At 69.6% G+C, this 57087-nt stretch carries 46 protein-coding genes and 1 riboswitch (2 of these 47 cut by a window edge); of the genes, 21 read left to right on the top strand and 25 right to left on the bottom strand.

The window, feature by feature from the left end; translation table 11 throughout:
• A protein-coding gene (locus ABOD76_RS14330) for a nitroreductase family protein (protein WP_380129707.1) crosses the window boundary here: on the bottom strand, nucleotides 1–561 show its 5' portion. 63 nt of this gene lie to the left of the window's left edge; 561 of the gene's 624 nt are visible here — the first part of the coding sequence; it begins with the start codon at nucleotides 559–561; its stop codon lies beyond the left edge, outside the window.
• 88 nt (nucleotides 562–649) lie between these two features.
• Between ABOD76_RS14330 and ABOD76_RS14325 the strand changes: the two genes are divergently transcribed.
• Together ABOD76_RS14325 and ABOD76_RS14320 are read left to right on the top strand one after the other, a co-directional pair.
• Nucleotides 650–1033: a winged helix-turn-helix transcriptional regulator gene (locus tag ABOD76_RS14325; RefSeq protein ID WP_350242641.1), complete on the top strand. Its 384-nt coding sequence runs from the start codon at nucleotides 650–652 to the stop codon at nucleotides 1031–1033.
• 231 nt (nucleotides 1034–1264) lie between these two features.
• Nucleotides 1265–3049, top strand: coding sequence for a DEAD/DEAH box helicase (locus ABOD76_RS14320; protein WP_350242640.1), 1785 nt, complete (start codon nucleotides 1265–1267; stop codon nucleotides 3047–3049).
• 59 nt (nucleotides 3050–3108) lie between these two features.
• Here the strand turns inward: ABOD76_RS14320 and ABOD76_RS14315 are convergent, their stop codons facing one another.
• Entirely contained in the window at nucleotides 3109–3690 is a 582-nt protein-coding gene (locus tag ABOD76_RS14315) for a thymidine kinase (RefSeq protein WP_350242639.1), read from the bottom strand.
• A gap of 93 nt (nucleotides 3691–3783) precedes the next feature.
• Here ABOD76_RS14315 and ABOD76_RS14310 point away from each other — a divergent pair, with 93 nt between their 5' ends.
• Complete coding sequence (locus tag ABOD76_RS14310) at nucleotides 3784–3939, top strand: hypothetical protein (protein WP_350242638.1); 156 nt, start codon at nucleotides 3784–3786, stop codon at nucleotides 3937–3939.
• Between the two features lie 60 nt (nucleotides 3940–3999).
• Here the strand turns inward: ABOD76_RS14310 and rpmE are convergent, their stop codons facing one another.
• Nucleotides 4000–4215 carry a 50S ribosomal protein L31 gene (gene rpmE / locus ABOD76_RS14305; RefSeq protein ID WP_350242637.1) on the bottom strand — a complete coding sequence of 72 codons (216 nt, stop codon included), beginning with the start codon at nucleotides 4213–4215 and terminating at the stop codon, nucleotides 4000–4002.
• 136 nt (nucleotides 4216–4351) lie between these two features.
• Here rpmE and ABOD76_RS14300 point away from each other — a divergent pair, with 136 nt between their 5' ends.
• Nucleotides 4352–4867, top strand: a complete 516-nt coding sequence (locus tag ABOD76_RS14300; protein ID WP_350242636.1) for a VIT1/CCC1 transporter family protein — start codon at nucleotides 4352–4354, stop codon at nucleotides 4865–4867.
• 55 nt (nucleotides 4868–4922) lie between these two features.
• Here ABOD76_RS14300 and ABOD76_RS14295 read toward each other — a convergent pair whose 3' ends face one another.
• On the bottom strand, nucleotides 4923–5717 hold the full coding sequence (locus ABOD76_RS14295; RefSeq protein ID WP_350242635.1) for a substrate-binding periplasmic protein: 795 nt from the start codon (nucleotides 5715–5717) through the stop codon (nucleotides 4923–4925).
• A 416-nt stretch (nucleotides 5718–6133) separates the two neighbouring features.
• A complete protein-coding gene (locus ABOD76_RS14290) occupies nucleotides 6134–6460 on the bottom strand; it encodes a hypothetical protein (protein WP_350242634.1) in 327 nt (108 codons plus the stop codon).
• A 145-nt stretch (nucleotides 6461–6605) separates the two neighbouring features.
• On the opposite strand from ABOD76_RS14290, the gene mutS reads away from it, so the two are divergent.
• From mutS to polA, 3 genes are all read left to right on the top strand, one after another.
• On the top strand, nucleotides 6606–9143 hold the full coding sequence (gene mutS, locus ABOD76_RS14285; RefSeq protein ID WP_350242633.1) for a DNA mismatch repair protein MutS: 2538 nt from the start codon (nucleotides 6606–6608) through the stop codon (nucleotides 9141–9143).
• Nucleotides 9144–9312: 169 nt separating this feature from the next.
• Nucleotides 9313–10974 (top strand): DNA mismatch repair endonuclease MutL, encoded by a 1662-nt coding sequence (mutL, locus tag ABOD76_RS14280; RefSeq protein WP_350242632.1) that lies wholly within the window; start codon nucleotides 9313–9315, stop codon nucleotides 10972–10974.
• Nucleotides 10975–11056: 82 nt separating this feature from the next.
• A complete protein-coding gene (gene polA, locus ABOD76_RS14275) occupies nucleotides 11057–13828 on the top strand; it encodes a DNA polymerase I (RefSeq protein ID WP_350242631.1) in 2772 nt (923 codons plus the stop codon).
• A 133-nt stretch (nucleotides 13829–13961) separates the two neighbouring features.
• Here polA and ABOD76_RS14270 read toward each other — a convergent pair whose 3' ends face one another.
• A complete protein-coding gene (locus ABOD76_RS14270; protein ID WP_350242630.1) occupies nucleotides 13962–14468 on the bottom strand; it encodes a hypothetical protein in 507 nt (168 codons plus the stop codon).
• A 70-nt stretch (nucleotides 14469–14538) separates the two neighbouring features.
• On the bottom strand, nucleotides 14539–15126 hold the full coding sequence (gene lepB / locus ABOD76_RS14265; RefSeq protein ID WP_350242629.1) for a signal peptidase I: 588 nt from the start codon (nucleotides 15124–15126) through the stop codon (nucleotides 14539–14541).
• Between the two features lie 253 nt (nucleotides 15127–15379).
• Between lepB and galK the strand changes: the two genes are divergently transcribed.
• Nucleotides 15380–16432 carry a galactokinase gene (gene galK / locus ABOD76_RS14260; RefSeq protein ID WP_350242628.1) on the top strand — a complete coding sequence of 351 codons (1053 nt, stop codon included), beginning with the start codon at nucleotides 15380–15382 and terminating at the stop codon, nucleotides 16430–16432.
• A 22-nt stretch (nucleotides 16433–16454) separates the two neighbouring features.
• Here galK and ABOD76_RS14255 read toward each other — a convergent pair whose 3' ends face one another.
• Entirely contained in the window at nucleotides 16455–17534 is a 1080-nt protein-coding gene (locus ABOD76_RS14255; protein WP_350242627.1) for a PilT/PilU family type 4a pilus ATPase, read from the bottom strand.
• 43 nt (nucleotides 17535–17577) lie between these two features.
• Nucleotides 17578–18258, bottom strand: a complete 681-nt coding sequence (locus ABOD76_RS14250; protein ID WP_350242626.1) for an HD-GYP domain-containing protein — start codon at nucleotides 18256–18258, stop codon at nucleotides 17578–17580.
• A gap of 230 nt (nucleotides 18259–18488) precedes the next feature.
• On the opposite strand from ABOD76_RS14250, the gene ABOD76_RS14245 reads away from it, so the two are divergent.
• From ABOD76_RS14245 to ABOD76_RS14235, 3 genes are all read left to right on the top strand, one after another.
• A complete protein-coding gene (locus ABOD76_RS14245; RefSeq protein ID WP_350242625.1) occupies nucleotides 18489–19118 on the top strand; it encodes a helix-turn-helix domain-containing protein in 630 nt (209 codons plus the stop codon).
• Nucleotides 19119–19233: 115 nt separating this feature from the next.
• Nucleotides 19234–20610 (top strand): FAD-dependent oxidoreductase, encoded by a 1377-nt coding sequence (locus ABOD76_RS14240; protein ID WP_350242624.1) that lies wholly within the window; start codon nucleotides 19234–19236, stop codon nucleotides 20608–20610.
• 14 nt (nucleotides 20611–20624) lie between these two features.
• A complete protein-coding gene (locus tag ABOD76_RS14235) occupies nucleotides 20625–21566 on the top strand; it encodes an NAD(P)/FAD-dependent oxidoreductase (RefSeq protein ID WP_350242623.1) in 942 nt (313 codons plus the stop codon).
• Between the two features lie 5 nt (nucleotides 21567–21571).
• Here ABOD76_RS14235 and ABOD76_RS14230 read toward each other — a convergent pair whose 3' ends face one another.
• Together ABOD76_RS14230 and ABOD76_RS14225 are read right to left on the bottom strand one after the other, a co-directional pair.
• Nucleotides 21572–22375 carry an AAC(3) family N-acetyltransferase gene (locus tag ABOD76_RS14230; RefSeq protein WP_350242622.1) on the bottom strand — a complete coding sequence of 268 codons (804 nt, stop codon included), beginning with the start codon at nucleotides 22373–22375 and terminating at the stop codon, nucleotides 21572–21574.
• 211 nt (nucleotides 22376–22586) lie between these two features.
• Nucleotides 22587–24749, bottom strand: a complete 2163-nt coding sequence (locus ABOD76_RS14225) for a glutamine synthetase III (protein WP_350242621.1) — start codon at nucleotides 24747–24749, stop codon at nucleotides 22587–22589.
• Between the two features lie 292 nt (nucleotides 24750–25041).
• On the opposite strand from ABOD76_RS14225, the gene glnA reads away from it, so the two are divergent.
• Both glnA and ABOD76_RS14215 read left to right on the top strand, forming a co-directional pair.
• Nucleotides 25042–26451, top strand: coding sequence for a type I glutamate--ammonia ligase (glnA, locus tag ABOD76_RS14220; protein WP_350242620.1), 1410 nt, complete (start codon nucleotides 25042–25044; stop codon nucleotides 26449–26451).
• Nucleotides 26452–26491: 40 nt separating this feature from the next.
• Nucleotides 26492–26713, top strand: coding sequence for a DNA-binding protein (locus ABOD76_RS14215; protein ID WP_350242619.1), 222 nt, complete (start codon nucleotides 26492–26494; stop codon nucleotides 26711–26713).
• Between the two features lie 9 nt (nucleotides 26714–26722).
• Here the strand turns inward: ABOD76_RS14215 and ABOD76_RS14210 are convergent, their stop codons facing one another.
• Both ABOD76_RS14210 and ABOD76_RS14205 read right to left on the bottom strand, forming a co-directional pair.
• Nucleotides 26723–27730, bottom strand: coding sequence for a homoserine O-acetyltransferase family protein (locus tag ABOD76_RS14210; RefSeq protein WP_350242618.1), 1008 nt, complete (start codon nucleotides 27728–27730; stop codon nucleotides 26723–26725).
• Nucleotides 27731–27844: 114 nt separating this feature from the next.
• Nucleotides 27845–27951, bottom strand: a riboswitch (SAM riboswitch).
• A 91-nt stretch (nucleotides 27952–28042) separates the two neighbouring features.
• Complete coding sequence (locus ABOD76_RS14205; RefSeq protein ID WP_350242617.1) at nucleotides 28043–28306, bottom strand: acylphosphatase; 264 nt, start codon at nucleotides 28304–28306, stop codon at nucleotides 28043–28045.
• A gap of 134 nt (nucleotides 28307–28440) precedes the next feature.
• Here ABOD76_RS14205 and ABOD76_RS14200 point away from each other — a divergent pair, with 134 nt between their 5' ends.
• A complete protein-coding gene (locus tag ABOD76_RS14200) occupies nucleotides 28441–38121 on the top strand; it encodes a translocation/assembly module TamB domain-containing protein (protein ID WP_350242616.1) in 9681 nt (3226 codons plus the stop codon).
• Between the two features lie 58 nt (nucleotides 38122–38179).
• Here the strand turns inward: ABOD76_RS14200 and ABOD76_RS14195 are convergent, their stop codons facing one another.
• From ABOD76_RS14195 to ABOD76_RS14165, 7 genes are all read right to left on the bottom strand, one after another.
• Entirely contained in the window at nucleotides 38180–38623 is a 444-nt protein-coding gene (locus ABOD76_RS14195) for a hypothetical protein (RefSeq protein WP_350242615.1), read from the bottom strand.
• 46 nt (nucleotides 38624–38669) lie between these two features.
• On the bottom strand, nucleotides 38670–40742 hold the full coding sequence (locus tag ABOD76_RS14190) for an ABC-F family ATP-binding cassette domain-containing protein (protein ID WP_350242614.1): 2073 nt from the start codon (nucleotides 40740–40742) through the stop codon (nucleotides 38670–38672).
• Nucleotides 40743–40914: 172 nt separating this feature from the next.
• Nucleotides 40915–42258: an acetyl-CoA carboxylase biotin carboxylase subunit gene (gene accC / locus ABOD76_RS14185; RefSeq protein ID WP_350242613.1), complete on the bottom strand. Its 1344-nt coding sequence runs from the start codon at nucleotides 42256–42258 to the stop codon at nucleotides 40915–40917.
• A 68-nt stretch (nucleotides 42259–42326) separates the two neighbouring features.
• On the bottom strand, nucleotides 42327–42824 hold the full coding sequence (gene accB / locus ABOD76_RS14180; protein ID WP_350242612.1) for an acetyl-CoA carboxylase biotin carboxyl carrier protein: 498 nt from the start codon (nucleotides 42822–42824) through the stop codon (nucleotides 42327–42329).
• A gap of 163 nt (nucleotides 42825–42987) precedes the next feature.
• Nucleotides 42988–43545 carry an elongation factor P gene (gene efp / locus ABOD76_RS14175; RefSeq protein ID WP_350242611.1) on the bottom strand — a complete coding sequence of 186 codons (558 nt, stop codon included), beginning with the start codon at nucleotides 43543–43545 and terminating at the stop codon, nucleotides 42988–42990.
• Nucleotides 43546–43662: 117 nt separating this feature from the next.
• Complete coding sequence (locus ABOD76_RS14170) at nucleotides 43663–43959, bottom strand: rhodanese-like domain-containing protein (protein ID WP_350242610.1); 297 nt, start codon at nucleotides 43957–43959, stop codon at nucleotides 43663–43665.
• 46 nt (nucleotides 43960–44005) lie between these two features.
• Nucleotides 44006–44827, bottom strand: coding sequence for an SDR family NAD(P)-dependent oxidoreductase (locus ABOD76_RS14165; protein ID WP_350242609.1), 822 nt, complete (start codon nucleotides 44825–44827; stop codon nucleotides 44006–44008).
• A gap of 112 nt (nucleotides 44828–44939) precedes the next feature.
• Here ABOD76_RS14165 and ABOD76_RS14160 point away from each other — a divergent pair, with 112 nt between their 5' ends.
• Both ABOD76_RS14160 and ABOD76_RS14155 read left to right on the top strand, forming a co-directional pair.
• Nucleotides 44940–45257 carry a rhodanese-like domain-containing protein gene (locus ABOD76_RS14160; RefSeq protein ID WP_350242608.1) on the top strand — a complete coding sequence of 106 codons (318 nt, stop codon included), beginning with the start codon at nucleotides 44940–44942 and terminating at the stop codon, nucleotides 45255–45257.
• A gap of 92 nt (nucleotides 45258–45349) precedes the next feature.
• Nucleotides 45350–45664 (top strand): metal-sulfur cluster assembly factor, encoded by a 315-nt coding sequence (locus tag ABOD76_RS14155; RefSeq protein ID WP_350245273.1) that lies wholly within the window; start codon nucleotides 45350–45352, stop codon nucleotides 45662–45664.
• Nucleotides 45665–45727: 63 nt separating this feature from the next.
• Here ABOD76_RS14155 and ABOD76_RS14150 read toward each other — a convergent pair whose 3' ends face one another.
• Nucleotides 45728–45943, bottom strand: a complete 216-nt coding sequence (locus ABOD76_RS14150) for a hypothetical protein (RefSeq protein WP_350242607.1) — start codon at nucleotides 45941–45943, stop codon at nucleotides 45728–45730.
• 3 nt (nucleotides 45944–45946) lie between these two features.
• Entirely contained in the window at nucleotides 45947–47185 is a 1239-nt protein-coding gene (locus ABOD76_RS14145) for an MFS transporter (protein WP_350242606.1), read from the bottom strand.
• Nucleotides 47186–47436: 251 nt separating this feature from the next.
• Between ABOD76_RS14145 and ABOD76_RS14140 the strand changes: the two genes are divergently transcribed.
• The 5 genes from ABOD76_RS14140 to ABOD76_RS14120 all read left to right on the top strand — a co-directional run bounded on the left by ABOD76_RS14140 (nucleotide 47437) and on the right by ABOD76_RS14120 (nucleotide 54278).
• Nucleotides 47437–48621 carry a sugar ABC transporter substrate-binding protein gene (locus tag ABOD76_RS14140; protein WP_350242605.1) on the top strand — a complete coding sequence of 395 codons (1185 nt, stop codon included), beginning with the start codon at nucleotides 47437–47439 and terminating at the stop codon, nucleotides 48619–48621.
• Nucleotides 48622–48846: 225 nt separating this feature from the next.
• Nucleotides 48847–50259 carry an ABC transporter permease subunit gene (locus ABOD76_RS14135; protein ID WP_350242604.1) on the top strand — a complete coding sequence of 471 codons (1413 nt, stop codon included), beginning with the start codon at nucleotides 48847–48849 and terminating at the stop codon, nucleotides 50257–50259.
• A complete protein-coding gene (locus ABOD76_RS14130; RefSeq protein ID WP_350242603.1) occupies nucleotides 50256–51635 on the top strand; it encodes a sugar ABC transporter permease in 1380 nt (459 codons plus the stop codon). The genes ABOD76_RS14135 and ABOD76_RS14130 overlap by 4 nt, the downstream gene beginning before the upstream one ends.
• Nucleotides 51636–51898: 263 nt before the next feature.
• On the top strand, nucleotides 51899–53677 hold the full coding sequence (hflX, locus tag ABOD76_RS14125; protein ID WP_350245272.1) for a GTPase HflX: 1779 nt from the start codon (nucleotides 51899–51901) through the stop codon (nucleotides 53675–53677).
• Nucleotides 53670–54278: a hypothetical protein gene (locus ABOD76_RS14120; RefSeq protein WP_350242602.1), complete on the top strand. Its 609-nt coding sequence runs from the start codon at nucleotides 53670–53672 to the stop codon at nucleotides 54276–54278. The genes hflX and ABOD76_RS14120 overlap by 8 nt, the downstream gene beginning before the upstream one ends.
• A 57-nt stretch (nucleotides 54279–54335) precedes the next feature.
• On the opposite strand, the gene ABOD76_RS14115 is transcribed toward ABOD76_RS14120, so the two are convergent.
• The 3 genes from ABOD76_RS14115 to ABOD76_RS14105 form a co-directional block, all read right to left on the bottom strand.
• Nucleotides 54336–55208, bottom strand: a complete 873-nt coding sequence (locus ABOD76_RS14115) for an ABC transporter permease (RefSeq protein WP_350242601.1) — start codon at nucleotides 55206–55208, stop codon at nucleotides 54336–54338.
• Entirely contained in the window at nucleotides 55208–56203 is a 996-nt protein-coding gene (locus ABOD76_RS14110) for an ABC transporter ATP-binding protein (RefSeq protein WP_350242600.1), read from the bottom strand. Before ABOD76_RS14110 ends, ABOD76_RS14115 begins: the two co-directional genes overlap by 1 nt.
• 69 nt (nucleotides 56204–56272) lie before the next feature.
• Nucleotides 56273–57087, bottom strand: the 3' portion of a protein-coding gene (locus ABOD76_RS14105; protein ID WP_350242599.1) for an aldo/keto reductase family protein. The gene runs 127 nt beyond the window's last position; 815 of the gene's 942 nt are visible here — the last part of the coding sequence; its start codon lies beyond the right edge, outside the window; it ends in the stop codon at nucleotides 56273–56275.

Raw genomic sequence — 57087 nt, 5'->3', positions numbered from 1 at the left:
CTTGCCGATCGGCAGCAGGCCGGCGAACTGCACGTGCTCCGGCAGGTTCAGCAGCTCACGGACCTTCTCCGGCTGGAAGCCCAGCATCGGCACGGTGTCGTAGCCGAGGCCGCGGGCGGCCAGCATCACGAAACCGAAGGCGATGTTGGCCTGGGTCAGCGCCCACTGGCCGCGCTGCGCGACGTCCTGGCCACCGAACTGCTGACGCAGGCTCTCGGCGCGGGCCTTGATCTGCTCCTCGCCCATGCTGGCCGGGAAGCTCTGCTCGGCGTTCTGCAGCACGTCCTCCATGTCGCTGTAGACCACGATCACGGCCGGGGCGTTGCTGACCTGGCTCTGGTTGTAGCTCACGTCCTGCAGCTTCTGCTGCAGTTCCTTGTTCTGGATGACCACAAACCGGGTCGGCTGCACGTTGTTGGCGGTGGGGGCCAGGCTGGCCAGCTCCAGGATCTGACGCAGATCCTGCTGGTCCATCGGCTCCTGCATGAACTTGCGGATGCTGCGGCGGGTACGGATGGCTTCGGTGACGCTCAAGGTCTGGGTGGCGGTGGCGTTCGTCATGAACAACATAATTACTCAACTGGTTTAAAAAGTCAAGCAATGTAAGAAGTGATAGATTCACGCCAGGACAGGGGCGTATAGTGGGGTCATGACACAACATCCTGAAGGGTTCTGTCCGGTCTACCGGGCCATCGGGGTGTTGCAGGAGAAGTGGGTGCTGCATATCGTCCGCGCCCTGCTGGACGGCAACAAGGGCTTTAACGAGCTGGCTCGGGCCGTTGGCGGATGCAACAGCGCTACCCTCACGCAACGCCTCGAACAGCTGGAAACGCTGGGCGTCATCCGCAAGAGCACCGACGCGGAGATGGCCGGCAAACTGGCCCGCAGCATCTACAGCCTGACCCACAGCGGCCAGGAACTGCAGAGTGTCATCACCGCCATCGATACCTGGGGCCGGGCGCACCTGGGCAGCGACCCGAAGCTCGAGGCGCCCGCCGAGTGCGTGGAAGCGCCGGCTGTGGTGGCCTCCTGAAGCGCCCCCGGCTCTTCATCTCCTCACTGCGCGCCTAGGCAGCGGGGCGAAATTCCTGTATACTCTTTACTTGGTGTCAGCGACATAGCTGACCAACGACGCGCCCGCCGACAGGCAGGCGCGGCTCCACGGGGTTAAAGTTCCGGTTCGCGGCACGCCAGTGAGTGCAGCTGACGAGTGATGCAAGGCAGCGTGATGTTCGCCGGACGCACACCCCCGGAAAGGACACACATGCAGTTTACTGAACTCGTCAGCCCTGAGCTGAGCGACCTGCTGGCCGCACGCGGCATTCTCGAAGCCTCCCCCATCCAGGAGCAGACGCTCCCCTTCACCCTGCAGGGCCGCGACCTGATCGGGCGCGCCCGCACCGGCACCGGCAAGACGCTGGCCTTCGCGCTGCCGATCCTGAGCAAGCTGACCCCCAGCCGTGAACGTGGCCGTTCGCCGCGCGCCATCATCATGGCGCCTACCCGCGAGCTGGCCAAGCAGGTCTCGGAGGAATTCTCCAAGAGCGGCCCCGGCTTTGAAATCCTGACCATCTACGGTGGCGCCGCCTACGGCCCGCAGGAGAAGGCCCTGATGCGCGGCGTGGACATCGTGGTGGGCACCCCCGGGCGCATCATCGACCACATCGAGCGCGGCAACCTCCGCCTGGACGACGTGCAGTTCGCGGTGCTGGACGAGGCCGACGAGATGCTGTCGGTGGGCTTCGCCGAGGCCATCGAGAGCATCCTGGCCGCCACCCCCAAGGAGCGCCAGACGCTGCTGTTCAGCGCGACCATCCCCGACGGGCTGGCCCGCCTGGCCCGCAACTACCTGGACAACCCGCTGACGGTGGACCTGGTGGGCGAGAGCCGCATGCAGGCCGCCACCAGCGTGGAGCACCTCAAGATCCGCGCCGGGCGCACCCGCACCCGCCTGCTGGCCGACCTGCTGACCATCTACAACCCCGAGCGCGCCATCATCTTCACCCGCACCAAGCGCGAGGTGGACGAGCTGGCGATGGAGCTGATCCACCGCGGCCTGGAAGCCGAGGCGCTGCACGGCGACCTGGCCCAGAGCCAGCGCGAGCGGGCGCTGGGCGCCTTCCGCGCCGGCCGGGTGCGCGTGCTGGTGGCCACCGACGTGGCCGCGCGCGGCCTGGACATTCCGGAAGTGGACCTGGTGGTGCAGTACCACCTGCCGCAGGACCCGGAAAGCTACGTGCACCGCAGCGGCCGCACCGGCCGGGCGGGCCGCACCGGCACCGCCATCGTGCTGTACGGCGACCGCGAGCTGCGCGACCTGCGCAACCTGGAACACGCCACCGGCGTGCACTTCCAGGAGCGCGGCCACCCCACCCCCAAGGAGGTGCGCGACGCCAGCAGCCGCGCCGCTGCCGATCAGGTGCGGAGCGTGGAGGCCCAGTACGCCGAGCCGTTCCAGGCGGAAGCCGAGCGGCTGTTCAGTGAGCTGGGTCTGGAGGCGCTGAGCCGCGCCCTGGCCCGCATCAGCGGCGCGACCCAGCCGACCCGCAGCGTCAGCCTGCTGAGTGGCGAGGAGGGCGTGGTGGCCGTGATGCTGGAAGGCAACCGCATGAGCGTGCCGCGCACCGTGGCCCTGATCGCGCGGTCCACCAACATCGAGAGCCGCAACCTGGGCAAGGTGCGCCTGAGCCAGAGCGGCAACGCCGCCGTGGCCGACGTGCCGGCCGAGGTGGCCCAGCAGCTGCTGAAGCTCTCCCCGCTGGACGGCGAGGTCGAGGTGAGCATTCCCGACGAGCTGCCGGAACTGCAGGAGGTGCGCGAGCGTCAGGGCGGCTTCCGTGACCGTGATGGCGGCGGCCGTGGTCGCAGCTACGGCAACAGTGGCGGTGGCGGCTACCAGGGCAACCGTGGCGGCGGCAGCCGGGACGGCGGCAACCGCAGCAGCCGCTTCGGTGGTCAGGGCCGTGACAGCGGCAGCCGCGACTCGGGCCGTGGCCGCAGCGACTTCAGCGACCGCGAGTTCCGTCCGCGCGACGACGAGCGCCGCTAACACCTGATCTTCCTGAACAGAGGGGGCCGGAAGTTATCTGGCCCCCTTTTGCTGTGCGGTCAGCGCATCACCACATGGTGGACCCTACAGCGCGCCTCGTAGCGTTCCGAGGCGCCCACCAGCAGCACCGGGTCGTCGTAGTGGGCCGGCTGCCCACCGATCAGGCGCTGCGTGCGGGTGGCAGGCGCGCCACAGACCATGCAGATGGCCGTCAGCTTCTCGACGCTCTCGGCCCGCGACAGCAGCTCCGGCATCACGCCGAACGGTTCGCCCCGGAAGTCCAGGTCCAGCCCGGCCAGCACCACCCGGACGCCCTGATCGGCCAGTTCGAGGGCCAGCGGCACCAGCCCGGCGTCGAAGAACTGCGCTTCATCGAAGCCCACCACGTCCGGCAATCCGGCATCCAGATGCTGCCGGACCTGGGCGGTGTTGCCGACCGCCAGTGCTGGGGTCAGCTGTCCGGAGTGGCTGGCGACGTGGGCGGCGTGATAGCGGTCGTCGATGGCCGGCTTGAAGACCGCCACCTGCTGCCGGGCAATGATCGAGCGGTTCAGCCGGCGAATCAGTTCCTCGCTCTTGCCGCTGAACATCGGACCGACGACCACCTCCAGGTGGCCGCCGTGGTAAGGAGACTTGAGCATGACGCTCCGGAGAATAGCAGGGGCCGCCACGTTTTACGGGGCTGTAACGGCCCGGCGGCTACCCTGGGACCGCTACATTGCAGGAGGTACAGCATGAACCAGCAGACAGCCGCCCCCCGGAAGGCCTACACCGCTCCTCAGGTGGTCGCGCTGGGCCAGTGGTCCGCCCTGACCCTCGCCACCTCGGTGATGCCCACCAGCCTGACCAACACGCTGGGCAAGACGCTGTTCGGGCCGAACAACCGCTGAGCGCCCATACAGCAGAGCGGGCCACCCCATATCAGGGTGGCCCGCTCTGCTGTGCTGCGTTTACTTCTTGCGGCGGTAGCTGTCGCCGAAGCGCTTGGTGAACTTGTCCACGCGCCCCTCGGTGTCCACGAAGCGGCTCTCGCCGGTCCAGAAGGGGTGCACGCCGCTCCACACGTCCACGTGGATCTCCGGACGGGTCGAGAGGGTTTCCATCACAACTTTGCCCTGGTAGTAGATCTTGCAGGGCACGGCCTTGGGGTGAATCTCTTTCTGCATGCTGTCCTCCGCCGAGACGTCTGTGTGCGTCAGTCGGCAACTTTGACAGTATAGCATGCTCGACCGGCCGCCGCCTCTCCGAGCAAACCACTCGGTTTGCTTATTGAGAATCCTTCCTGTTAAGGTAGCAAGAACCATGACCGAGGAGCCGCTCACCACCCAGACGCAGGATCACGAGCAGAGTTTCGTGTTGCAGAAGATTCAGCCGGCGCTGCTGGGCCTGATGGACGGCTCGGTCAGCACCCTGGCGCCCCTGTTCGCCACGGCCGGCCTGACCGGACGGCCCATTGACGCGTTCTTTGTGGGGCTGGCGGCCAGCGTGGGAGCCGGCATCAGCATGGGGCTGGCCGAAGCGCTCAGCGACGACGGCAAGGTCTCGGGGCGCGGGCATCCCACCACCCGCGGCATCATCACCGGTCTGGCCACCGTGCTGGGCGGCATGCTGCACACCCTCCCCTTCCTGCTGCCAAACCTGCACACCGCCCTGACGCTCGCCTACGTGGTGGTGCTGGTGGAGCTGCTGGCCATCTCGTTTATCCGCTACCGCTACATGCGCAGCCCGCTGCCGCAGACGGTCATGCAGGTGATCGTGGGCGGCGCAGTGGTGTTCGGGGTGGGCGTGTGGCTGGGCCGGTTGGGGGGCGGCGGTTGAACACCCCCAGCTGGACTATGGCAGCCCTGCTCCAACTGCCCGTCCTGCCCGAGCGTTACAGCACGCAGCTGACGTCCTGGCCGAAGTGTTTCTGGCTCAGTTTGGCGTAGGTGCCATCCTTCTGTAGTTTTTTCAGGCCGGCGTTGAGCGCCGACAGGATTTCCTTGTCGTCGCTGTTCGTCACCACGATGTCGATGTCCTGCGACCACAGCAGCGGGCTCACCTGCACCCGCTTGTCACCGGCCTGCTTGTACATCTTCAGGGCCGCATACCGGTCAGTGACCAGCACGTCAACCGCGCCGGCCAGAAAGCTGATCAGCGCCTGGGCGTCGTCCGAGAAGGCACTGATCTTCTTGTCGAACGGCAGGTTGCGGACGTAGTAGAAGTAGCTGCTGCCGGTCACCACGGCGATGCGCTTGCCCTTCAGGTCCTGCTCCTGCGTGGGACCGCCCGGACGCGCCAGAATCACGCCGCCGCCACACGCGATCGGCTTGGTGAGGTTGACGCCGCCGAGCGGCTGAGGCAGGCGGGTGTCGATGACGGCGTCGTACGCCTTGTTCTGCAGGCCCTGCACCAGCAGTTCCGGCGTGCCCACCCGCTGCCACGTGACGGTGCGAACCTGCATCTGGCGGGCCAGCAGCGAGATCAGCTCAACCGCAAAGCCGTTGAAGGCACCGTCCTCCTGCGCAATCAGCGGCGGATGTGGCGTACTGAAGGCCAGCCGGAAGACCCCGCCCGACTGAATCTGGCTGAGGCTGGCGCCCTGCCCTGGGCCAAGCAGGAGAGCACCCAGGGCAACAGCTCTGGCGAAGACACCGGTGATCGAGCGAGCATGACGAAGTGAAGGCATCCTGGTTTCCCCTCCAGAAGTGACCGGAAACGCCAGCGCCTGCCCAGTCGGGACGAGCATGGTCCTGAACTGCCTGGGCAGCCCTGACGTACAGTCGTTGAGATGTCCTCAGGGTAAAGGTACTGCTCTTAAGAAACTCTTACTATTTGAAGCCGAAACGTGACCCTATTAACAAAGGCGTTTCCTGCGCCGGTTCCTCACATGGCGTCGCTTCGACTAGCATGAAAAAAGAGGAACCTTTCGGTTCCCCTGGCTGGTGCACGGTGCCGGGTCTGACCCGGTGACCTGCTCGCGCGCCCGTATTTCCTTCGAGGTGGACGCCTCCCTCAAGTGCTTCTTCAAACACGACTTTCGTAAAAAGCCAGCTCAAGTAGTATGCCGTCTTCCACGCTGAGAAATGTGAAGCGCAGGGCTCCTCAGGCCTGAAGAGTGGTGCGCCCGAACGCCTTTACTTCTTCGATGGTGTAGGTCATCTCGCGGTCCTGAATGATCTGGAAGCTGTCGGGCGCGTAGTCACGGACCATCTCGTACAGTTCGCTGAGCATCTCCAGCGCCTGCTGTTCAATGTCATCCATGTTGCGCCGGCGGGTGATGGTGTACAGCCACATCTTGGACATGTACTGCCAGCCAGTGTGCTTGAGGTGCTGTTCTTCAGGGGCGGTCACGTGGCGGAGCTGCACCTGGGCCACAGCTGCTTTCTGATGCCAGTCGATGCGGAGGGTCGCCGTTTTGGCTTCAGTCATGCCTCAGTGTAGGTCACAACGGTCGTCTTCATGCACGGTCCTCATGATGAGCCGGGCTGTGAAGCAGGCCAAACCCCCACCAAAGCTTGGGATTCGGGCGCCGGCGTCACGTTGGGGCGCGGGGCTCCCACGCTAGACTACGCCCATGCTTCCGGTTCCCCAGAGCGTCCTGAAGGGGACAGGTCACGGCACGCTACCGCCGATGCTGGAGCAGTATGTGGCGCTGCGCGATCAGCATCCGGATTACCTGCTGCTGTTTCAGTGCGGCGACTTCTATGAGACCTTCGGTGAGGACGCGGAACGCGCCGCCCGCCTGATGGGCCTGACCCTGACCCACAAGTCGAGCAAGGACTTCTCGACCCCCATGGCCGGCATCCCGGTGCGGGCCGCCGACGCGCACATCGAGCGGCTGCTGTCGCAGGGGGTGCGGGTGGCGGTGGCCGATCAGCTGGAGGAGCCGGGCAGCGGCCTGATCGAGCGCAAGGTGACGCAGTTGCTCACGCCCGGCACCGTGACCGAGGAACGCCTGCTCAGCGCTGACGAGAACTTCCTGGCGGCTGTGGCGACCGGTGACGGCTACGCGCTGGCGCTGCTGGACGTCTCGACCGGCGAGTTCCGCTGCGCCAGCTTCGGTACCCGGGCGGCGCTCTACGACGACCTCGCCCGCTGGCGGGCCCGGGAGGTGCTGCTGGCGCCGGAATTGAGCGGGAACGCCGCGCTGCTCGCGGACTTCCAGGCGCGCTTCCCGGTGATGCTCTCCCAGGCGAGCTTCGATGAGGCCCAGACCCAGCGGGAGCTGCTGGATACCCTGGGAGAACTGCCGGCCAGCCTGAACAGTCCGGCCCTGCTGCGGGCCTGTGGAGCGGTGCTGGGCTACGCGCGCAGCACCCAGCAGGGCCGGCTGGAGATGGTGCGGCGCGTCTCACGCTACGAGCCGGGGGCGCACCTGCGGCTGGGCGACTGGGCGCTGCGGGCGCTGGAGGTGTTCAGCCCCCAGACGCCGCAGGCGGGGGCACAGGGCACCCTGATTCACGTGCTGTCCGAGACACGCACGGCGGGTGGACGGCGGCGGCTGCGGGCCTGGCTGCGCGCCCCGATGCGCGACGCCACCAGCATTGGGGCGCGTCAGCTGGCCCTGCAGGCGCTGGTGCGTGCGCCCGACATCCGCCACGCGCTGCGGGCGCTGCTCTACCGCGCCCACGACCTGGAACGGCTGGCGGCGCGGGTGGCGACCCGGCGGGCCGGGCCGCGCGAGGTGGCGGCGCTGGCCCGCACGCTGGAGCTGCTGCCGGAAGCCTCGGCGCTGCTGGAGGGGCAGGAGGGCCTGCTGGGCAGCCTGGCGCAGCGGCTGGGCGGCCTGCCGGACCTGGTGGCGCTGATCCGTGCTGCGCTGGTGGAGGACCCGCCGATTCGCATCGGGGAGGGCGGTCTGATCCGTGAGGGCTTCCACGAGGGGCTGGACGCGCTTCGGCGCGAGGCCACCGCCCACCGCGCCTGGATCGCGGAGCTGGAGACCAGCGAGCGGGTGCGCACCGGTATTCCGGTGCTGAAGGTGGGGTACAACAGCGTCTTCGGGTACTACCTGGAGGTGAGCAGCGCCCACTACGCCAAGGTGCCCACCGATTACACCCAGGTCGCCACCCTCAAGGACCGTGCCCGCTTCACCCGGCCGGACCTGCGCGAGCGCGAACGTGAGATCGCCCGGCTGGAAGGGGCCGCCGACCGGCTGGAGGCGGAGGTCTACAACGAGCTGAGGGACGCGCTGTCGCAGCACGCCGAGCGGCTCAGCGAGGCGGCCGGCGGCCTGAGCGAGCTGGACGTGCTGGCGGCCCTGGCCGAGATCGCCGCCAGCCGCGGCTGGGTCAGGCCCATCACGACGGACGGCCCGCTGCGGCTCAGTCAGGCGCGCCATCCGGTGGTGGAGCAGGCGCTGGGCGAGCGCTTCGTGCCGAACGACGTGCTGCTGCACCCGGAGCGCCGCACCCTGCTGATCACTGGCCCCAACATGGCCGGCAAGAGCACGTACCTGCGGACGGTGGCGCTGTGTGCGCTGCTGCATCAGATCGGCAGCTTCGTGCCCGCGGATCAGGCCGAGCTGCCGCTCTTTGACAGCATTCACACCCGCATCGGGGCCAGCGATGATCTGGCGGGCGGGCGAAGCACCTTCATGGTCGAGATGTCCGAGCTGGCGGACATCCTGCACGGCGCCACCGGCCAGAGTCTGGTGATTCTGGACGAGGTGGGGCGCGGCACCAGCACGCTGGACGGGCAGGCCATCGCTCAGGCGGCATTGGAGGCGCTGCACCGGGTCGGCGCGTATACCCTGTTCGCCACCCACTACTTCGAGCTGACCCGGCTGGAAGGGCAGCTGCCGGGCCTGTGCAACCTCCACGTGGCGGCGGAGGAGGAGACCGGCGAGCACGGCCACCTGGGCCTGACCTTCTACCACCAGGTGATGCCGGGAGCCGCCCGCCAGAGCTACGGGGTGGAGGTGGCGCGGCTGGCCGGCCTGCCGGGCAGCGTGACCGCCCGGGCTGCTCAGCTGCTGAGCGGCCTGAATGCCCAGGGCGACGACGGCCAGCTGAAGCGCGAACTGGCGAGCCTGGACCTCAGCAAGATGACGCCGATGGACGCGCTGATGCTGCTGCAGACCTGGCAACGGGAAGCGAGGGGCGAGGGGTAGACGGCGGCTGGAACAGGCCTGGGGGCAGCAGCGGTTGACGTTCTCCCGATCTCAACTGTGAACCGGCACTGCCCCCTGGAAGGGTGGTTTGTTCTGGGCCCGCTCCTCTCCCAATCGCGCCCCACCTCACCACCCCATTCCGCCATATGCGTAATACTGAGCCGCGACCATGACTGCCATCCGCATCCTGCCGCCCGATGTCGCCCGCCAGATCGCGGCCGGCGAGGTGGTGTCGCGCCCGCTGGACGCGGTGCGCGAGCTGCTGGACAACGCGCTGGACGCGGGTGCCAGCCGCATCGAGGTGGAGCTGGAGGACGGCGGCCTGACGCTGCTGCGGGTGCGCGACAACGGGGCGGGCATCTCGGCCGATCAGGTGCCGCTGGCGCCGCTGCGCCACGCGACCAGCAAGCTGGAGACGGTGGAGCGGGTGACCACCCTGGGCTTCCGGGGGGAGGCGCTGTGGGCGATGAGTCAGGCCGGAAAGCTGCGAATGCAGACCCGCCCGGCCGCCCAGCTGGGGGCGGCCGAGCTGCTGGCGCACGGCGACGACGTGTCGGTCCGCCGCGTGACGGCGCCGGCCGGCACCACCGTGACGGTCAGCGGCCTGTTTTCGCATCTGCCGGCCCGCCTGCGCACCCAGGCGCCGGCGGCCAGCGAGGTGCGCGAGATCACGGCGCTGATGGGCCGCTACGTGCTGCACCATCCGGCCCTGCACTGGCGCCTGAGCGTGGACGGAGAGCCGCGCCTCTCGCACGCGCCCGGCGACACCCGCACGGCGGTGGCCAGCGTGTACGGCCCGCTGAGCGCCAACCGGGTGATCCGGGTGGACCGCACCCAGGACCGCTTGCAGCTGAGCGGCGTGCTGAGCCGTCCGGAGCTGACCCGCGCCCGCCGGGACCGGATGCACCTGTCGGTGAATGGCCGGCCGGTCAGCCTGCCGCCGGAACTGGAGAAGGCGATCATTGACGGCTACGCCGAACTGCTGCCTGCCGGTCAGGCGCCGCTGTGCGTGCTGGACCTGACGCTGCCGCCGGAGGACGTGAACCCCAACGTCCACCCGGCCAAGGCGGTGGTGGCGCTGGCCGACCTGAGTCAGCTGGCCGGGCTGCTGAAGGAGGCGGTGGCGGCCGCCCTGCTGAGCACCCCGCTGGCCGGTCCCGCCCCGGCGCTGCGCATGCCCGGCGCCGCGCCGGCCCAGGCCAGCGGCCACTTCCCGGCGCTCACCGCGCTGGGTGTGCATGCCGAGCTGTACCTGCTGGCCGAGGGCGAGGGCGACCTGTGGATCGTGGACACCCACGCCGCCCACGAGCGGGTGCTGTATGAGCAGCTGGGCCGCGCACTGGACGAGACGCCGGCGCTGGAGCTGCCGGAGCCGGAGCTGCTGCAGCTGACGCCGGTCCAGCTGGCCCGCCTGCACGAACGCGGCGACGAGCTGAGAAGCTGGGGCCTGGACATCCAAGACTTTGGGGCGGGGCTGGCCCGGCTGCGCAGCCTGCCCGCCGCCTTTGCCGCGCTCGCCGTGCCACGCCTGCACGAACTGATCGTGGAGACGGCCCTGGGCGACCTGCCGGACCCACGCCGCGAACTGCTGGGCCGGCTGGCCTGTGCCCCGGCGCTGCGGGCCGGCCACGTCACGCTGGGGCTGGGCGCCCGGACGCTGGAGCAACTGGGCACCTGCGACCAGCCGTGGGCCTGTCCGCACGGCCGTCCCACGGTGCTGCGGCTCTCGGAGCGCGATCTGGCGCACGCCTTCGGCCGCCGCTCCCCGCGTGATCTGGCACGGGGCCGGGACGTGACGGAGCGTCCGGTGGTGGCCGAGGCAGCGGAATAGGCTGGACCACTCCGCCAGCAATCTGCCCCAGACAGAATTCTGTCTCGCCTTTCTTGTCTCCTGCAGCGCCTACAATACCGGCATGACTGCTTCCGCCCCCACCCCCTCGACCCTCGTCCTGATCGACGGGCATGCGCTGGCGTTCCGCTCGTACTTCGCGCTGCCGCCGCTGACCAACCGGCAGGGCGAGGCGACCAACGCCATCCTGGGCTTTCTGCGCCTCACGCTGCGGCTGGTCAAGCAGCGCAGCAATCAGGTGATCGTGGTGTTCGACCCGCCGGTCAAGACCTTCCGCCACGAGCAGTTCGACGGCTACAAGTCGGGCCGCGCCGACACGCCGGCGGATCTGCCCAAGCAGATCAACCGCATCCGCGAGATCGTGGACGCGCTGGGCCTGCCGCGGCTGGAGGAACCCGGCTACGAAGCCGACGACGTGATCGCCTCGCTGACCCGCAAGGCCGAGGGCACCGGGATGCAGGTGCGGATCGTGACCAGCGACCGCGACGCCTATCAGCTGCTGGACGACCACGTGAAGGTGATCGCCAACGACTTCTCGCTGATCGGGCCAGAGCAGGTGCTGGAGAAGTACGGCGTGACGGTGCGGCAGTGGGTGGACTACCGCGCCCTGACCGGAGACGCCAGCGACAACATTCCCGGCGCGAAGGGGATTGGACCCAAGACCGCCTCCAAGCTGCTGCAGGAATACGGCACGCTGGAGGGCATCTATGCGGCGGCCCACGCCGGCACCCTGAAGCCGGACGGCACCCGCCAGAAGCTGCTGGACTCGGAGGAGGCGGTGCAATTCAGCCACCAGCTGTCGTCCATGGTCACCGACCTGCCGCTTGAGGTGGAGCTGGGCAGCGGGCGGCTGCCGGGCAACCCGGCGCGCCTGGACGAGTTGCTGACCGAGCTGGACCTGCACTCGGTGAAGCGCGACGTGGCCGGGCTGAACGGCCAGGAGAGCGTGATGCCGGACAGCGTGCTGGAAGCGGAACATCAGGCGGGCGGCGAGGGCGAGGACCGTGAGCCGGCCGCCGGACCCCTGGCCGTGCCCCGGCAGGCCGAGTGGCGCACCCCGCGCGAGGGCGTGGTGTGGGGCTACCGCCTGTCGCGCGAGGACGACCTGACGGCGGCGCTGCTGGACGCCGCGACCTTCGAGGCCGATGACGCGGCCGGCGTGGTGCGGGTGGCCCCCACCCGGCAGCCGGACGAGTGGTCCCCCCAGGACCCGGCGGGCGCGCAGGACGGTCTGTTCGGCGGGGAGGCGGGCGCGGCCCCGCTGACCAAGACCCAGCAGAAGGCGGCCGAGAAGGCGCAGCGAGAGCGCGAGAAGGCGGCGGCCCGGCTGCGCGAACAGTTCCCGGCCACCGTGGACGAGGCCGAATTCGTCGGGCAGCGCTCGGTTACGGCAGCCGGGGCCAAGGCGCTGGCCGCCCACCTGAGCGTGCGCGGCACGGTGGTGGAGCCGGGCGACGACCCGCTGCTGATGGCTTACCTGCTGGACCCGGCCAACACCACCATGAGTGCCGTGACCGAGCGCTACCTGGACCAGCGCTGGCCGGATGACGCAGCGGGCCGGGCGGCCCTGAGCGCCCAGCTGCTCCACCACCTGCCGGCCCAGTTGGACGACGCCCGCCGCACGCTCTACGACCAGATGGAACGGCCGCTGTCGGCGGTGCTGGCGCGGATGGAGGTACGGGGTGTGCGGCTGGACAGCGCCTACCTGCGCGGGCTGGCGATGTCTACCGGCGCGCGCATTGCCACGCTGGAACAGCAGATCTACGCCCATGCGGGGCGTGAATTCCAGATCCGCAGCCGCGACCAGCTGGAGGCGATGCTGTACGACGAGCTGGGCCTCGCCAGCGGCAAGAAGACCAAGCTGGCCGGCAAGCGCAGCACCGCCGTGGCCGCGCTGGAGCCGCTGCGCGACGAGCACCCGATCATTCCGGCGCTGCTGGAATTCCGCGAGCTGGAAAAACTGCGCGGCACCTACCTCGATCCGCTGCCGAACCTGGTCAACCCGCGCACCGGCCGGCTACACACCACCTTTGCCCAGGCGGCCGTGGCCACCGGGCGGCTGAGCAGCCTGAACCCCAACCTGCAGAACATCCCGATCCGCTCGGAGGTGGGCCGCGAGATCCGCAAGGGCTTCATCGCGGACGACGGGTACTGCCTGATCGCCGCCGACTACTCGCAGATCGAGCTGCGGCTGCTGGCGCACATCGCGGACGATCCGCTGATGCAGCAGGCCTTCCAGGAGGGCGCCGACATTCACCGCCGCACCGCCGCGCAGGTGCTGGGTCTGAACGAGGCCACCGTCACGCCGGACCAGCGCCGCGCCGCCAAGACCGTCAACTTCGGCGTGCTGTACGGCATGAGTGCCCACCGGCTCTCCAACGACCTGGGCATTCCCTACGCCGACGCCGCCGGCTTCATCGAGACGTACTTCAGCACCTACCCGGGCATCCGCGCCTACATTGACCGGACGCTGGAATTCGGGCGGCAGAACGGCTACGTGGAGACCATGTTCGGGCGGCGCCGCTACGTGCCGGAGCTGACCAGCGGCAACCGCAACGTGCGCGAGGCCGGCGAGCGGGTGGCCTACAACATGCCGATCCAGGGCACCGCCGCCGACATCATCAAGCTGGCGATGATCCGGCTGGACCGGGAACTGGAACCGCTGGGCGCCCGGCTGCTGCTGCAGGTGCACGACGAACTGCTGGTGGAAGCGCCCTCCGAGCGCGCCGATGAGGTGGCGGCCGTGATGCGCGAGATGATGGAAGGGGCGATGGTGCTGAAGGTGCCGCTCCGGGTGGAGGTGGGCACCGGCCCCAACTGGTACGACGCCAAGTAAGCAGGCGAAGAGCGGGGCTGCCCGCCGAATGCCACGGGCAGCGGGCGTGAACCCCTGCCTCCCCTTTCAAGTCTCTCTGAACGATGCGCCAGCCCTCATCCTCGGGCTGGCGCATCTGCTCATCTCCTCTGTCTCAATTGAACTTCAGGCTGCTCAAGGCCGCTGCGAAGATCGGCGCGGACTTGCTGAAATTGGCCTGAGTGTCGGTCAGCTGGAAGCTATAGAAATTCTTGGCCCCGTTGCCGAACCACAGCCGCATCCGCACCGGATGCTTCTTCTGGACCATGTCGTAGGTCCGCAGGATCCCGGCCACGCCGCCGTAGCTGACATTCTTGCTGCTGACCAGCTTCAGGGTGTTGCCGCCCTGCTTCACCGCCTGTTCGAAACCGGCGAATTCATCCGTGAGCACCAGCTTGCGGCCCTGCTTGGGAATGAAGTTGAAGCGCATCAGGGCCGCGCCCGCCTTCGGCGCCGACGCCACGCTCAGGCCGGAGATGTTGTCCTTGAACTGGACGCCCACCCAGGTCTTGGGCACGCTGACCGAAAAGGGCAGCTTGGGGTCCGAGACCCGCACCGTCTGGGCCGAGGCGCTGGCCAGGGCCAGCAGCGCTGCCGTCATGAACACTCTGGTCGTCTGCATGAGCGCACGTTAACGGGTCTGCATGAGCCGCGCTTCACAGTCTGCTGACCAGCCCCGGGGCAGAGCGGCTTCAGGGTGCAGCTGACCCGCCCAGGCCCAGATGCAGGTTGGCGGGCCCCGCCACGTCCGAGAGCGACACCGGACCGTAGTAGCGGGAATCCACGCTCTCCCCGATGATCCGGTTATCGCCCAGCACATAGATGCGGCCCGGCGGTACTCGCACCGCCGGCTCGTCCTGCGGCGTGTCGCCGCTGGCGTACGGCTCCGCCAGCGGGTGGCCATTCAGCTGCACGTGGCCGCCGCTCACGCCCACCGTGTCGCCGGGCAGCCCGATCACCCGCTTGATGTTGTAGGGCCGGTAGCGCTGCCCGAACAGGCCGGTCTGCCAGGCGTACTCGCTCTCCGCCGGCGCCTTGAAGATCACGATGTCGCCGTGCCGGGGGTAGCCGTCCCACACGCCCCAGGCGCGCAGCCAGCGCGGGTATTTGAGCAGCAGCGCCACATCTCCGGAGTGCAGGGTGGGGTTCATGCTGCTGCCGTCCACCCGCGCCAGCGTGAACAGAAACGTGATCACCAGCCAGATGGGCAGCGCGGCGCTCAAGATCCACTCGCGCCAGAATCGGCGCAGTGGGGAGCGGGCGGTGCTCGGTTCAGACACCCGGCCATGCTAGTGGATGCAGTGAGGGCAGGTGACCCAGAGCCAGCGTGTGAGCGCCCCAGGAACCCTCCGAAAGCACTGGGCCTTTCCGTCTGCTGATCGGCCGGGTCGGGGCAGGGCCGCCCACTGCAGATGGATCGCCCTCCCGGCCAGACGGGCCGCTCAGCGCATCAAAAGCCGCCGCCCGGCCCTGCAGAACACCCCTTCACCAGTCCGACTGTACGGCCGCGTCAGCCCCTATGATGGGGCCACTGTGACCAACCACGACCCCCATACGGCCGCTTTTTCGAAGCTCTTTGGCCACCAGCCGCAAGCCAGCGCCAGCGCGCCGGGCCGCGTGAACCTGCTGGGCGAGCACACCGACTACCAGGGCGGCTTCGTGCTGCCGACCGCCATCCCTCAGCAGGCCACCGTGCTGCTGAGCCGCAACGGCCTGCGCCAGCACCGCCTGCACAGCGCCAACCTGGAGCAGACGCTGGAGGTGGAGGTGGGCTCGGTGGGCACCGGCTTCGCGCCGTATCTGACCGGCTGCCTCAACCTGACCGGCACCCAGGAAGGTATGGACGTGTACATCCACAGCGACGTGCCGTCCGGCGGCCTGTCGAGCAGCGCGGCGCTGGAACTGGCCACCCTGCGGGCGCTGCGGCAGCTCTCCGATCTGAAGCTGGATGACGTGGAGCTGGCCCTGATGGGCGTGCGGGTTGAGCATGAGTTCGTGGGCGTGATGTGCGGCGTGATGGATCAGATGGCCAGCAGCCTCGCCAACACCAGCGCGATGCTGTTCCTGGACACCCGCAGCCTGGAGCGTCAGGTGCTGCCGTTCCCGGCCGGGGCCGAGGTGCTGGTGCTGGACAGTGGCGTGCCGCGCCGGCTGGCCGAGAGCGGCTACAACACCCGCCGCGGCGAGGTCGAGGAGGCCAGCCGTCAGCTGGGCGTGGCCCAGTTGCGCGACGTGCGGGACATTCAGCAGATGGAGACGCTGCCGGAACCGCTGCGCCGCCGGGCCCGGCACGTGGTCTCTGAGAACGCCCGGGTGCTGGAGGCGCTGCACGCGGACGCCGCCCACTTCGGGCAGCTGATGAACGCCTCGCACGCCAGCCTGCGCGACGATTACGAGGTGTCGCATCCGCAGGTGGATGAGCTGGTGGCGCTGCTGCAGGCGCATCCGCAGGTGCTGGGCGCCCGCATGACCGGCGCCGGCTTTGGCGGCGCGTGTGTGGCGCTGGTAGTGGCCGGTCAGGCGTCGGCGGTGACCGCCGAGGTGCTGCCGCGCTACAGCGGCCAGGGCAAACAGGTGGTGCCCTGAGCTGAAGCGGGCCTGAGCCGCCTCAGGCGAACTTCTGGGCCATCAGCTTGATCTTGACCTCGTGGGCGCTGGTGGCCGACTGCATCGCGTCCTCCTCGCTCATCAGGCCGGACTGCACCAGCTGCACCAGATGCTGGTCGAAGGTGTGCATGCCGCGCAGGCCACCTTCTTCCAGCGCCTGCTTGATCTCCTCCATCCGGTCCTGGTCCTTGATGCAGTCGCGCACCGTGGGCGTGCCGAGCAGGATCTCCATGCCCAGCACCCGGCCGCCGCCCATCCGGGGCAGCAGGCGCTGGCTCACCACGCCCACCAGACTCTCCGAGAGGCCCAGCCGGATCTGATCGCGCTCGTGCGGGGCGAAGAAATCGATGATGCGGTTCACGGTGCGGATGGCGTCCAGGGTATGCAGCGTGCTGAACACCAGGTGGCCGGTCTGCGCCGCCGAGAGGGCCGCCTCCACCGTCTCCTTGTCACGCATCTCGCCGATCAGAATCACGTCCGGGTCCTGCCGCATGCTGGCGCGCAACCCGGCCGAGAAGCTGAGCGTGTCGGTGCCGAGTTCGCGCTGTGAGATGGTGGAGAGCTGGTCGCGGTGCAGGATCTCGATCGGGTCCTCCAGCGTCACGATGTTGAGCGGGCTGGTGGCGTTGATGTAGTTGATGATACTGGCCAGGGTGGTGGTCTTGCCGCTGCCGGTGGGGCCGGTCACCAGGATCAGCCCCCGTTCGTTGGCGGCCAGCTCCTCGAAGGTGCTGCGCGGCAGCCCCAGCTGCTCAAAGCTGGGGATCGGCTTGTCCTCAATGACGCGCATGATCAGGCCAATGCTGCCGCGCTGCCAGTAGGCATTCACCCGGAAGCGGGCGATGCCCTGCACGCCGTACGCGAAGTCCGATTCACGGCGCCGCACGAAGTCATCCCACAGGTCCGGGCGGCCCATCATCTCGCGGGTAAAGGCCTCCATATGCTGCGGGGTCAGGCTGGCCTCGCCGTACCGCCGGATCAGACCGTTGATTCGTCCCATCGGCGCGCTGCCCGCCCGCAAATGTACATCGCTGGCCCCGTCCTTGACGATGGCCCCCAGCAGACTGTGCAACACGCTCATGCTTCTTAGGGTAGCGGTGGGCGTCTGACAGAAAGGTTGCAGCTCAATCGGGTTGAGACGTGGTCCAGGCGCCCGGATACAGCTCGTGGATCAGCTGCTCGAAGACCGGAAACAGGCCGGGGTCAAACTGCCGGCCTACCTGCGAGCGCATCTCTTCCAGCGCGGCGGTGGGCCCCCAGGCCGGCTTATAGCTGCGCTGGTGCGTCAGCGCGTCAAACACGTCGCACAGGCTGAACAGCCGCGCCTCCAGCGAGATCTGCTCGCCGCGCAGGCCGCGCGGGTAGCCCTGGCCGTCCCAGCGCTCGTGATGCTCGGCGATCACGGTCAGTGCGGCGGCGGGAAGACCGTCCAGCGCCCCGGCGATGCACTGGCCAGCCCACACGTGGCCGCACAGCACCTCGCGTTCCCAGGCATGAAGCGGCCCGGCCTTCTGCAGCAGTTCCATCGGCACCGTCAGCTTGCCGATGTCGTGCAGCCGCGCACCCCAGCCGAGTGCACGGCAGCGCTCAGGCGGCACATTCAGCCGGCGGGCGAACTGCTGGGCCAGATGGGTGACGCGAGTAGTATGCCGGTCAGTTTCTGCGTCTCGCTCTTCCAGAAGGCGGGTCAGTCGGCCCAGCAGCAGCTGCCAGCGCGGCGCCAGTGACCCACAGGAGGCCCCGGCGCCCCAGGGCGCCAGTCGGGACGGCACCTGATCGTGCACGGCTCCCCGCATCAGAATCATGCGGTCTCCTTCATGTGTCCGCACATTGTATCCAGCCGCGATCCGTACTGGGCTGAGAAACCTTCAGAAATCTGAACCTCTCCAGCAGAACTGTAGCGTAAAGAGTTATTAAAGAAACTTTTTGGTTGCTAAAATTGTGACGTTGGTGTACACTGTGTTCAGCGTTGGGATTGGTCGGGAACGGCCCGGACCACCCCCCAACTTTCTTTCACTGACCCAGGAGGCCAGATATGCTCCTTGACCGAACCACTGACAGCAAGACCATTGACAAGCACACCTTCGTCGACACCGTCAGCCACCGCCCCGGCTCGGTGATCCTGTACCCCGGCAAGAGCGAGATGCTCTACCGGGTGGCCAGCGGCCTGGTGCGCATTCACACCATGGACGACGACGGCAACGGCCTGACCCTGCGCTACGTGCGCCCCGGCGACTACTTTGGCGAGGAGGCCCTGGCGGGCCTGAACCGGCAGTACTTCGCGGAGGCCGTCACCGACAGCACCGTGGACGTGATTAACCCGGCCCTGATGAGCGCCGAGGACAACCTGCTGGTGACCACCCACCTGGTTCGCACGCTGGAACGCGCCTACGAGAGCATCTACCGGCTGGTCGGCAAGCGCCTGCGCGCCCGCATCGCCGGCGAGCTGCTGGAGCTGAAGGACACGGCGCTCGCCACGGTGCAGCCGAGCGGCGAGACCATGATCTACGCCACGCACGACGAGCTGGCCGCGGCCGTGGGCTCGGTCCGCGAGACTGTGACCAAGGTGGTGGGCGAGCTGAGCCGCGAGAGCGTGATCAGCGCCGGCTACGGCAAGATCACCCTGCGCGACGAGAAGGCCCTGGCCCGCATCGCCGCCGAGTAAGACTCCCTCTTCACCAGACGCCCCGGCTCCGGCCGGGGCGTTTTCGTGTACCGGGCCGGAGACACGTCCAGATTTGCCCTATCCACCCCCTTTACGTCATTGGTACACTTGCGTCATGACCGCCTTTACCCAGGACCGTCCGCTGCGCGTGCTGATCGTCGGCAGTGGACCCAGCGGCGTGTTTGCCGCCGAGGCCCTCATCAAGCAGGACACGGTGCCGGTGTCGGTGGACGTGCTGGATCGGCTGCCCACCCCCTACGGGCTGGTGCGCTACGGCGTGGCGCCGGACCACCTCAAGATCAAGAGCGTGGTGAGCGGCTTCGAGCGCACCCTCAACGACCCGCGCGTGCGCTTTCTGGGCAACGTGGAGTTCGGCCGCGACCTGACCTACGAGGATGCCAAGGCGCACTACGACGCGCTGATCTACACCTTCGGGGCCAGCGCCGACCGCCGCCTAGGCATTCCCGGCGAGGACCTGGAAGGCAGCATGAGCGCCACCGAGTTTGTGGCGTGGTACAACGGCCACCCGGATGCGGCGGCCCGCGACCTGCTGCTGCACGCCCAGGGTGTGGCGGTGGTGGGCGTGGGCAACGTGGCGCTGGACGTGTCCCGCATCCTGGCTAAGAACGTGCAGGAACTGGCCGAGTCGGACATCGCGCCGCACGCCCTGAAGGCGCTGGACGCCAGCCCGGTGCGCGACGTGTACATCCTGGGCCGGCGTGGCCCGGCGCAGGCAAAGTTCACCACCAAGGAACTGCGTGAGTTCGGAGAGCTGCACGACGCCGACCCGGTGGTGCGCCCCGATGAGGTGATGGTGGACGAGGCCAGCGAGGCCCAGATCACCGACAACACCGTCAAAAAGAACCTAGAGGTGCTGCGCGGCTTCGCGGCCCGTGCCCCGGAGGGCAAGGAGCGCCGCGTCCACCTGCGCTTCCTGGTGTCGCCGGTGGAGGTGCTGGACGACGGGCAGGGCCGGGTGGGCGGGCTGAAGATCGAGCGCAACCGGCTGGACGAGGCGGGCAACGCGGTGGGCACCGGCGAGTATGAGGTGCTGCCGGTGCAGATGGTGCTGCGCAGCGTGGGCTACCGGGGGGTGCAGGTGCCGGGGGTGCCGTTCGATGAGCGCCGCGCGGTGATTCCCAACAGCCAGGGCCGGGTGGAGGGCCGGGTCGGCGAGTACGCCGCCGGCTGGATCAAGCGCGGCCCCAGCGGCGTGATCGGCACCAACAAGGCCGACGCGGTGGAGAGCGTGCGGCAGCTGCTGGACGACGCGGCGGCAGGCACGCTGCCGGCGGCCGCCCAGCCGGGCCGGGAGGCCGTGGACGCGCTGCTGAGCAGCCGTCAGGTGGAAGTGGTGACGCTGGCCGACTGGCAGGCGCTGGACCGCCACGAGCTGGAGCAGGGCCAGGCGCAGGGCCGCCCGCGCGCCAAGGTGGCGCACCGGCACGAGATGCTGCACATCATCCGCAGCCAGCGGGTCGTCAAGTCGTAACGGTCGGCCCGGCGATGATGGAGCCGCTGCCGCTCGCCCCTGCCACCGACGTGCTGATCGTGGGTGGCGGTCCGGCTGGGCTATACGCCGCCTTCTACGCGGCGCTGCGCGGCGTGTCGGTGCGGCTGATTGAGGCCCGGCCGGAGCTGGGCGGGCAGCTGAGCGCCCTGTACCCGGACCGGCGGGTCTACGACGTGCCGGCCGCCCCGAACGCCTACGCCGACCAGCTCGTCGCGCAGCTGGTGCGGCAGCTGACGCCATTCGCGGTGGACGTCCGGCTGGGCGAGCTGGTCACCGCCCTGGAGCCGGACGGCGCCGGCTGGGTGGTCGGCACCGACCATCAGCGCTACCCGGCCGGCGCGGTCATTCTGGCCGCGGGCCTGGGCGCGCTGCGGCCCAGGCCCGCGCCGGAACCGGGCATGCACACCGACTGGCCGCAGCCGGGCGAGCACCGGGGCCAGCGGGTGTGGGTGCAGGGGGGCGTACCGCAGGCCACCCAGGCCGCCCTCCAGCTGCACCAGCAGGGGGCACAGGTCACGCTCAGCCACCGCCGGGCGCTGTTCCGCGGCACGCCTCGGCAGCTGGAGGCGCTGGAACAGGCGCGGCGGGCGGGCGGGCTGCAGGTGGTGGCGGCCGCGGCGCCGGACTGGCAGCCGCCGGAGCCGCAGGACGCCCGCTACTTCCTGAACAGCTACCTCCCGGACCTGACCCCACTGCAGGAGTGGCCCCTGGGCTGGCAGGGTGAGTACGTGCCGGCCGGACCGGACGGCCAGACCCGGCTGCCGGGGGTGTATGTGGCCGGCGACCTGAGCAGCGCCGGCGCCGACTTCAAACTGATCTCGGTGGCCTTCGCGCAGGCGGCGCTGTGTGCCAACCACGCGGTGTATCACGTGCGGCCCGAGCTGAAGGTGCGGCCCGGCCACAGCAGCGACCGTCGCCTGAGCTACCCCGACTGACGCGGTCAGCGCAGCGGCTGGTGCTGTCTGGGCTTCAGCCCCTGCTCGCGGACCATCCGGCGGACCTGCTGACAGCGGCAGCTGGGAAAGGTGCACAGCAGCGCCTCCGGGTCCTGCTGCAGCAGCTGCACCGTGGCATCCACCAGCTCGCGCACGCGGTAGAGCCGCAGCCGCGACTTGCCCACCTGGACGGTGCGTGGCCGGACGTAAGGCGCCAGATGATCAAAATCGGCCGAGCAGTTGGGGAAGGCGGTCGGGACCACCCGGCCGTCCTGCGGCACGTATTTGGTCAGCAGCGGCATCCCGGCCAGATGCTCGCCGTAATGAATGCTGGTGTTGCTGCTGTGGTCCACCCCGACCAGCAGGGCGTAGCCGTCCAGGTCATACAGCGCGCCGATGGGCGCGTAGGGGCTCGCCAGCGTCTGGGTATCCAGAATGGCCTGCGCATGTCCACCCACCGCTGCAAAACTCAGCGCGGGATGGAAGGAGCGGAGGGTGTCGGGCCGCTCGATTAGCAGCTGAGGAATCCGCCCGATGTCGCGGCTGACCCGGGTATCGCGCCGGAACTGGGCGTGGATCGGTGCATCCGGCCCACGCACGATGGTCTGATAGCTGAAGGCCGGCACCACCAGCGTCTCGGTGTGCTGTTGCAGCGCGTTGACCAGCACCTCTGCGCCGCCCTCCAGCTGTCCGAAGGAGCGCAGGCTGCTGTGGGCGATCACCTGCTGCCGTCCGTCCAGACCCAATGCAGTCAGGCCCTCGGCCAGCTGCTCCGGCGTGACGGTGGTCCGGCGGGCAAGATTGAGCATCGTTTCAGTGTACGCCCGTCGGTCCACGGCGGCGAGCCTTCACGTTACGAAACCGCTCAGGCACGGCAAAGCAGTGCCAGCGGTCCAGCACCAGGGCGGGGCGAACCAGTGGTGATACTTTGGCTCGCCCCGCTGCGGTATTAAGGACCGTCTCCCCTGTTGAAGCGGGGCCGGGCATTGACGCCCGGCCCCGCCCCACGTTTCTCTGTCCTTACTTGATGAAGAGCATCTGCCGGTAGTTCGGCAGCGGCCAGTGCTTGCCGGCCACCACCCGCTCCAGCCGGTCAGCGGCCTTGCGGACCTCCAGCATGGCGGGCAGCACCTGATCGCGCATGTGGTGGGCCTTGTCGTGGATTTCCTCGCCGCCGTCGGCCTCGTTGACGTCGCGCAGGGTCTGCAGCGCCGTGTAGAGGTCGTCGGCCAGACCGGCCACTTCCTGGCTCAGGCCCTGGACGGCCCGGCTCTTGCTCTCCACCTCACCCAGTTCCGCGAGGTAGCTGACGGCTGCCGGCAGGATCATGGTCTGGGCGATGTACTCGGTGGTCTCGCCCTCGATGTTGACCGTCTTGAAGTAGATGTCGTACATGATCTCTTCGCGGGCGCGCACCTCGCGCTCGTTCAGCACCGAGAACTTGCTGAACAGGGCCACGTTCTTCTCGCTGCTGAACTGCTCGATGGCGTCCAGGGTGGTGCGCAGGTTCAGCAGCCCGCGCCGCTCGGCCTCCTGGTGCCACGCCTCGCTGTAGCCGTCGCCGTTGAACACGATGCGCTGGTGCTGGGCATAGGTGCTGCGGACCACCTGCACCACCGCCTCGTCCAGGCTCCGCTTGCTGCGGCTGCCGTTCAGGCGCTCGCGCAGTTCGGCGGTGAGCTTCTCCACCGCGTCGGCCACGATGGTGTTCAGCACCGTGATCGGCAGGCTGATGCTCTGGCTGCTGCCGGCCGCGCGGAACTCGAACTTGTTGCCGGTGAAGGCAAAGGGGCTGGTGCGGTTGCGGTCGCCGGCGTGGCGCGGCAGGTGCGGCAGCACGGTGCTGCCCAGGCCCAGCAGGCCGGCGGCGGTGCCGCGCCCGCCCTGGCCGCTGGCCAGCCGGTCCAGGATGTCGGTCAGCTCGTCACCCAGGAAGATGCTGATGATGGCGGGCGGCGCCTCGTTGGCCCCCAGCCGGTGATCGTTCTGGGCGCTGGCCACCGACACGCGCAGCAGGTCCTGGTGCTCATCCACGGCCTTGATGACGGCCGCGCAGAAGAACAGGAACTGCATGTTCTCGTGGGGGGTATCGCCCGGGTCCAGCAGGTTCTCGCCGCTGCTGGTGCTCATGCTCCAGTTGCAGTGCTTGCCCGAGCCGTTCACGCCGGCAAAGGGCTTCTCGTGCAGCAGCGCCACCAGGCCGTACTTGCGGGCGGTGTTGCGCAGGATCTGCATGATCAGCTGCTGGTGGTCGGCGGCGATGTTGCTCTGCTCAAAGATCGGCGCGATCTCGAACTGGCCGGGCGCCACCTCGTTGTGGCGGGTCTTGACCGGAATGCCCAGCGCGTACATCTGCTTCTCGGCGTCGGCCATGAAGCTCAGCACCCGGTCCGGAATGGCGCCGAAGTAGTGGTCCTCCAGCTCCTGACCGCGCGGCGGCTTGGCCCCGAACAGCGTGCGCCCGGTCATCACCAGGTCCGGGCGGGCGAAGTAGTACTCCTCAGCGATCAGGAAGTACTCCTGCTCGGCGCCCAGCGTGCTGCTCACCCGGGTGGTGTCCACGCCGAACAGCTTCAGCGCCGGCATCACCGCCTGGTTCAGCGCCTCAATCGAGCGCAGCAGCGGGGTCTTGAGGTCCAGCGCCTCGCCGGTCCAGGACGCGAAGGCGGTGGGAATGCACAGGGTCGCACCGTTGCTGTGGCGCATGATGAACGCCGGGCTGGAGGGGTCCCAGGCGGTGTAGCCGCGCGCCTCGAAGGTGGCGCGCAGGCCGCCCGACGGAAAGCTGCTGGCGTCCGGCTCGGCCTGGATCAGTTCCTTGCCGGAGAAGCTGGCGATGGCGCTGCCGTCGCTGGTGGGCGTCAGGAAGCTGTCGTGCTTCTCGGCGGTGCTGCCGGTCAGCGGCTGGAACCAGTGGGTGTAGTGGGTGGCGCCCTTCTCCATGGCCCAGGTCTTCATGGCCAGCGCGACCGTGTCGGAGATGGCCGGGTCCAGCGTCTGGCCGCGCTCCAGGGTGCCCTGCAGGCTCTTGTAGACCGGGCGGCTCAGCCGGTGCCGCAGCTCTTCCATCGTCAGCACGTCGCTGGCGAACACCTCGCTGATCACGGCGCCGGGGGTGTGGTCGGTGAAGTCTTCCAGACGCCAGCTTTTGGCCGCGGACAGCACGTCGAATTCCTGTTTCATGGGCATTCCTCCTGGGCAACCGCCGGACGCATCCTCACGGCCCGCATGCCTCCGAGTATAGGAGGGCCGGACTCCACACGTCAACGCGAAACGGGTCAAATTGGCGAATCTGGCCAGTTCAATCCTGAAATTTGCCCAGTTTTCTGGTCAGACGTTCGACTTTGGCGGGACATTCTGCCAAAATTTTGAGGACAAGTCGCAAAACTGACCGTTCAGGCTCACCGGCCAGGTCGCGGCACGTATCATCAGAGGCAGCCATGCCGACCCCCCTCGTTTCCCCGGAGACCCGCCGATGACCCCGCCCCGCTCTGACCGTTCCGCCGCGCGCGCCAGCGCTCGCCCCGCTCCTGCAGGCGCCGCCGACCCGGCAGGCCAGCAGCAGATTCTCGCCCGGCTGCAGCAGGAGAACATCCGGTTTCTGCGGCTGCAGTTCACCGACATCCTGGGCGGCATCAAGAACATCGAGGTGCCGCAGGGGCAGTTCGCCAAGGCGGTGCGCGGCGAGGTGATGTTCGACGGCAGCGCCGTGGAAGGCTTCACCCGCATCGAGGAGTCCGACATGCTGCTGCAGCCGGACCTGTCCACCTTCCTGGTGCTGCCGCAGTTCTCGCGGGAGGAGGGCGAGCGCGGCAAGACCGCCCGCATGATCTGCGATGTGCGGCTGCCGGACGGCACCCCCTTCGAGGGCGACCCGCGTCAGGTGCTGCGCCGCCAGATCGAGCGGGCCGCCCAGCTCGGGTACACCCTGCACTGCGGGCCGGAGCCGGAATTCTTCCTGTTCGAGCGCAGCCCGGAGGGGGCCGGCACCACCCGTACCAACGACCAGGCCGGCTACTTCGATCTCGCCCCGATTGACCGGGGCGAACGCATCCGGCGCGAGATCACCAACAAACTGGTCGAGATGGGCTTCGAGATCGAGAGTGCGCACCACGAGGTGGCCCCGGGCCAGCACGAGATCGACTTCCGCTACGCCGACGCGCTCCGGACGGCCGACAACATCGCCACCTTCAAGTTTGCGGTCAAGCGGGTGGCGCTGGAGCACGGCCTGCTGGCCAGCTTCCTGCCCAAGCCGGTGGCCGGCACCAACGGCAGCGGCATGCACTGCCACCTGTCGCTGTTCCGGGACGGCCAGAACGCCTTCGCGGACCCGGACAGCGAGTACGGGCTGAGCCGGGTGGCTCAGCAGTTCATCGCCGGGCTGCTGGAACACGCTTCCGGCATGGTGGCGATCACCAACCCGCTGGTCAACAGCTACAAGCGGCTGGTGCCGGGCTTCGAGGCCCCCATCAACATCGCCTGGAGCACCAGCAACCGCTCGGCCCTGGTCCGCATTCCGGCCAAGCGCGGCAACAGCACTCGCGCCGAGTTCCGCATGCCCGACCCCAGCTGCAACCCGTATCTGGCGCTGGCGGTGATGCTGGCGGCCGGGCTGGACGGCATCGAGCAGAACCTGGAGCCGCCGCCGGCCATCCAGCGCAACATCTTCCGCATGACGGTGCGCGAGAAGCGCCACCACAAGATCCGTGAGCTGCCCACCAACCTCAGCGAGGCGATCGAGGCGCTGGAGCGCGACGAGGTGATCAGCGCCGCGCTGGGCGACCACGTGCTGGAGCACTTCGCGGAGGCCAAGCGCCAGGAATGGAACGCCTACAGCGCCACCGTGCACCAGTGGGAACTGGACCGGTATCTGGACGGGGTGTAGCGCACGGAGCACGTTGATTCGCCACAGTGAAGGAGGGCCCATGGAACAGCACCGGGCAGATGACTCCCGTCCGTCGTCGGATCTTCCTGCGGCCATCGGTCGGCCGGCGCTGCGGGCACTGACCGGCGCCGGGATCACCCGCCTGACGGACCTCACCGCCTGGACGGCCGAGGACCTCCTGCGCCTGCATGGCTTCGGTCCGAAAGCCCTGGGCCTGCTCCGGGAGGCGCTGGCCGCACGGCACCTCTCGCTCAGGCCGTGAGCGGACCGCTCAGCTGCTCAGAAACGCGCGAACCTTCGGCTCCAGCGCGTCGGCATCCATCAGAAAGGCGTCGTGGCCGTGCGGGCTGGACAGCTCCCAGTACTCGGCGCACGGCAGCTGGGCGGCGCCGGCCTGCACCTCGCTGGCCGGGTACAGCACGTCGCTGCTGATGCCCACCACCAGCACCGGGGTGCGGATCGCCTGCAGGTCCAGGTCCGAGAGCTGAAAGCGGTCCATGGCGCTGGTCAGGGCCAGGTAACTGTGCTCGCAGAACCGCGACTCCAGCTTGCGGCCCTGGTACTCCAGGTACGTGCTGATGGCCGGCGTGCCCGGCTGCCGGGGGCTGTCGCCGCTCTGGGTGGCCGCGAAGCTCTCGGGGCTGCGGTAGCTGAGCATGGCGATCTGACGCGCCACCTGCAGCCCCGCGCCGCCGGGCGCGCTCAGGATGGCGTTGCGGGCGGCCGTGTTGAGCCCGATGGCCCACGGGGAGTGGCGGGCCGGCGCCCCGATGATGACGGCCCGCGTCACTAAATCCGGGTAGCTGCGCAGCCACTCGTACACCTGCATGCCGCCCATGCTGCCGCCCACCACCGCCGCACGCTGCACCCCCAGGTGACGCAGCAGTTCGCGCTGCACCGCCACCATATCGCGCAGCGTGAGCGGCGCGCCGTCCAGTTCCAGCGGCCCGGTGCTGCCTGCGCAGCCGCCCAGCACGTTGCTGCACACGATGTAGTGCCGCTGCGGGTCCAGCGCCTTGCCGGGCCCGAAGAGAGAGGGCCACCACTCGTGCACGGCGCTGGTGCCGGTCAGGGCGTGCGTGACCAGCAGCGCCTCCGGGGCCGGCGCGCCGTAGGTGTGATAAGTCACCCGCACGTGCGACACTGGCCGCCCGCAGTCCAGCAGCAGCGGCTCGTTCCGGAACAGGGTGACGGTGCGACGGGTGCCGGAACAGCGCTCCGGGGCCGCTTCGGCGGCAGACGGTACGTAGGGGGCGGCTTCGGGGACAAAGGTGGTCATGGCACTTCCTTCCGGCAGGCGGGGAAGGCCGATACAGCATTCCCCCTCTCACGTGTGTGGCGGAGAAGGGGAACGAACAATTCGCTGAGACCCTTCCCTTATCGGCCCCGCGGGCGGTCATCGTTGACCCGGATGCGGGCTGGAATTGAGCACCATGCCGTGATGAGGGCGGGTTGCTGCGCCGTCGTTGAGCCAGGTCTCTCGGGCGCTCTGGATAAAGGTGTCAGGCAGCGCTGACCTTTACAGGGTAGTGGGCCGGGCGTACCAGGTCAAGAGACCCCAGCGTGTGGGGGTCCCACGCCGGCCCGCCTCTCAGATGATGTGAAATTCGCGCAGGCCAGTGCCCTCGGCCCACTGCACGTCCACCTGCGTCACCTGGGCGTGCGCCGGACCGCGCCGCAGCCAGTGCAGCAGCCGGTCCAACTCCGGCTGTGGCCCCTCGGCCACCACCTCCACCCGGCCGTCCAGCAGGTTCTCGGCGCTGCCGGCCAGTCCCAGGTCGCGGGCCTTGACCTGCACGTAGCGGCGGTAGCCCACCCCCTGCACCTTGCCGGAAATCAGGGCCGTCAGTCGCATGGGGTGGAGTGTAGCAGAGGCATGCGGGCCGCCTCTTGAATCTTAGGAATCGCACAGCTGTGCGTTGGACCCTCCTCCACTGCGCCCAAGACCTCTCAATAGGCGGCTCATCCGGCACCCGTTAGACTGTGGCGGTGAACCCGCGCCGCATCGTCTTTTTCGCCCTCGCGGCCCTGGTGGTTCTGCTTTCCCTGTTCGGCCCCTCGCTGTTCGGTCAGGCGCTGCTGTCCCGCATCGGCGGCGACTGGACGGTGCAGGCCCGCTCGGTGGGCGGCCCGCTGTGGGCGCCGGTGCTCCGTGGCGTGACGGTCCGTGGCCCGGGCACCCAGGCCAGGGCGGACCTGGGGCGGCTGCATCTGGCGAGTCTGAATCCGTTCCTCCGCACCGCCCGAGTGGACCTCACCCTGCACGACGCCACCGTTGATCTGCGGCTCAGCGAGCTGCTGCGTCCGCAGGGTGGAGGCGGGGGCGGCGGCCTGACCCTGCTGCCGGGCCGCCTCGACCTTCAGAACGTGCAGCTGAATGTGAACGGTCAGGGGTACAACGTGCCGAACGGGCACTGGACCGGCCGGTCGCTGGCCGCCCAGAACGGGATGGATGGCCTGGAGCTGCGCGGCACCACCGACGACGGCGCGCTGAACGCCGTGGCGCGCTACCGGGTGGTGCAGGGTCAGCTGCAGGGCACCGCCACCCTGGACGCCGACGCCACCCTTCTGAACGCCTACTGGCATAACCGGGAGGGCGGCGCGGTACAGAGCGGCCACATCCGGGGGCAGTACACCTTCGGTCAGGGAGCGGTGCGCGGCGACCTGAAACTGAACGGCGGCTCGCTGCGGGTGCCGCAGGCCGGGTTCGTGACGGTCACGGACCTGTCCGGGCAGGCCACGCAGCGCGGCTCGAAGCTCACGGTCCAATTGAACGGCCGGAGCTGGAACGGCCCGGTGTCGGCGCAGGGCGGGCTGGATCTTGACGCGCGCCACTGGGAACTGACGGCGCAGGCCAGGCCTCAGCTGGACGCGCTGGCCCAGGCGCTGGGACAGACGGGCAAGGGACAGCTGCTGCTCCAGGCCCGGGCCCAGGGCTGGAGTGACGTGCGGGTGGACGCCTCGGTGAGCAGTCCGGAAGGCCAGTTCAGCGTCCTGCCGTACCAGGGGCTGAAGGCCGACTACGTGTTCCTGAACAAACACGGTGAAGAGCGCAACGCCCTGAGCTTCCAGACCCGCACCAGCTTCCAGGGCCAGCAGACGCTGAGCGGGGTCTGGAACTTTAACCAGTCGGGTCAGCTGCGCTGGACCGGCGAGCTGCTCAGCAAGCCGCTTGCGCTGGCCGCCGACATCGATGCCGACAACGTCATCGCCTTTCGGGGCCAGGGGCTGGGCGGGCCGGTGCAGGGGCAGTACGGCCTGAGCAGCCGCGCCGTGTCGCTGGACCTGACGCCGGACCTCTACAGCGTGCGCGGCCACCTGACCGCCAGCGGCACCGTCAACGACCTGCGGCTGCAGGTTCAGGACGGCCAGGCCGGGCCCTTTGCCCTGGCCGGCAGCGGACGGTACGACCGCTCCGGCCTGAGCGCCGACCTGGGCGCGGTGCAGCTGAACCTGGACCGGCAGCTGCGTGGCCGCTGGCAGGCCCGTGGCCTGAGCACGGCGGGCGTGTCGCTGAGCGGCTCCGGACAGCTGCAGGTGCCGGACAGCCGCCTCACCGGCACGCTGAGCGCCCAGGTGCCGCTGCTGGACCAGACGCCCAGCGGCCCCATCGCGCTCAACTGGAGCCGGCGGCAGGCCGAGTGGACCTTTGCGGGCGGGCAGTTCGGCTGGCAGGGCGATACCTTCACCCTGAAGAGCAGCGGCCTGAGCGCCAGCGGCTTTGACCTGCGCGGTCAGCTGGCGCTCACCACGGCGTTGAAGGCCACCGGCACCGTGACGGCCACCAGTCGCAGCGGACGCATCACCGCGCGCGGGCTGGGCGACCGGGTGGCGATCGAGGCGGTGCAGAACGGCGTCCGGGTGCAGGCCACCACCCGGCTGGCCCCCGGCTACGCCACCACCGCGCAGGTGGTCGGCACCGACATCCGGGGCAGCGTGGACCTGAACGACGGGGTGCGCTTCTCGCTCAGCACGGCCGGGCAGACGGCCCAGGGCACCCTGCAGGGCCAGGACTGGACCGTGACGGGCGGGGTGAACCTCGCCTCGCTGCGGCCGCTGGTGGGCGGCGACCTGCGCGGCACCGCCCGGCTGAACTTCCGGGGCCAGGGGGGCCGCGCGGACGTGAACGCCAGCGGCTTCGGAGCGGACATCAGCGGCACGCTGACGCGTCAGGCCGGTGTCCTGAGCAGCGACCTGCGGCTGAGCGCCGCTGGCGCCGTCGCCACGCTGCGCGGTCAGCTGAACCCGGCCCTGGACCTGCGCGGCCCGGTCACGTATCAGGGCCAGACGCTGCAGGCGCACGTGTACGGCCCGTATGGGCAGCTGCAGGCCAGCGTCAACGGGCAGACCCAGCCGATCACGGTCGCAGGGCTGACGGTGCCGGGCCAGGCGCTGAGCCTGCAGGGCACGCTGACGCCCGGCCCCGCCATTCGCGGCACCTTCGGCGGCCTGCAGCTCAGCTATGACCAGGGCCGCGTCCGGGTGCAGGGCACCCAGCCGGTCAGCGGCTACGGTCAGTCCGGCCAGCTGACCGTGAATGCCCAGTACGCGCCCGGCTTCCAGGGGCAGGTGAGCGCGCGCGGCGCGCTGGGGCCGTACGCGGTGCAGGTGAACGGCCCCTGGACCGCCCTGGCCACCCGCCTGACCGGGCCGGGCGGCCTGAGGGCCAGCGGCACCGTCAGCGCGCCGGACCAGCGCTACGACCTCACGGTGCGCGGCCCGCTGGCCGGACTGTACCTGCAGGGCCGGATTCAGGGCCAGGGCACCCGGCCGCACGGCACCCTGCAGCTGTCGGACGCAGCGGGCGGCAGCGCCACCGTGCGCCTGAACGGCCTGGACAACCTGACGGTGCAGGCGGGGCAGCTCACGGTGGCCGGGCAGACGCTCAGCGGCACCCTGACGGCCCGCAACGGCCTGCCGAGCGGCACGCTGACCGCGGGGCCGCTGACCGTGCAGGCCGTCAACGGCCAGATTTCGGCGCGCGGTACCCTGGCCGGCCACACCGTGCGGGCCAGTGGCCGGCTGCGGCTGCCGGCGCAAGTGTCCGGCCTGACGCTGAGCGTGGACGGGCCGCTGCTGAGCGCCCGGGCCAACGGGGACGCGGCCCGGCTGACCGGCTCGGTCACGCTCAAGCGGCAGAGCGCGGGCGTGGCCACGCTGCCGGCCCAGACCTACCCGCTGCAGGCATCCATCACGCCGCTGGCGGTGCAGGTGGGCGGGCTCGGCTACGCGGGCGGGCAGTGGAACGGGTCGGCGCGCGTTGGCTACCAGCTCTCTGGTCAGACCGGGCAGCTGCGCCTGATCGGCGCGGGCTCCACCCTGAGCGCCCGCCCCAGCGGCCCCGTCAGCGGTCAGGTCACGCTGCTGCCCGCGCTGGGCGGCCAACTACAGGCGGACCTCTCCCCTCTCCGGACCCTGCTGCCGGCCCAGCTGCAGGACGTGGCCCGGCTGGGGCGGCTGCAGGCGACGCTGCACCCCCAGAGCGCCGACCTGAGCCTGAGCGGTGCCCGCTATCTGGACGAGCCGCTGGGGCTGAGTGCGGCGGCCAGCTGGACCAGTGGCCTGAACGTCTCCGGCGTGCTGACCCATCCGGGCAGCCGCATTCCGGTGCAGTACCAGGACGGCACCCTGAGCGTCCGGCAGGCCACCCTGGACGCCCACGCCCTGAAGCCGGTGCTGGCCGCCAGCGGGCAGCTCCGGCTGGACCTGACGCTGCCGGATCTGCAGCTGCAGCGGGCCAGCGGCGCGGCCACCGTGAACCTGACCAGCAGCGGCCAGACCGCACGCGGTCAGGTGCGGCTGAGCGGGGGTCAGCTGAGCGCCGACCTGAACAGCACGCTGGGCGGGCAGGCGCTGACCCTGCGCGGTCCGCTGTACCCGCGCGCCGACGCCCGCCTCACGCTGGATGACCTGAGCGCCACGCTGCGCGGCGACGTGCGCCAGCAGCTGAACCTGGCCGTGAACGGCGCGTACCAGGGCCGGGCGGTGGCCCTGACCGGGACCGCCGGACTGAAGCCGGCCCAGGCGAGCCTGACCGGCACGGTGGCGGGCCTGAGCCTCAATCTGCTGGCCCAGGATCAGGCCGGCTGGCGGCTGAGCGGCAGCTTCAGCAGCGCCGACCTGACGGCCCTGACCGGGACCGCCGGCCAGCTGAGCGGCACCCTGAACGGCCCGCTCGACGACCTGAGCCTCAACGCGGCCGGACGCGTCGCCGGGGTGGAGTTCACCCTGCCGGCCCGCTACCGGAGCGGCGCCCTGACGCTGCTGGGCGCCACCGCCGCCGTGAGCCAGCTGAAGGCCCAGCTGTCCGGGCAGGTGTACCCGGCGCTGCGGCTGAGCGGCGCCGCCACCGTCACCGAGTATCTGCCGGGCCGCTACGCCCTCAGCGTGGGGGGCGGCTACACCAAGCCGGACGTGCGGCTGAACGGCCGGACCACCGGCGGCCCGCAGGGACTGGACGCGGCGGGCAGCACCCTGACCGCCCGGCTGCTGGGCCGCGACTGGCGCGTGACGGCCACCGGCGAGCGGCTGGCCGGCAGTGCCCGAGGCGTGCTGGGCGGCAGCGCTCCGGCCGGGCTGATGCAGGCCCGCTTTACCGTGAACGCCCCCTACCACAGTGGAGCCACCACCCTCCAGTTGCAGGGCCTGACCGGCTGGAGCACCACCGCCGGCTGGCTGGGTCTGCTGAAGGTGGGTGGGGAGGCCGCCGGCCAGCCGCTCAGCGCCGAGCTGCGCGGCAACGGCGTGCTGCAGGCCCAGGCCAGCCTGGGCGTGGCGCGCCTGACCGCGACCCTGCCGGCCGACCTCCCCTACCGGCCCGGCGGCAGCGTGAGCCTGCAGCGGCTGGACCTGGGCGCGCTGTGGGGACGCCCCTCGCAGCTCCAGCTGACCAGCACCGCCGAACTGGGCGGGACCAGCTGGCAGCGGCTGAGCGCCCAGCTGAACGGCCAGCTGACCGACGCGGCGGGCGATCTGAGCGGCAATCTAACGGCCAGCGTCCAGGGCGGCAACGCCACGCTGGCGCTGCACGGCGCGCGCCTGCAGGCCGACGCCCGACTGCAGGACGGTCAGGTGCTGGCCACGCTGAACAGCCAGCCGGTGACGCTGGCGCGGCTGCTGCCGACCTCGGCGGGCGTGTCGTCCCTGCGGCTGAGCGGTCAGGCCAGCGCGAGCGGCACCACCTCCGGCGGTCTGAGCCGGCTGCAGCTGAGTGGCCTGAACCTCAGCGGCGTGCAGACGCAGCTGGGCGACTTCAGCCTGAGCGGCTCCGGCAGTTACACCCCGGACACCTTGCAGGCGGACCTGCAGGGTACCCTGCTGGGCGGCACCGTCGTGGCGAGCGGGCAGCTGCCGGCCGGCCTGAAGGTGGCGGTGGCCGGATTACAGGGACAGGGGCTGGAACGGCTGGGCCTGGACGCGGCAGACGGCACCCTGCAGCTGAGCGGCCCGGCCCAGAATCCCATCCTGGCCGGCACTTTCACGCTGGCACGGCCAGAGGTGCGCGCCACCGTTCACCTGAACGGCCCGGCCCGTGATCCGATCCTGAACGCCGGCGCCGACCTGCGCGGCGACTACGCCGGCCGCCTGATGCTGGAGGCGCGCCACCTGAGCCTGCAGGCCCCCTACGCCGACCTGCGGCTCACCGGCACCGCCGCGCAGGGCCAGAACACGGTGCGGCTGGATCTGGCCGGGCGGTGGCCCGCGCTGAAGGGCCGCGCCACCGCTCAGCTGGCCGCCCTGCCGGACCCGCTGCAGCTGGACGGCGACGGCCTGGGCGGCTACACGCTCGACGCCGGCACGCTGGGCAACGGTCAGCTGACCCTCACCGGCCTGAACCCCAGCGTCAGTGGGCGGCTGCACCTGACGCCGCTCCCGCTGCTCGGCGCGACCGGGGAGGCCAGCCTGGACCTGACGGCCAGCGGGCCGCTGCTGAACCCGCTGCTGAGCGTGCAGGGCCGCGTGGCGCAGGCGGAGCGGTCCGGCGTTCGCGTGAGCGGACTGGGCCTGAGCCTCAGCGGCACCGCCACCACCTTGAACGGCACGCTGACGCAGGGTGGGCAGACGGTCGGGCAGCTGCAGCGCCAGCAACTGACCCTGAACGGTCTCGCCGCCCAGCTGCCGGGCGTGAGCGCCCAGGCCAGCGGCCGCGTGACCCTCAGCGGCACCGGCAGCGGCACGGTGCAGCTGAACGGCAGCGGGGTCCAGGCCAGCCTGAAGGCCGCGTACGCGGGCGGCAGCATCGCGCTGAGCGGCACCGGCACGGTGGCCGGCTTCACCGCCGACCTGAACAGCACCGGCAGCCTGCACAACGGCTGGACCGGACAGCTGAACGTCTCGGGCGGGCCGGCGGGCGTGCTGACCGAGCCGGCCCGCCTGAAGCTGGACGGCGCCATCGTGCAGCCGCAGCTGAGCGGCTCGCTGGGACTGGTGGGGGCCGGGGTCCGGATGGCCGCCTCCCCACTGGGCGTGCAGCTGCGCCTCACCGACGGCCCGGGGGCCCGGGCCAGCGGCGTGCTGAACCTGAACCTGCAGAAGAACCTCTGGAGCGGTCAGGCCAGCCTGACGCGCCCGGAAGGATCGCTGGCAGTGCAGCTGTCGGGTCAGGTGGGGCAACCGCAGGCGCAGCTGGAGCTGCGACGTGGCGGGTGGCAGGCCAGCGGCACGGCGGCGCCCGGCGGCGTGGACCTGAACGTCACGGACGGCCTCACCGCCGGGCGGGTGCGCTGGAATGGCAGCCAGCTGGGCGTGAACCTGCCGGGGCTGCAGCTGGACCGGCTGCAACTGGCGGACCTCGCCGGCCGCCTGACGGCCAGCGGCACCGTGAATACCCGGACCCTTGACGGTGCGCTGTCGCTGCAGCTGCAGGACGGCCGCAGCGGGTACACGCTGCCGGTGGTGAACCTGCCGGTGGAGGGCAGCCTGACCGGCAGCGTGCAGCTGAGCGCCGGCCGGGTGCGGGCCGAAGCCGCGCTGCAGGCGCCGTACGGCAGCGTGACCTTCAACGCCAACCAGGGCGAGACCCGCACCACCGGGGCCCTCTCGGCGCGGCTCACCCAGGGCCAGGGCACCCTCAACGCGGACGCCCGGCTGGACGCGGACGGGCTGACCGGCGGCGTCACCGTGCAGCAGTTCCCGCTGACGGTGGCCGGCCTGTCGCCCACGCTGGACGGCACCGTGTCGCTGGACGGCCAGCGCTTCGTGCTGAACGCCTCGGCCACCACCAGCACCGCCGGCGGCGAGACCGGCGTGGACCTGAGCGGCAGCGGCGGTCTGGCCGACCTGCTTCCGCAGCTAACCAGCCTCGGCGGCGTGCAGCCGACCGGCGAGGGGTACGCGGTGCGCGCCTCGCTGGGCGGCCTGGAACTGTCGGGGCTGAAGGTGGCGCCCTACCTGAAGGGCGCGGTCAGCGGCGAGGCCAGCATCTCGGACGGCGGCGGCACCTTCGTGCTGCGCTCCGGCGCCCTGACGGTCGGCAACACCACCCTGGCGGCGCGGGTGGAAGGCACCCAGGTGGGCGGCGACTGGCGCCTGCGCGGCTCGCTGGGCAGCACCCAGGCGGCCACCTCCACCCTGGTGGGCGCGCTGTCGGGCGGCGTGGTCAGCGGCACCGTGCAGATGCGTGGCCTGCCGGCCGACGCCCTGATCGCGGCGTTCAGCGGCCCGCTGCCGGGCCAGGGCCTGCTGACCGGCATCGTGCGCTTCCGGGCGCCGATGTCGGACCCGCTGAGCGGCGACGCGACGGTCGTGGCCGAGCGGCTCTCGGTGACCGGCGGCATGCTGGACACCCAGAGTCAGAAGCCGCTGACCCAGACGCTGACTGGCAGCGGCGTGATCCGTTATGCCAACCGCGAGCTGACCTCGGTGGACCTGCACTTAAGTGGCGCCGGCCGCTGGGACGTGACCGGCGCCTACACCCACCGGGCGGTGGGCGTGACGGCCAACTTCCAGAACACCACCTTTACCCCGGTGCTGTCGCTGATTCCCGGTATCCGGGAGCAGGCGCCCAGCCTGCAGGGCAGCCTGACGGTGCAGGTGGGCGGCAGCTACGAGCGGCCGGTCGGTCGCCTGAACGCCAGCAACCTGCAGGGCAGCGTCAGCGGCCTGAGCGTGCAGGTGCCGACCCTGAATGCCCAGCTGCTCGATACCGGCGCCTTCTCGGCCGACGGCCGGGTGCTGACCGGCGGCACGTTCGGGGCCAACGGCAGCATCACGGCGCGCGGCACGCTGGCCAGCCTGAAGCTGTCCGGGCTGACGGCGACGTACCAGGGCCTGCTGGTGCCGCCGTCGCTCGGCCGCATCGACAACCTCAGCGCCACCCTCAGCCAGACGGCGGACGGCTACGCGGTGCGGGCGCAGGCCATCGGCGGCAGCAACGTGGGCAGCGCGGTGGTGAGCGGCGAGCTGAGCCCGGCCATCAACCTGTCGCTCACCACCCGCAACTTCAACCTGCCGGTCAGCCTGATCTTTGCCCGCGAGAGCCGCATCAACGCCGACCTGAAGGTGGTGCAGCAGGGCGAGGCCAGCGACGCCCCAATCAACGTGAGCGGGCAGGTGACGCTGGGCAGCCTGCTTCTGGGTCAGGCCGCGCCCGGGAGCGGAAGCGGCCCCAGCGTGCTGCCGGCCCCCGGCCAGAGCAGCGGCGCGGCGGCAGCGGGCAGCGCGACTGGCGACGTCAACTACGTCAGTCCGCTGCCGGAGGAGCTGACGGTGTTCCCGGAGACCGAAGCGCAGCAGGCGGCCAGCCGCGCCGCCAGCCCGCTGCTGGCGCGGCTGCACTTCCTGAACATTCCGCTGCGGGCACCCAACGGCATCCGGGTGGACGAGACGCTGGCCCGCGCCGAGCTGGGCGGCGCCCTGACGCTGTCGGGCAGCGGCGCCGACCCGCGGCTGAGCGGCGACATCCACGCGCTGCGCGGCAGCGTGGACCTGCGCGACAACGAGTTCGCGCTCAACACCGCCACCGCCACCTTCGACGGAACCGGCGTGTACCCGGTGCTGGCGGTGAACGCCACCGGCGACGTGCCGCTCAACACCGGCGGCCTGATCGGGGTGCAGCTGACGCTGGATGGCCGCTTCGTGCGTCAGTCGGGCGGGGCCAGCACGCTGACGCTGGAAACCCACCTGACCTGCACCCGCAACTGCACCAATGCCGGCAGCGACTACTCGGCCAACAACCCGGCTGCAGAAGCGCAGCTGTACGCGCTGGTGGCGCTGGGCACCCCGGACCTGACCACCCTGCCGAGCAACCTGGGCAACCTGGGCACCAGCGCCATCCGCACCGCCCTGAACGTGTTTGTGCTGGGCGAGTTCCAGCGCAACGTGGCGCAGGCGCTGGGCCTGGACGTGTTCCGCATCAGCGCCGACCTGCCGGGCGAGAACGGCAGCACCACCTTCGGGGCCAAGCTGACGGTGGGCTCGTACCTGACCCGGCAGCTGTACCTGCAGTATCAGGTGGACCTGACCGGGCAGGGCCTGATTGACGCCACCTACACCACGCCCGACAACCGCCTGACCTTCAAGGCCAGCACCCCGATCCAGGGCCTGAACCTCACCAGCCTGCAGCCGTCGTTCTCGGCCGCCTACAACGTGACCGGGCGCAGCAGCGTGCAGATCGGGGTGCAGTCCGGCAACAGCACCCGGGTCAGCTTCGGGTACGTATACCGCTGGTAAATCCGGCAACAAGAAGAGGCGGGCCAGCTGGCCCGCCTCTTCTGCTGTGCGCTCCCTCTTAGCGGCTGGCGCGCGGCTCCAGGGCGTAGAAGGCCACCACGGCCACCAGGGCGCCCACCCAGCCAGGGGCCGAGCCCAGGTCCAGCTGGAAGTCGCGGCCCAGCACGGTGCTGCCCAGGCGGCCCACCAGCGAGCTGCCCTGCTGCTGCGCCACCACATTCCAGCCGACGATCGGCTCACCGAAGAAGCCGGTCACGCGGTCCACGCCGCGCAGGGTCAGCTTCTCGCTGCCCACATTGCCCTTCAGCTCGCCTTCCTGCAGCTCGATCTTGACCGGCGCTTCGCCGACAGTGCCCTGAACGCCCCGCTCGGTGATTTCCAGATTGATGTCCTTGCCGTGCAGCCTGCCGCCCGCGCGGCCCGTGATGCGGTCGCCGTCGATGGCGCAGCGGATGTCGTAGCCGCTGTCACCGCCCAGGCGTCCTTTGAGGATGTCTTCCATGAGCGGCAGTATAGCGGGCCTCAATGGAACCGGAGCGGGACCATGGTCAAGTGCCCTGCCGCACGTAGCCCAGCCGCTCGAAATAGCGCCGCCGACTGAGCTGTGGCCCTCCCTCTCCCAGCCGCACCTGCCCCACGTTCCAGCGCGTGAACAGCAGCTGCAGCGCCGCGCCCAGCAGCGCCGCCCCGTACCATCCGGGCGGCGGGTCCGACCAGCGCAGGGTGTGGCCGTCCCAGGCCAGATGCGGACAGCTGAGGTCGCGGGCCGCCCAGAACATGCCCCCGCCCGCCTCGAAGCGCTGCGCCCGCACCCGCAGCGGGCCGGAGCGCACCTCGTGGTCGTACTGGGCCGCGCCGTACACCTCCTCCAGCAGCAGGTACACCTCCTGCTGCCGCCGGTGCCGCTCCGAGCGCAGCCGGGCCTCCTCACGCCCGGTCAGGTCCAGCCGGTCGAGTTCCCGGTTCAGCTCCTGCAGCCGCGTCTCTTGCTCCCGCAGCAGCTCACGGGCGGTGGGCGGCGGCGGGGGCGGCGGCGGGTCGCCCTCCAGCGTCCGGGCCGGGTCCAGCGCGGTGCGGTCATCCCAGCCGCCCACCTCACGCAGCACCGTGTCCTCGATCAGCCACAGCCGGGTGGCCACCTCGCGGGCGAAGCGCCGGTCGTGCGTCACGATGATCACCGCCCCGCCATACGCCTGCACCGCCGCCTCCAGCGCCTCCAGCGCCTCGATGTCCAGGTGGTTGGTCGGCTCGTCCAGCAGCAGCAGGTCGGCCCGCAGCGCACTCACCAGCGCCAGCCCGGCCCGCGCCCGCTCGCCACCCGACAGCTCCAGCACCGTCTTGGCCCAGTCGTCCTCCCGGAAACCGGCCCGGCCCAGCAGCGTGGTGGCCCGCGCTCCGAAGCGCGCCTCGAACTGCGCCTTCAGGCCCCGGTCCGGGTCCAGGCCATGCCAGGTCTGGTCCAGCGTCACCACCTGCACGCCCGCCGCCACCTGCAGCGTGGCGGGCGGTGTGGTGTGATCTGGAAACTCCTGGCCGGCCAACAGCCGCAGCAGGGTGGTCTTGCCGGTGCCGTTGGCGCCCATCAGCGCGACGCGGTCACCCTGACGCACCTTGAGGGCCGCGCCGGTCAGCACCGGGCGCGGCCCGTAACTCTTGCTGACGTGCTCAGCCCACAGCACCAGCCGCGCCCGCGCCTGCCCCGCCATCAGCCGCATGCGGATGGCCCGCTCCGCCTGAGGCGCCTCGGCCACCACCGTGCGCGCCAGCCGCGACTTCACGGCCCGGCTGCGCCGGCCCCAGCGGTCCAGCTGTTCGGCGCTGCCGCTGAGGCGCTGCTCCTCGCGCACGCTCAGGCGGTGCAGCCGCCCGGCCGTGCGCCGCTCCAGCGTGCGGATGTCACGCGCCCGGCTGTAGCCGCCCGGGTAGGGGGCCGCCTCCCCCTGCTCAATCCACAGGCTGCGGGTGGCCACCCGGTCCAGAAACTCGCGGTCGTGGCTGGTCAGGACCAGTCCACCGGAAAAGGCCAGCAGCTGCGTCTCCAGCCACTCGCGCATCCGGATGTCCAGGTGGTTGGTCGGCTCATCCAGCAGCAGCAGGTCCGGCTCACCGGCCAGCGCCAGCGCCAGGCCCAGCCGGGTCTGCTCGCCGCCGCTGAGCGTCGCGGCCTCACGGTCCTGAAAGCGGGTCAGGTCCAGCACGCCCAGCATGCGGGCGGCGCGGGTGGGCCAACCGTAGCCACCCCCCGCCTCGAACTGCCCCTGCAGGGTGGTCCAGCGCTCCATAACCTCTGGGTCGTGCAGCTGACCTGCCAGCTGATCGAGCTGCTGCTGCGCCGCCCGGTACGGGTTGGCCTGCTCGATCAGCTGCTGCACCGTCACGCCCGGCGGGTAGACCGGCTGCTGCTCCAGCATGGTAAAGCGCAGACCCGTCTCGCGCCACACCTGGCCTTCGTCGGGGGGCCGCTGGCCGGCCAGCAGTCGCAGCAGGGTGGTCTTGCCAGCCCCGTTGCGGCCCAGCAGCGCCAACCGGTCTCCCGTGGAGACGGTGAGCGACACGCGGTCCAGCACGGTCCGCTCGGCGTAGCGCAGCGTCAGTTCCTCGGCCTGGAGCAGCGTGGGCACGGCCGCAGGCTAGCGCAGAGAACCTGCGCCCACCGTTTACCGATTGGCGAGGCTTCCTGGTGAAGCAGTGACCGTCCGGCCGAGCTATGCAAGCGGCCCGTCACCGGCAGGACGCGGATGGTCGTGGTCCTGCCGGTGACGGGCCTGTTCGCTGCTCAGGCCATCTGACCCGCTACAGCGCGCCTTCCATGCGGGTCTTCAGGAAGTTGGTCTGCACCGCGCCGCGCTTGTAGAAGGGGTTGTCCATGATCTTCACGTACAGCGGAATGGTGGTCTTGGGCCCCTGGATGACCGTCTCCTCCAGGGCGCGTTTCATGCGGGCAATCGCCTGCTCGCGGGTGTCGTGGTGCACGATCAGCTTGCCGATCAGGCTGTCGTAGTGCGGCGGAATAATGTAGCCGCTGTAGGCGTGCGAGTCCACCCGCACGCCGGGACCGCCCGCGAAGTGCACGTCGTCAATCTTGCCGGCAGCCGGGCGGAAGTCCTTGTCCGGGTCCTCGGCGTTGATGCGGCACTCGATCGAGTGCCCGCGCAGCACGATGTCCGACTGCTGCAGGTGCAGGCCCTCGCCCGCCGCAATCTGCAGCTGCAGGCGCACGAAGTCCAGGCCGCTGATCTGCTCCGAGACGCAGTGCTCCACCTGGATGCGGGTGTTCATCTCCATGAAGTAGTAGTTGCCGTCGCGGTCCACGATGAATTCCAGCGTACCGGCCCCCGCGTAGTTCACGTGCTGAGCCAGCCGTACGCCCGCGTCCAGGATCTCCTGGCGCAGGCTGGCCGGCAGGGTGCTGGGCGCCTCCTCGATCAGCTTCTGGTTGCGCCGCTGGATACTGCAGTCACGCTCGCCGATGTGGATGACGTGGCCCTGCCCGTCCCCCATCACCTGCACCTCCACGTGCCGGAACTCCTCCAGGAACTTCTCCATGATGATGGCCGGGTCGCCGAAGTACAGCCGCGCTTCCTCCTGGGCCTGTCCGAAGGCCGCCCGCAGCTCTTCCTGGGTGCGCACCACCTTCTGGCCGCGCCCGCCGCCGCCCGCCGACGCCTTGAGCAGCACCGGATACCCGATCTGCTTGGCGGCCAGCAGCGCCTCGTCCACGCCCTCCAGCACCCCGGTGCCCGGCACGGTCGGCACGTTGCTGTTCGCCGCGATCTCGCGGCCACCTGCCTTGCTGCCGAGCGCCCGCATGCTCTCGGGGGTCGGGCCGATGAAGGTGATGCCGTGCTCGCGGCACATCTCGGCAAAGTCCGGGTTCTCGGCCATGAAGCCGTAGCCGGGATGGATCGCCTCGGCGCCCGTCATCAGGGCCGCCGAGAGGATGTTGGGGATGTTCAGGTAGCTGGCGCTGCTGGCCGGCGGCCCCACGCACACCGATTCGTCGGCGAGCAGCACCGGCAGGCTCTGCTCATCGGCCTGCGAGTATACCACCACCGTCTTGACGCCCATCTCCCGCGCGGTGCGGATCACCCGCAACGCGATCTCGCCCCGGTTGGCGATCAGAATCTTCTTGAACATGTCTGCCCCCTGGCCGGGTGAACGCGGGCCACCGTCCGGGCTGCGCCGGCCGGTGGCCCGCCGCCCGCTTACTCGACGATAAACAGCGTCTGGCCGTACTCGACCGGCTCGGCGTTGCGAACCAGAATCTCGCGCACAGTTCCGGCCGACTCGGACTCGATCTCGTTCATCAGCTTCATGGCCTCGATGATGCACAGCACCTGCCCCACCTCTACCCGGTCGCCCACCTTCACGAAGGGGGCCGCGTCCGGGCTGCTGGCCGAGTAGAAGGTGCCCACGATGGGCGCCTTGACCGGCGTGCCGCTGCTGGCCGCAGCAGGGGTGGGCGTGGACGCGGCCGGTGCCGGGGCCGCAGCCGGCTCACTGGCCGGCGCGGCCGGGGCAGCAGGCGCGGCGGGGGCCGGCTGGGCCTGGGCCACCGGGGCGGGGGCCGGGACCATCATCACCGGCTGCGGGTCCGGGCCGCGCCGCAGGTTCAGGTCGTAGTCGGCGGTCTTGAGGCTGAATTCGCGCACGTCGGCGGATTCCAGCGCCTGCAGAATATCCTTGAGGTCCTTGGGGTCCATGAGCACTCCTTCGTGTTGCGGTGCAAGTTTGTTGGGATGACCGCGCAGGATCAGACGCCGCAGTCTAACGGACGTTTTGCTCCGGTGACAGCACCCCGCAGCGCGTCTGTTCGGGGCCACGCAAAACCGCCCTCCAGCTGGAGGGCGGCTTGGGGCCAGATGGTCAGGCGCGGCTGAGGTACTCGCCGGTGCGGGTGTCCACGTTCACGTCGGTGCCCTGGTCCACGAACAGCGGCACCTGCACGGTGGCGCCTCCCTCCAACACGGCCGGCTTGGTGCCACCCGACACGGTGTCGCCGCGCACGCCGGGGGCCGTCTCGATGATCTTGAGCACCACCTTGTTCGGCAGCACGATCTTGAGTGCCTTGTCCCCGAACATCGAGACCTCGACCTCCATGTTCTCCTTCAGGAACTTGGCCGAGTCGCCGGCCAGCACCGGGGGCAGCGACACCTGGTCATAGGTTTCCATGTCCATGAAGATGAAGTCGTTGCCGTCCTTGTAGAGGTACTGCATCGGCTTGGTCTCCACGAAGATGTCCTGCAGCTTTTCGGTGCTGTTGAAGGTGCGGTCCACGATGCTGCCGGTTTCCATGTTGCGGAACTTGGTGACCACCTTCGCGCCGCCGCGCCCCATCTTGAGGTGCGAGTAGTCCAGGCATTCCCACAGGCCGCCGTCCATCTGCACTTTCGTGCCGTTTCTCAGTTCAGTTACGCTGATCATGTTTCTCCTTGTGGCTGTGCTGCTCGTCCGCGCGCATCCTGGACCCTGAAGGCCACATGAGGAGGGCAGACACCGTTCCGTAGTGTAGCGAATACCGCCCGTTTTGTGGAGTCCCGGCTACCCGCCGGGGCGCTGCAGCGCTTCCAGCAGGGCCGGGACGCCCCCCGGGTACGCCTCGGCGTCCAGCCCGTCGGACCGCAGGAACCGCGCCGCCAGGCCGCTGCGGATGCCCCGCTCACAGATGACCAGCAGCGGCCCCAGGTCGGGCGTCAGGCCGTGGGTGCCGGCCTCGATCTGCTCCAGCGTCACCGCCCGGACCCGGTTGGGCACCAGTGGCTCCAGGGGGCCCCTGACCCGCAACGGCTCCGGGCGCAGGTCAATCAGCAGCCGGTCGAGAGGCAGCACGTCGGTCATGCCGCCAGTATGGCCTGAGCTGGCCCGCTCCACCGTTCCGCGCGTCCTACTCCACGGGCAGCGGCTGGCCGCCGAGATCGGACAGCCCGTACTCACCGGCCAGCCGCAGCACGGCCAATGCCTGGCCGGAGCGCTGGAGCAGCTGCGGGTCACGCAGCAGCGCCGAGATGACCAGCCCCACTAGCTCCGGCGAGTGGGAGGTACTCAGGTCGAAGGCGCCGGACTGCACCACCCCCTCGGTCCGCACCAGCCCCGGATGCAGCGCCAGCGCCGCAACTCCGTGCGGCTGCAGCTCATGCGCCATGCACGCGGTCATGTGGTCATCGGCGGCCTTCGCCGCCCCGTAGGCCACGCCCATGTCCACCCGCCCGGACGCGATGAAGGAAATGGTCGCCACCAGGGCGCGCTCAGAGCGCAGCAGCAGCGGCACGGCGAGGCTGGACGTGACGTAATGGGCGCGCACACCCGCCTGGAACATCCGGTCCCAGCGGTTCAGCGGCTCGGTCCAGAAGCCCCGCTCCTCCCAGAAGGGCGTGCCGTCGAAGTAGTGCTCATACCCGCCCCAGACGTTGTTGACCAGCAGGTCCAGTCGGCCGTGGTCGTGCTGAATCCGCTCGATGACGGCCCGGGTCTGGTCGTCGTCGGTGTGGTCGCACTGGAGGCCGGTGGCGGTGCCGCCCTGGGCGCGCGCGTCCTGTTCGGTCCGCTGCAGGCTGCCGGGCAGCCGCACCGTTCCCTCGCCTTCCTGCACCGTGCGGCCGGTAAAGTACACCGCCGCTCCCTGCTGCGCGAGCGCCAGCACGACGCCCCGCCCCACCCCACGGCTTGCTCCGGTCACCAGCGCTACCGTTCCGGCCAGTTCGTTCATGACGCCCTCCATACGGGTGTGGATGCTCCGCCCCACTGTAGCGGCTGCACGCCTGCGGCTCCTCGGAGATCAGGGCACCTTTGCCCGGAGCGGCCCCTGTATGCTGGAAGGCATGAACGAGCTCAACCCCCAGCAAGCCCAGGAGCGTGTGCAGCAGGGTGCCCTGCTGATCGACGTGCGCGAGCCGAACGAATACCAGGAGGTGCACGCCCAGGGCGCGCAGCTGATCCCGCTCAGCGAGTTCGAGGCGCGCTACCAGGAACTGCCGCAGGACGCCGAACTGATCATGATCTGCCGCAGCGGCGCGCGCAGCGAGCGGGCCGGCCAGTACCTGCTGCAGCGCGGGTACAGCAACGTCACCAACCTGCAGGGCGGCACCCTGGCGTGGCAGCAGGCCGGCCTGCCCACCGAAGAAGGAGGAACGGCATGAGCGACCCCGACACCAACATGGACACCAGCGCGGGCGACGGCAGCTACGCGGGCGCGCTGACCAACCCCAGCACCACCCCGGTCGCGCCGGGCCTGCCCAGCCAGGCCCAGGTGCTGGAGGCGCTGAAGGTCGTCAAGGACCCGGAAATCCCGGTGAACGTGGTGGACCTGGGCCTGATCTACGGCGTGGACGTGAGCGAGGCCGGCAACGTGGAGATCACCATGACGCTCACCTCGGTGGGCTGCCCGGTGCAGGACCTGATCCGCGCCGACGCCGAGATGGCCGTGATGCGGCTGGACGGGGTGAATCAGGTGGAGGTGGACTTCGTGTGGTCGCCGCCGTGGGCCCCGGAGAAGATGTCCGACGACGGCAAGCGCCAGATGCGGATGTTCGGCTTCAACGTCTGAAGACCGGACAGCAGCGGGCCGCCACTCCCAACAGGGTGGCGGCCCGCTGCTGTCGTTGACGGTTCAGTCGTCCAGCGTCTCGCGCCTTACCTGGGCCACCAGCGTCTGCCCGGCCCACAGCTGGGCAACCACCTCACGGTCCGGCCCGGCCAGCCAGCGGCCCTCCAGACGGTGGCGCGCCCCGGCCGCCCGCCTCGCCGCCCCCTCCGTCTGGGCGAAGTGGGCGCGCACCACCCCGCCGGGCCGCAGCAGTTCCAGCACGTACACCAGCTGCGGCACGCTTCAGGCGTGCAGGGCGCTGCGCAGGCGCGGCAGACTCAGCAGCGACACCACCAGCAGCGCCAGCAGCACCCCACCGCTCAGCAGGTACGGCGCGCCGTGCGACACCTTCTGATACAGCCCGGTGCCGAGCAGCGGGCCGGTCATGCGGCCCAGCGCCAGCGCGCTGCTGTTCAGCCCGGCGACCTGCCCCTGGCCGTGCTCGCCCACGCTGAGCGACAGGGCCGCTGACAGCGTGGGCCCGAGGATCGCGCTGCCCACGCCCACCAGCGCCAGCGCTCCGGTGATGCTCCAGAAGGTGCTGGTGGCCGGCAGCAGCAGCATGCCCGCACCCATCACCACCAGGCCGGCCGGCAGCAGCAGGGCCGGCGACAGGCGCTTGCTGAGCGGGCGGATGGCCCCGCCCTGCACCGCCGCCGCCAGGAAGCCGAAGATCGCCAGCATCAGGCCCACCGTGGTGGCGGTGCGGGCACTGCTCAGGTGCAGCGTGTCCTGCACGTAGAACCCGATGGTCTGCTCCATGCCAACCGACGCGAGCGTGTACAGCGCGCTGACCCCCAGAAAGAACAGGATGGACCCGTGCAGCAGCGACCGGCGGCTGACCCGCGCCGCCGTGTCCGCCTGCGGCTGCCGGGTTTCGTGCAGCGTGACGCTGGCCAGGGCCGCCGTGGCCAGCCCCAGCGCGGCGCTGAACACCACCGGCACCACCAGCCCGAAGTGAGCCAGTCCGGCGCCCAGCGCCGGTCCGAACACCACGCCCAGGCCGAAGGCCGCCCCGATCAGGCCCATGGCGGCGGCGCGGTTCTCCCGGCCGGTCAGGTCGGCCATCATCGCCTGGGCGGTGGGCAGGGTGGCGCTGGACAGCACGCCGCCCACCACCCGCGCCCCCACCAGCAGCGTGAACAGCAGGCCGCCGCTGAGGACGCCGCGCAGCCCCAGCTGCGCGAACAGGGCGAACAGCCCGAAGCTCAGGCCAAAGCCCACCAGCCCCAGCAGCAGCACCGGCTTGCGCCCGACGCGCTCGCTGCGCGCGCCCCAGATCGGCGCGAACAGAAACTGCATCAGGCTGTAGGCGGTGGAAAACCAGCCGGTCTGGGTTTCGGTCAGGCCCAGCTGGCGCGACAGCGGCGCGATGATGGGAAACAGCACGCTCAGCCCCAGCATCGCCACAAAGATGGTCAGGAACAGCACCACCTTCGGGCTGACGCCGCCGCGCGGCTGTGTTTGGGCGCGTACACTCATGCTGCACAGTCTATTCCTGCCCCTGACCGCCCGGTCAGGACGATTGCCCCCGCCGCTTTTTGTCTGAAAGCTCTCATTGTCAGATGCCAGTGACGTGTCTATAATGCTGGGCGAGCAATCAGGATTTTGACCATAAGCCGGGCGTCTGGAGTTTCCAGTCGCAGGCGAATCAAGCTCCGTTTGCACCATGCACTTTCAGTATGGAAGCGGTTCCGACAGCCACGCGGGCCGCGGCTCCAGAGGAGTACAACATGAAGAAAGCACTGACCGTCCTGTCGCTGGCCCTGCTGGGCAATGCCTCGGCCGCCACCCTCACCGTCTGGAGCCACTTCGGCGACGTGGAGCTCACCTGGCTCAAGCAGCAGGCCGCCGCCTACACCAAGGCGACCGGCAATGCCGTCAACATCGTGACCGTGCCGCTGGGCGACATTCCCGACAAGTTCATCCAGGCCGCCCCTAAGGGCCAGGGCCCTGACATTGTCGTCACGCTGCCGCAGGACCGCCTGGGCCAGCTGGCGTCGTCGGGCGTGATCGAGCCGATGGACAAGTACATCACCAGCAAGACCGACCTGGACAAGACCTCGCTGAGCGCCATGACCTACAACGGCAAGCTGTTCGGCCTGCCGATGTTCGCCGAGGCCGTCGCGGTGGTCTACAACAAGAAGCTGCTGCCCAACGGCGTGCCCGGCACCTGGGACGCCTTCATCAAGGCGGCGCAGTCCAACACCGGCAACGGCAAGTTCGGCTTCCTGGTGGACCTGTCGAACGCCTACGTGAACTACGGCATCTACAGCGCCTACGGCAGCTACGTGTTCAAGAACAACGGCGGCACCCTGAACCCCAAGGACGTGGGTCTGGCCAACGCCGGCGCCGACAAGGCCGCCTCGCTGCTGAACGACCTGCGCTACAAGTACAACCTGGTGCCGGAAGGCGTGACGGGCGACGTGGCCAAGAGCGCCTTCACCGACGGCCGCCTGGCCATGCTGGTCACCGGGCCGTGGGACATGGGCGACATCAAGAAGGCCGGCATTGATTACGGCATCGCCAACCTGCCGACCCCTCCCGGCGCCACCGGCAAGTGGTCGCCCTTCGTGGGCGTGCAGGGCGTGATCCTGAACTCCTACAGCAAGAACAAGGTCGCGGCGGCGCAGTTTGCCAAGGCCCTGGTGAGCGGCAGCGCCCAGCTGGCCTTCAACAAGGCCGGCGGCCGCATCCCGGTCAGCCTCTCGGCCCGCGTGCAGCTCAAGAGTGACCCGGTCGTGGCCGGCTTCGGCAAGGCCATCAGCGCCGGCACCCCGATGCCCAACATCCCGCAGATGAGCGCGGTCTGGGGCCCCTGGACCAACGCCGTCACCCAGAGCACCCAGAAGGCCGGCGTCAACTACAGCAACATCAACGACACCGCCGTCAAGGAAATCAACAGCAACATCAAGTAACCCGCTCCGGGCGTTCCGGATGCGGACGAACCCGGCCTGAGGCCGGAAGGGGGGGCGGTGCACACCGCTCCCCCGTTTTGTATCCGGGGCTGCCACTGTGGGCTTGCGCCGGGTTCATCACCCGCTCAGAATGAACTGGCCCCCAAGCAGAACCAGCGCGACAGCGAAAGAAAGTGAAGGAGTAAGCATGCCAAGACGGTGCCCGCTGCAGATGAAGGTTCAGCCATGACGGCCGTTCCAGCCTCGCCCCGCAGATACCCGCGCATGGTGCCGCCCCAGGGCCCGCTGGGGGTGTTTGCGGCCCTGGCGGTCCTGGTGGTGGTGGTGGGCGGCGCCGCCCTGATCGGCTGGCTGGTGAGCGGCGCCGTCTCGGCGGTGCTGCCGGCGGCCCCGGCCTATCTGATCCTGCTGGTGATGGTGCCGGTGATGATCGTGCTGATGGTGGTGGCGCTGCGGCTGTTTCCGTGGATGCAGAGCTGGTACTACCTGGTGCCGGCCCTGGTGTTCCTGATCGCCTTCACCATCCTGCCGATCCTGCTGACCATCAACTACGCCTTCACCAACTACTCGGGCATCAACAGCGGCTACGGCGACACCAGCGTCAAGACGCCGGTGACCCTCTCCAGCGACCGCCGGCAGCTGACCTTCTCGGCGCTGCCGGAAGGCTCGGCCAGCCTGTCAGAGTTCCTGGCGTGCGCCAAGCCCAGCTGCGCAGGCGACTCGACGGTGCTGTACGACCCGGAGGGCGCCACGCCGGTGTTCGCCCGCATCCAGTCGGTGAACGGCCTGAACGTCACCCTGAGCGCTCCGGTCGCCGAGAGCTTCAAGGTCAGTGACGCCACCCGCCTGAACGCCATCCGCCGGGTGGGGCTCGCCAACTTCCGCTCGATCTTCTCGCGCGCCAGCGAGGAACTGATCCCGGTGTTCGTGTGGACGGTGGTGTTCGCCTTCGGCACGGTGGTGACCAACGCGCTGGCCGGGCTGATTCTGGGCATCCTGCTCTACAACAAGCGGCTCAAGGGCCGCAACATCTACCGCACGCTGCTGTTCCTGCCGTGGGCCATTCCCAGCGTCATCACCATCCAGATGTGGGGCGCGCTGCTCAACCAGCAGTTCGGCGTGGTCAACAAGACGCTGGGACTGCTGGGCGTGTCGGCGGTGCCGTGGCTGACCGACCCGCTGTGGGCCAAGATCTCGATTCTGGTGGTGAACCTATGGCTGGGCTTTCCGTACATGATGACCGCCACCATCTCGGCGCTGTCCACCATCAGTGACGACCTGTACGAGGCGGCCAGCATCGACGGCGCCAGCCGCTGGCAGCAGATCGTGAACATCACGCTGCCGCTGCTGCGCAACAGCTTCACCCCGATCCTGCTGTCGGGTTTCGCCTTCAACTTCAACAACTTCGGCGTGATCTACCTGCTGACCCAGGGTGGTCCGGCAGTGGCCGGCCGCACCAGCACCGCCGGGTCCACTGACATCCTGCTGTCGTGGGGGTACAACACGGCGTTTGCCAGCAGCGGTGGCCAGAACTACGCGCTGGCCAGCGCCATCGCCATGATCGTGTTCTTCCTGACCCTGGCCATCAGTCTGGTCAACTTCCGCGCCGCTGGCGTCTTTGAGGAGGCGAGGCGATGACCGCACAGCCGAGCACCGACACCCACGACACCTCCCAGGTCTACATTCACCGCGAGCCGTCCGCGCTGCGCAAGGCGGTGCCGTGGATCGTCACGGCCGTGATCGTGCTGGCGCTCATCTACCTGGGCTCCGTGCTGGTCCACAGCATGCAGGGCCGCCCGCCCAGCTTCACCATCTACACCGTCAAGGGCGGCTGGATCCGCTTCCTGCTGTTCCTGCTGGCTGCCGCCGGGGTGCTGTCGCTGACCAGTCTGGTGGGCCAGCGCTACGGGCAGCGCGTCACCGGCCGCCGCATCAAGTACTGGGAGGTGCTGGGCGACCAGCTCACGCACCTGTTCCTGATCCTGGTGGTGCTGGTCGCCATCTACCCGCTGTTCTACGTGCTGCTGGCCGCCTTCGATCCCAAGAACAGCCTGTTCGCGTTCCCGGATTTCTCGAACCCGAACATTCTGTACCGCTCGGGCCTGCTGCCGCGGCTGAGCGGCCTGACCTGGGAAAACTTCGGCAAGCTCTTTGACGGCGTCACCATTCCCGCGTGGCAGATCGCTGTGGCGGTGCTGGGCGGCGTGGCCCTGGGCGGCCTGCTGGTGATGGTGCTGATGGAGCGTGCGCGCGGCGACGCCACCGGCCTGGAGCGTCCGCGCAGCTGGGCCACCCGGCTGCTGATTGCGGCGCTGGTGGTGCTGGCCATCTTCATCACGCCGGCGCAGTTCCAGGGCCAGGGCAACGAGAGCAAGTTCCTGCTGTCGGTGCGCAACACGCTGGTGGTGTCGGGCATGACCGGCCTGCTGGCCATCCTGCTGTCCACCACCGCCGGCTACGCCATGGCGCGACTGCGCTTCCCGGGCCGCTTCCAGACGCTGCTGTTCTTCATCTTCGTGCAGATGTTCCCGGTGTTCCTGGCGCTGGTGGCCATCTATACCCTGCTGTTCACCCTGGGGCTGACCAACAGCTTCACCGGCCTGATCCTGGCGTACTCGGGCGGCGCCATCGCCTTCAACACCTGGATCTACAAGGGCTACGTGGAGAGCCTGCCGGAGAGCCTGGAGGAGGCCGCGCTGGTGGACGGCGCCACCCGCTGGACCGCCTTCACCCGCGTGGTGCTGCCGCTGTCCGGCAGCATGCTGGTGTTCATCTTCCTGAACCAGTTCATCGGCACCTACGCCGAGTTCATCCTGGCCAACGTGCTGCTGACCGGCGTGGAGAAGTGGACGGTGGGCGTGATGCTGCGCTCCTTCACCTCCGGGCAGCTGTCCACCAAGTGGGGCATCTTCGCGGCGGCGGCCACCCTGGGCGCCCTGCCGATCGTGGCGCTGTTCTACGGCTTCCAGCGCTACTTTGTGGGCGGCGCGGTGGCGGGCGGCGTCAAGGAATAAAAGGAATATTCTCCCCTCTCCGGCGCGGCGCCCCAGTTAGGGCGCCGCGTGTTTCTGTAGGTCCGGCTAGGCCACCTGACCGATGCAGGCCAGGGCCACACCATGGCACCATTGGTGTATGCGCCTGAAGTGAACCGTCACGGTTGCCCGTGACTCTCGGCAGTAAAATACCTCTATCAGAGGCTGAATTCGCCGCCCGGAACCGTTCCGGGAGCTGCGGCGTTTTCAGAAACAGGAACATTCATCCGAGGAGTGTACAGACCATCGAAAAAGTACATGGCAACACCTCCGGTCTGCGTCCGGCCCAGCTCAAGAGCCTGAGCAACCTGTACCGCCGCCGTCTGGCGCCCGGGACCGTCAGCAGTCCGGAACTGGCCCGCAACCTCACCGAGCTCAGCCATGAGCTGCGCCGCGAGATCAGCCTGCTGATCGACCGCCGGGGACGGGTGCTGAGCGTCAGCGTGGCCGACGCCAAGGCCGCCGAGCTGCCCCCGATCCGGCGCGGCGAGGAGCGCCTGTCGGGCTTCCACCTGCTGCACACCCATCCCAAGGGCGGCCCGCTGAGCAAGGGCGACCTGTCCACACTGTTCCTGAACCGCCTGGACGCGGTGGCGGCGGTGGAGGTGCGGCCGGACGGCCTGCCGGGCAGCGTGCACGTGGCACACCTGACCCCCCCCGGCACGGTGGGCGAGGAAGAGGACTGGCGCATTCTGCCGCCGCGCAGCGCCTACGACATTGAGGACTTTGATCTGGGCGCCCAGGTGCGGGCGCTGGAAGAAGAGATCGCGCGGGCCGCGCGGGTGCGTGAGGCCCAGCCGGACAAGGAGCGCGCCATTCTGGTGCAGATTGACCGGGGGGAGGTGGACGCCGAGGAGCGCCTGGAGGAACTCAGGGAACTGGCCCGTACCGCCGGGGCCGAGGTGGTGTATCAGGAGCTGGTGGCCCGCCGGCACCTGAAGCCCGGCACGCTGGTGGGCGTGGGCAAGCTGGAGGAACTGACCAGCCGCGCCTACCACCTGGACGCCCAGACGCTGGTGTTCGGGCAGGAACTGGGCGCCGCCCAGGCGCGCGAGATTGAGGAGGTCACCGGGCTGAAGGTCATTGACCGCACCCAGCTGATCCTGGACATCTTCGCGCTGCACGCCCAGGGCGTGGAGTCGCGGCTGCAGGTGGAACTGGCGCAGCTGCGCTACATGAAGCCCCGGCTGCTGGGCGCGGGCGCGCGGCTCTCGCGCATCGGCGGTTCGGCCGGCAGCGCGGCGGGCGGCGCCATCGGCACGCGCGGCCCCGGCGAGACCAAGCTGGAGCTGGACCGCCGCCGCATCAACGACCGCATCAGCTTCCTGGAAAAGCAGCTGGAACAGGTCTCGGTGCGCCGCGAGGAACGCCGCAAGACCCGCAGCCGCAACGACGTGCCGGTGGTGAGCATCGTGGGCTACACCAACGCCGGCAAGAGCACGCTGCTCAACAGCTTCACCCACGCCGCCGAGGAACCGCGGAAGGTGCTGGCCGAGAACAAGCTGTTCGCCACGCTGCGGCCCACCAGCCGTCAGGGCTACCTGGAGGGCGTGGGGCCGGTGATCTACACCGACACGGTGGGCTTCATCCGCGACCTGCCGCACGACCTGAGCCGCGCCTTCCGGTCCACCCTGGAGGAGATCGGCGACGCCGACCTGCTGCTGCACGTGGTGGACGGTGCCCAGCCGGGCGCCGACACCCGCTACGAGGCCGTGCGTCGCATCCTGAGCGACCTGGAGCTGCAGGACATGCCGGAGGTGGTGGCGCTCAACAAGGCCGACGCCGCTGACCCCGAGACGCTGGCCCGTGAGGTGGAGCGGCTGCACGGCCTGCCGGTCAGCGCTGCCAGGGGGCTGGGGCTGGACGAGCTGCGCGGCGAGCTGAGCGACCGCCTGCACCGGCTGGCCGAGCTGCAGGCGGCGCAGGCGGAGGAACAGCGCCTCGATGCCGAGCGGCGTAAAGACGAGCTGAACCGGCCTTCACCCCGCCCATCCGAGCTGGCCGGACAATACCCGCATGATTGACAGCATTGTGAACACGCTGCGGCGCGGCGCCCTGCGAGCGCAGCGGCGCGGCGAGGAGGTCGCGCAGGCGGCCCGGCTGCGGGTGGAGATCTTCCAGCTGGGCCGCGAGATGGACGCGCTGTATGCCCGGCTGGGCCGGGCGTACCACGGCAATGCCGAGGTGAGCGTACTGGAGGAGATCCGGCTGGACATCAGCCGGCTGGATCAGGAGATCTCGGCGCGCGAACAGCTGCTGAGTGAACTGAACGAGCCGCTCGCTCCCGACCCGGTCAGCCCCGGCCCGCATGTGCCGCCGCCGAGCATTACCGTCCTCTCCCCCGTTCCCCCGGCCGACGCCAGCACTGCGCTGAGCGTCTGGCAGCAGAAGGAGGCCAGCCGCATGACGGACCCCGACCCCACCAAGACCGCCGGACGCAGCCCGGACGCCCCCCAGACCCCGGACCCGACCATGGAGCATACCGACGCGAAGCCGCCGGTCCATGACGCGGCGGTGGGGGTCGGGAACGACGCGGAACGCGACCGGCTGTACCGCCACCCGAACGAGCTGCACGAGGGCGAGATGTCCACCCGGGACCCGGACCCGCTGGCCAACAAGCAGTAACGACATCAGGAAGCGGGCGTCCAGTGAACTGGACGCCCGCTTTCCATACCGCCTGCGTTACAGGTCGCGGCGACGGAAGTTCCACATGCCCAGCAGCAGCGCCAGCAAGGCGTACACCCCGGTCCAGACCACCATGCCCCACGGCACGGGAAAGGCGCTCACGAAGGGATTGGCGCCCCGGGCAGCCGAGCTGATCTGGCGCAGAAAGTCCGGCTGGAGCGCGTAACTGGCGCCCAGCCACAGCGCGTTGGTGGGCATCACGATGTTGGCCGCGCGGCCCAGCGTGCTCAGCACCGGCGTGTCGGCGATCTGGGCGATGCTGTTGAGGGTGCCGCCGGTAAAGCCCAGGCCGTAGAACACGAACACCCCGATGCCGTTGGACAGCGTGGTGAAGAAGGTGCTGCCCAGCACCGTCAGGCTGCTCAGCAGCGCCACGCCCAGCAGGATCAGCAGGGTGGCCTGCACCGGCTGCGGCGGCGAGAACCCGGTGATGACCCAGACCCCCACCAGCAGCGCCACCGACAGCAGCGCCACATACAGGACGTTCACCAGCGTGAAGCCCAGCCAGCGGCCCAGCACCAGCTCCGGACGCGTCACCGGACGCGACACAATGCTCTGCATCACCCCGCTCTCGATGTCGCCGCTGACGGCGCCCACCGTGCTCAGCACGCTCATCAGCGACCCCAGGAAGTACACCAGATACATGCCGAACAGCGTCACGCTGGCCACCGGCAGCCCGCCCAGGCCCCGGCGCGGGCCGGTCGTGAGTCCGGCCTCGACGGCGCGGGCGTCCAGCGTGCCCTGCAGCCGCCACACGCCGTACAGGTAGAAGCCGATAAACAGGGCCGACAGCACCACCAGCAGCAGCACCAGCCGCTTTCTCAGCGCCTCTCTCAGGCTCAGCTCCGCCACCAGCAGGGCGTTCCTCATCAGCGGCCTCCTCTGCCGGACGCGGCGGCCACCGGCTCCGGCCGCGCCTGCGCTTCTCCGGCATGCTCAATCAGGTTTAGAAACAGGCTTTCCAGATCGTTGTGGTGGGGATTGAGCGCGTACAGGTCCGCGCCCGCCTCGGCCACCAGCCGGGCCACCTGCGGCACCGCCGCCTCGCCCGGCACCACCAGATGCAGGCCGGGCCACTGGCCTTCGGCCGGCTCCAGCACCTGCACGCTGCCCAGCTGGCCCAGCCGCTGCAGCAGGCCCGGGCTCAGCTGTGACACCCGCACCTCCACCTGCAGCTCGGCCCCCAGCAATGTCCGCACCGAGCCCTGGCGCAGCACCTCACCCCGGTTCACGAAGGCCACGTGATCGCAGACCTGTTCCACCTCGCTCAGCAGGTGGGAATTCAGGAACACCGCCACGCCCTCGGCCTTGAGCGCCGTGATGATCTCGCGCACTTCCACCCGCCCGATCGGGTCCAGGGCGCTGGTCGGCTCGTCCAGAAACACCAGCCGGGGCCGCGCCAGAATCGCCTGGGCCAGCCCGGCACGCTGCAGCATGCCCTTGCTGTAGCCGTTCAGGGTTTCGCCGCCGCGGCCGCCCAGCCCCACCAGTTCCAGCACCTCCGGAATGCGCCGCTGCGCCGCGTCGTGCGGCATGCCGGCCAGCCGGGCATGGAACTGCAGGAACTCCTGGGCGGTCATCCAGTTCTGAAAGCGGAACTGTTCTGGCAGGAAGCCCAGCTGTCGGCGGATTTCCGGGTCCTGCGGCGAGCCGCCCAGCACCCGCACCTCGCCGCTGGTGGGCATCACCAGTCCCAGCAGCATCTTGACGGTGGTGCTCTTGCCAGCGCCGTTGGGCCCCAGAAAGCCGAAAACCTCGCCTTCGCCCACGGTGAGCGACAGGTCCTGAACCACCGCTCGGCCCTTGTAGACCTTGCGCAGATGCTCGGTAAAGATGGCCGGTGCTGGGGCTGGTGATCGCGTCATGGGTCTCCCACACTCTAAAGCAGCGGGGCCGGCCGCTCCTCATGAAGCGGACCGGCCCGGCCGGAACGGTTACGACAGGATCTCTTCGATGCGGGCCACCACGTCACTGCTGAGGTGCACGCCGGCCGCCTTGACCGTGTCCTCGATCTGCTGCACGCGGGTGGCGCCGGTGATGACGCTGCTCACGCCCGGCTGCCGCAGAATCCAGGCCAGCGCCAGCTGGGCGCGGGTGATGCCCAGGTCGTCGGCCACCGGCTTGAGGTTGCGGACCCGCTGGATGTTCTGATCGGTCAGGAAGCTCTTGCCCGAGTTGCTGTTCTCGGTCAGGCGTGCCCCGGCGGGCTTGCCGTCGTCGTACTTACCGGTCAGCAGCCCCTCGGCCAGCGGACTCCAGACCACCAGACCCACGCCCGCCGGCTCGGTGTATGGCAGGATCTCCTTCTCCACGCGCTCGCGGCGGATCATGCTGTACTCCGGCTGCTCGGTGACCGGGGCGTGCAGGCCGTGGGCTCTGGCAAACTCCACCGCCTGGGCGATGCGCGCCGCCGGCCACATGCTGGTGCCCCAGTACATGGCCTTGCCACTGCGCACCACCTGATCGAAGGCCATCACGATCTCCTCCATCGGCACCGTGTCGTCATAGCGGTGCGCGAAGTAGATGTCGAGGTAGTCGGTGCCCAGGCGCCTCAGGCTCTTGTCGATGCTCTCCAGGATGTGCTTGCGGCTCAGGCCCCGGTCGTTGACGTCGTCGCTCATCGGCCAGTAGACCTTGCTGCTGATGACCAGGGTGTGGCGCGGCAGCTCACGCAGCACCGCGCCCATCATCTCCTCGCTCTTGCCGCGCGCATACACGTCGGCCTGATCGAAGAAGTTCACGCCCTGCT

It is taken from the genome of Deinococcus sonorensis KR-87 (assembly GCF_040256395.1).
Taxonomy (GTDB): Bacteria; Deinococcota; Deinococci; order Deinococcales; family Deinococcaceae; genus Deinococcus; species Deinococcus sonorensis.
This window is presented reverse-complemented; position numbering and strand designations above follow the sequence as displayed.

Excerpts from the sequence above, each read along its gene's own strand:
- ABOD76_RS14140 (WP_350242605.1), top strand. The coding sequence starts at position 47,437 with ATGAAGAAAGCACTGACCGTCCTGTCGCTGGCCCTGCTGGGCAATGCC.
- ABOD76_RS14210 (WP_350242618.1), bottom strand. The coding sequence starts at position 27,730 with ATGACCACCTTTGTCCCCGAAGCCGCCCCCTACGTACCGTCTGCCGCC.
- polA (WP_350242631.1), top strand. The coding sequence starts at position 11,057 with ATGACTGCTTCCGCCCCCACCCCCTCGACCCTCGTCCTGATCGACGGG.
- mutL (WP_350242632.1), top strand. The coding sequence starts at position 9,313 with ATGACTGCCATCCGCATCCTGCCGCCCGATGTCGCCCGCCAGATCGCG.
- ABOD76_RS14240 (WP_350242624.1), top strand. The coding sequence starts at position 19,234 with ATGACCGCCTTTACCCAGGACCGTCCGCTGCGCGTGCTGATCGTCGGC.
- mutS (WP_350242633.1), top strand. The coding sequence starts at position 6,606 with ATGCTTCCGGTTCCCCAGAGCGTCCTGAAGGGGACAGGTCACGGCACG.
- accB (WP_350242612.1), bottom strand. The coding sequence starts at position 42,824 with ATGGACCCCAAGGACCTCAAGGATATTCTGCAGGCGCTGGAATCCGCC.
- ABOD76_RS14135 (WP_350242604.1), top strand. The coding sequence starts at position 48,847 with ATGACGGCCGTTCCAGCCTCGCCCCGCAGATACCCGCGCATGGTGCCG.
- ABOD76_RS14215 (WP_350242619.1), top strand. The coding sequence starts at position 26,492 with ATGGAACAGCACCGGGCAGATGACTCCCGTCCGTCGTCGGATCTTCCT.
- glnA (WP_350242620.1), top strand. The coding sequence starts at position 25,042 with ATGACCCCGCCCCGCTCTGACCGTTCCGCCGCGCGCGCCAGCGCTCGC.
- ABOD76_RS14110 (WP_350242600.1), bottom strand. The coding sequence starts at position 56,203 with ATGACGCGATCACCAGCCCCAGCACCGGCCATCTTTACCGAGCATCTG.
- ABOD76_RS14295 (WP_350242635.1), bottom strand. The coding sequence starts at position 5,717 with ATGCCTTCACTTCGTCATGCTCGCTCGATCACCGGTGTCTTCGCCAGA.
- ABOD76_RS14230 (WP_350242622.1), bottom strand. The coding sequence starts at position 22,375 with ATGCTCAATCTTGCCCGCCGGACCACCGTCACGCCGGAGCAGCTGGCC.
- ABOD76_RS14325 (WP_350242641.1), top strand. The coding sequence starts at position 650 with ATGACACAACATCCTGAAGGGTTCTGTCCGGTCTACCGGGCCATCGGG.
- ABOD76_RS14245 (WP_350242625.1), top strand. The coding sequence starts at position 18,489 with ATGCTCCTTGACCGAACCACTGACAGCAAGACCATTGACAAGCACACC.
- ABOD76_RS14315 (WP_350242639.1), bottom strand. The coding sequence starts at position 3,690 with ATGCTCAAGTCTCCTTACCACGGCGGCCACCTGGAGGTGGTCGTCGGT.
- ABOD76_RS14250 (WP_350242626.1), bottom strand. The coding sequence starts at position 18,258 with ATGATTCTGATGCGGGGAGCCGTGCACGATCAGGTGCCGTCCCGACTG.
- ABOD76_RS14145 (WP_350242606.1), bottom strand. The coding sequence starts at position 47,185 with ATGAGTGTACGCGCCCAAACACAGCCGCGCGGCGGCGTCAGCCCGAAG.
- ABOD76_RS14310 (WP_350242638.1), top strand. The coding sequence starts at position 3,784 with ATGAACCAGCAGACAGCCGCCCCCCGGAAGGCCTACACCGCTCCTCAG.
- ABOD76_RS14225 (WP_350242621.1), bottom strand. The coding sequence starts at position 24,749 with ATGAAACAGGAATTCGACGTGCTGTCCGCGGCCAAAAGCTGGCGTCTG.
- ABOD76_RS14130 (WP_350242603.1), top strand. The coding sequence starts at position 50,256 with ATGACCGCACAGCCGAGCACCGACACCCACGACACCTCCCAGGTCTAC.
- efp (WP_350242611.1), bottom strand. The coding sequence starts at position 43,545 with ATGATCAGCGTAACTGAACTGAGAAACGGCACGAAAGTGCAGATGGAC.
- ABOD76_RS14195 (WP_350242615.1), bottom strand. The coding sequence starts at position 38,623 with ATGGAAGACATCCTCAAAGGACGCCTGGGCGGTGACAGCGGCTACGAC.
- ABOD76_RS14170 (WP_350242610.1), bottom strand. The coding sequence starts at position 43,959 with ATGACCGACGTGCTGCCTCTCGACCGGCTGCTGATTGACCTGCGCCCG.
- ABOD76_RS14165 (WP_350242609.1), bottom strand. The coding sequence starts at position 44,827 with ATGAACGAACTGGCCGGAACGGTAGCGCTGGTGACCGGAGCAAGCCGT.
- ABOD76_RS14255 (WP_350242627.1), bottom strand. The coding sequence starts at position 17,534 with ATGAGCGTGTTGCACAGTCTGCTGGGGGCCATCGTCAAGGACGGGGCC.
- ABOD76_RS14270 (WP_350242630.1), bottom strand. The coding sequence starts at position 14,468 with ATGCAGACGACCAGAGTGTTCATGACGGCAGCGCTGCTGGCCCTGGCC.
- ABOD76_RS14205 (WP_350242617.1), bottom strand. The coding sequence starts at position 28,306 with ATGCGACTGACGGCCCTGATTTCCGGCAAGGTGCAGGGGGTGGGCTAC.
- ABOD76_RS14290 (WP_350242634.1), bottom strand. The coding sequence starts at position 6,460 with ATGACTGAAGCCAAAACGGCGACCCTCCGCATCGACTGGCATCAGAAA.
- accC (WP_350242613.1), bottom strand. The coding sequence starts at position 42,258 with ATGTTCAAGAAGATTCTGATCGCCAACCGGGGCGAGATCGCGTTGCGG.
- ABOD76_RS14235 (WP_350242623.1), top strand. The coding sequence starts at position 20,625 with ATGATGGAGCCGCTGCCGCTCGCCCCTGCCACCGACGTGCTGATCGTG.
- ABOD76_RS14320 (WP_350242640.1), top strand. The coding sequence starts at position 1,265 with ATGCAGTTTACTGAACTCGTCAGCCCTGAGCTGAGCGACCTGCTGGCC.
- ABOD76_RS14115 (WP_350242601.1), bottom strand. The coding sequence starts at position 55,208 with ATGAGGAACGCCCTGCTGGTGGCGGAGCTGAGCCTGAGAGAGGCGCTG.
- ABOD76_RS14160 (WP_350242608.1), top strand. The coding sequence starts at position 44,940 with ATGAACGAGCTCAACCCCCAGCAAGCCCAGGAGCGTGTGCAGCAGGGT.
- rpmE (WP_350242637.1), bottom strand. The coding sequence starts at position 4,215 with ATGCAGAAAGAGATTCACCCCAAGGCCGTGCCCTGCAAGATCTACTAC.
- ABOD76_RS14120 (WP_350242602.1), top strand. The coding sequence starts at position 53,670 with ATGATTGACAGCATTGTGAACACGCTGCGGCGCGGCGCCCTGCGAGCG.
- ABOD76_RS14300 (WP_350242636.1), top strand. The coding sequence starts at position 4,352 with ATGACCGAGGAGCCGCTCACCACCCAGACGCAGGATCACGAGCAGAGT.